Source organism: Shewanella atlantica, from assembly GCF_003966265.1.
GTDB lineage: Bacteria > Pseudomonadota > Gammaproteobacteria > Enterobacterales > Shewanellaceae > Shewanella > Shewanella atlantica.
On record NZ_RXNV01000016.1, the window covers coordinates 1 to 57,671 of the forward strand.

The following is a 57,671-nucleotide window of genomic DNA, read 5'->3' on the forward strand; positions in this document are numbered from 1 at the left end:
CCTGTGAGTGTCCACACAGATTTCTTGTTTTGAATTGTTAAAGAGCGTTAGCATCAATCTTTCAGATGCTGCCGTTAGACGCTAGGTCGTTGGCTTGAGGAGGCGTATTCTACACTTCCAGTTGTTGGCGTCAAGTGCTTATTTTAAGAAGTTTTCCAAGCGATGATTTGTTAACCATTAAGGTCAAAACCAATCAAAACCCGAAGCCCCTAAAGCGCTTGTCACCTGAGTCTAATTCCAAAGAAGTTAAACTCTCTAACCCTGCTGCAAGTCCCTTTCTATCTAGCCTTTCAACTAAGTAGTTGGCCTGCTGTGCCGTGTCAGTGGATGCGCATTATAGGGATGTGAGCCTGGAGCACAAGGGCTTTTTGAAAGAAAGTCACATTAAGTGCATCGAATGCAGCATTATCACGCGATACGGTTAGTTAAGATACGAATTATGTGCTTTAGATATCAAAAAGGGACGAAACGTCCCTTTTTATACTCTTTTATTACCAATTGCCGCTACTGACTAAAGAAACGTGACTCCTGTTTCGCCTCGATCACATTACCATCGTTTACATCATCATTAACGGCTGTAACCCTAAAATCTATCTTCGTCATAGATCTTGAAAGGTCTACAGGATCAACCGCTATACTAATAGGTAGAGTTAACACCTCACCACCTGCAATATGAACTTGTTGTAACCCATACCATTGAGACTCAGGTAACCCCTCTACTGTCAGTTTATAGTCATGAGCAGATTCAGTCTTATTGAGAATCTTCAATGTAAAGGTATTTTCAATCAAACCATCATTATTCTCTCTGAATAACTGGTTTCTATCCCGAATGACATCGACGCGTACAGGAGCTATGGTTGCGCTTGCATAGACAAAAATCACGATCATAACGGTCAGAACAACACCATAACCCACCAGCTTAGGTCTTAGTACTTTCTGTTTTATTCCGTCTAGTTTGTTTTCGGTAGTGTAAGCGATGAGTCCCTTATCGTACCCCATACGCTCCATAGTCGTATCACAGGCATCGATACAGGCACCACAGTTAATACATTCATACTGTAAGCCGTTTCGAATATCTATACCGGTAGGACAGACCTGCACACAGAGGTCGCAATCGATACAATCACCCAGCCCCATCTTTTTTGGGTCGGCCTTACGCGACCTTGGTCCTCGTGCTTCTCCTCTTTTACTGTCATAACCGACGATAAAGGTATTCTTATCAAACATCGCTGACTGAAAACGGGCATAAGGGCACATATGAAGACACATTATCTCCCTCATCCAGCCAGCATTACCATAAGTAGCCAGAGTAAAGAATACAATCCAAAAATAGATCCCTCCGCTCGCACTTAAAGTAAATACATCACGGTAAACTTCAGTTGTTGGAACAAAGTATGAGACGAACGTCATTGCCGTCAATAAGGAGATAAATAGCCAGGATGCGTGTTTTGCCGTTTTTCGCCACAGCTTGTTGAAACTCCATGGCATCTGATCCAGCTTCATTCGTTTATTACGAGCACCTTCAAGCTTCTCTTCAAACCAGATGAAAATAAACGTCCACACCGTTTGCGGGCAAGTGTAGCCACACCACACCCTACCAAGGTAAGTAGTAATAAAGAATAAGCCGAAGGCAGCTATCATCAAAAATGCGGCTAACAGGGTCAGATCCTGAGGCCAGATAGTTAAACCGAAAATATGAAACTTCTGTTCGCCTAAATTAAACCAAACTGCCTGACGGTCACCCCATGGGATCCAAGGTAAGAGAAGGAAAAAGAGCATGGCAATCCAACCTAATCGTCTTCGAAGCTGACTCCACAGTCCATCGACGGCTCGTACATATATTCGATTACGGGGGTTAAATCGATCAGCCTTATCTGCATCAGGTTGATGGATCTTGATTCGTTTAGCCTTCGAATAATCCTTTTTTTCAGACTCTGTGCTCATCTTTGTAACCTTACCGCTTTAATATTGCACGAAAATTAGCTTATTATACCTGTTATATTACATTTTATTCATCAAAGTTGGATTAAAATATATGAGAGGCTGGATCATATTAGGCTTAGGAGCCGGGTTGCTATATTACGTAGCAACAGAGACCAATAAACTCGATGAACCAATTGCCAAATCAGATGAGCTGTTACAAAAAATCGAGCGGAAATTAGACTCATTGACGGGCACTAAGATCATTAGAGTAGATAATCGCATTGCCCATCTGAAAAAAGAGATTGGGCAAAGGATGTCTGAGCGGGAGTTACTGGCTTTAGATAAAATACTTGCATCTGAGTATGCTCTGCAAGACTTCAAAGATGAGTACTGTAGTGGCAAAGCAAAACAGCATGACAGCTTTAATAAAGATAACCTCTTTTTTATTTGTGACAAGCTGAAGTAGTTTCAGAGTAAGTTAGTTTTCTAAGTATATAGCCAGGCATTTATAGAAACTGAAGATTGACCTGAGTTCGGTTTCGGCCTAGCCTTTGCTCAATCTAAATTTGGGTATAAAGGCTAATAATCATGAGTCAGCAGGTTTCAGACATTTTTGATCCTACACTATGGGATCAAGTTTCCGGATTTGATTTTGAAGATATCACCTACCACAGAGCCAAAGATCAAGGCACTGTGCGTATCGCAATAAACCGCCCAGAGTGTAGAAACTCTTTCCGTCCAAAAACTGTTGATGAGTTATACACGGCATTAAACCATGCAAGACAATGGTCAGATGTGGGTTGCGTACTGCTTACCGGTAATGGCCCGTCGGCAAAAGATGGTGGCTGGGCATTTTGTGCCGGTGGCGATCAACGTATTCGCGGCAAAGATGGCTATAAATATGAAGGTGCCGAACAGGGCACGCCTGACCTAGCCCGCATGGGTCGTCTTCACATACTCGAAGTACAACGTTTAATTCGTTTCATGCCGAAAGTCGTTATTGCGGTTGTTCCCGGTTGGGCAGTTGGTGGTGGACACAGCCTACACGTAGTCTGTGACCTCACTTTAGCCTCAAAAGAACATGCAATCTTTAAGCAAACCGATCCCGATGTAGGTAGTTTCGATTCCGGTTATGGTAGTGCTTATCTTGCAAAAATGGTTGGACAGAAACGCGCTCGAGAAATTTTCTTCCTTGGATTTAACTACTCTGCCGATGAGGCATTCGATATGGGGATGGTAAACCGTTCAATTCCTCATGCGGAACTTGAAACCGAAGCCCTAAACTGGGCCAGAGAGATCAACTCAAAATCCCCTACGGCAATGCGTATGCTTAAGTATGGATTTAACTTACCGGATGATGGTCTTGTTGGTCAGCAGCTGTTTGCCGGTGAAGCGACCCGCTTAGCTTACGGCACCGACGAAGCACAAGAGGGGCGGGATTCCTTCCTTGAGAAACGAGATCAGGATTTCTCTGATTTCCCATGGCACTATTGATCCCAATGAGTACCAAAGATATCCACGCCGTAGGCTTATTGAAATAGCTTACTGAATAAAGCCGTTAGTTTTTATTACCAGACATTAAAGCTGACGGCTTTATAACTAAAAACCGCTTTCAATTGAACATATCGATTAAACAAATCTAATAATCCCACTATCAAACACAGATGAGAATAGTTATCATTTAGCTTAATTCGATAACGGGGCTCACCATGACTAAAACAATCACCTTTGCAATACTACATTTTAGCGTCGCATTCACAGTTACTTATCTACTAACTGGTAGTGTCGTTATCGGTGGCGCCATTGCCCTCATCGAACCCGCCGTTAATACCGTGGTTTTTTATTTCCATGAAAAGGTATGGCAGAGAATTCAAAGTCACTCTTCACCAGATGCCTCACTTGAAGTAGCCGCTTAATGATGTCGAAAGTGACCGATAGGAAATAGCTGAGTAGAAGCCGCTTTAAAGAAACATCAACCAAGACTATCGTTATTAATCGGATAGCTCTCCTCTCAACTTGCTGCTTTTATAACGAGCTGATATAGCAATATTATCTCAATCTCTTTTGGGACAAGGGATATCCCCCAAAAAAATCAAATATTCTGTTGAGACGAGACTTTGGTCAGATAGCTAGCTACACCTCGAATGAGCTTTTTTGATAGAATAACCAAAGCTGCACATATTTTTCGATGGAATAGAGAAGTTATGACCCAGAACAGTAACGAAATCCGCAGTAAACTTGCACTGCTTCAACTTGCTAAAGAACTCAATAGCATCAGCAAAGCTTGCGATATTATGGGATATAGTCGCGACAGTTATTACCGCTTTAAAAAACAATATGAAGAAGCCGGTGAGCGGGGATTAATTAATTTATCGAGAAAGAAGCCGGCATTAAAGAATCGAGTATCACAGGAAGTGGAAGATCAGGTTATCGAAATTGCACTCGATTACCCTAATTATGGTCAGGCTAAAGCCGCAGAAATTCTAACGGCCAGAGGTTGTGTCATCTCAGCCAGCGGGGTGAGAACAATATGGCTAAGACATAACTTAGAAACCAAGAAAAACAGATTACTCGCACTAAATAGTCGATTGAGACAGCAAAATCATCTGAGCTTCAAGGCTCAACACGACATGGAACAGCTCTATAAACTTGAACAAAATGAATCAACATTAGACTGCAAGTTCCCGGGCGATGTCTGTGTTCAGGATACATTTAAAATTGCAGAGATTAACGGCCTTGGCCCGGTATACCAGCACACTTTTATTGATGCTTACAGCCAATACGCACACGCCGTTATTTCTACAAGCAATGACTCCACTGTAGCGGCAGACTTTTTACTGGGGACTGTTATTCCTTGGTACAGAGAGAGCAATATTCATATCAATAGCATTCTGACTGATAGGGGAGCTGAATTCTCCGGCAAGAATAGTGTTCCCTTTCAAGAGGCCATTACCGAACTCGACATAAACCATATTCAAATGAGAGCCTATAACGGCCCCGTCGTAAACGGCATGGCCTCACAGTTCCAACACCTGGCTTATAACGAGTTTTATGAAGCATTCTTGAAAAAGAACAAAGTCACTTCTATTGATGCATTCAATGAAAGTTTACGGGTCTGGTTAGAAAAATATAACCATCAATATGCTATTTCTGGTAGGTACACCTTAGGTAAAACTGCAATTGAAGTTTTACAGCTCAGCAAACATCTTATTAAATAGCTCGATCATTAAATAGCTCTGCGATTAGGTCATCGATGTCTGGCTGGCTTTAATTTCCCGCAGATAGCAATTGATGACGCGTACTGAGATATCGAGTCGCAGCAACTTGAGCGCTATCTTTAAGATCGAAAGGTTCCTCACCCTACATCATCATTGGCACAGGTATCCTGCTATGTGTCTCTCACTTTATTGTATTTAGCTAACAACGGCGAACTGTTAACTCATAAACGAAAGCGCTCCTTCGGGAGTGCTTTCTTTTACAACAGATATAAAAATACCCGCTAAATTGACTCTGGCGGGTATTTTATTTCGTTCTATATGGCTTGTCGCAGCTTACTCTACCGTTACAGACTTAGCCAGGTTACGTGGCTGATCCACATCGGTGCCCTTAATCAGGGCCACATGGTATGACAATAACTGCATTGGGATCGTATAGATGAGTGCCGCCATAAACTCATCACAATGAGGCACAGGGATGACCTTCATGGTGTCATCAGACTCAAACTCTGCATCGACATCGGCGAAGACATACATCAGGCCGCCACGAGCACGCACCTCTTCGACATTAGACTTAAGCTTCTCTAACAGTTCGTTGTTAGGCGCGACCACAATAACAGGCATATCTGCATCGATTAACGCAAGCGGACCATGCTTAAGTTCACCAGAAGCATAAGCTTCCGCGTGAATGTAGGAGATCTCTTTAAGCTTAAGTGCACCTTCCATGGCGATAGGGTACTGATCCCCACGCCCCAGGAACAGGGCATGATGCTTATCGGCAAAATCTTCGGCCAACTCTGCGATGGCGTCATCCAGACCCAGTGCCTGCTCAACTTTTGCAGGCATAGATTGCAGACTTTGAGTTATCTTTGCCTGCATATCGGCAGACATACCATTATGACGACCGACAACGGCGGTCAGCATTAACAGGCCGGCAAGTTGTACGGTGAATGCCTTAGTCGAGGCAACACCAATTTCGGCGCCCGCTTTCATCATATAGGCCATATCTGATTCGCGAACCAAAGATGAACCCGGTGCGTTACAGATGGTCATTGTGGCCTTGTAGCCCATCTCTTTAGCCAGACGAAGTGCGGCTAAGGTATCGGCGGTCTCACCAGACTGAGAGATCGTCACCAATAAGCTATTCGGGAACAGGTGCGACTTACGGTAACGAAATTCGGATGCGATCTCTACGTTACAAGAAACACCGGCCCAGTCTTCTAACCAATAGCGCGCAGCCATACCCGCATGATAACTGGTACCACAGGCAATAATCTGCACGTGTTTAATATCTTTCAGGAACTCGGCGGCATTTTCACCGAAGGCTGAATCCAATACTGTGCCACCGGCAATACGCCCTTCCAATGTGTGTGAGATCGCACGTGGCTGCTCGTAGATCTCTTTCAGCATATAGTGACGGTATTCACCTTTATCACCCGCATCATGGGTCACTTCCGACTCTTTGATCTCACGCTCGACCGCATTTCCGTCAACATCGAAGATATTGACTTCGCGGCGCATCACCTCGGCGACATCCCCCTCCTCTAAGAAAGCAAAGGAGCGAGTGACAGGTAGAAGAGCAAGCTGATCGGAAGCTACAAAGTTCTCACCTAAACCATAACCAATAACCAACGGGCTACCACTACGGGCTACAATCATACGCTCACTATCGCGACGATCGATAACCACAGTGCCGTAAGCACCTTCTAACTGCTTAACCGTCGCTTGAACGGCGCCTAGTAAGGTATCGTTAGACTTTAACTCGTGATGAACCAGGTGACAGATAACTTCAGTATCGGTATCTGATGCAAAGGTATAACCTAAACCCTTAAGCATCTCGCGTAGTTTGTTGTGATTTTCGATAATACCGTTATGTACGACGGCAATATCACCCTCAGACAAGTGTGGATGAGCATTACGCTCACTCGGCTCACCGTGTGTGGCCCAACGGGTATGCGCAATACCAGTACCACCGGCTAATGGCGCTGTATCTAAAGCAGCCGAAAGCTCCTGTACCTTACCAACACGACGAGTGCTGCTGAGCGTACCATCCTGAATGACTGCAACACCAGCCGAGTCATACCCTCGGTACTCGAGACGCTTAAGCCCCTCAACTAAGATTTCAGCTACATCTCTTTGCGCTACAGCGCCAACGATTCCACACATATTGATTACCTAACCTCTCTAAGACGAGAGTAAAAATGAGAGTTAAATTTAAATTGAATTTGGAAAGGGACAATCTCTGTTATCCCACATGAGGTGCCAGGATCACCCGCACCCCATGGTTTGAAATTGTTTCAACAGCCTCGGCAGGTAACATTTCATCGGTTACCAGCACGCTGACACTGCCCCAGGCCAGCTCTAGATTCGGAATACGCCGGCCTAGTTTTTCTGACTCGAGCATGACTACCACCTCACGGGAAACCTCAGCCATCACCTTACTCAACCCGGTAAGTTCATTGAAGGTTGTCGTGCCACGCTCAAGGTCGATACCGTCGGCACCGATAAAGAGTTGATCGAAGTTATATGAACGCAATACCTGCTCGGCAATTTGCCCCTGAAATGACTCCGAATGAGGATCCCAGGTTCCACCGGTCATCAATAATGTCGGTTCATTCTCAAGCTCATGGATTGCATTAGCCAGCAGCAATGAGTTAGTCATCACCACCAAGCCACTCTTATCATTAAGCTGTTGAATTAAACCGGATGTGGTACTGCCGCTATCTACGATGATGCGATTATGATCTTTAATCAGCTTAGCTGCCGCCTGGGCAATAGATAACTTATTAGGTGCGATCTTGGCAGTGAATTGCTGCGTCACCTCATCGGGTATCGCCACCGCACCACCATAACGACGCAACAGCAGCCCGGTTTTTTCTAATACGGCCAGATCTTTGCGGATTGTGACTTCAGAAGTTTCGAAACGTAAGGATAACTCGTCAACACTCACCTCACCTTGCTCGGTTAATAGGCTAATAATGCTATGGCGACGCTGTTGAGTATTACGTTTGTTCATAAAACCTTTCAGTTAAGTTTCGTTTCGAAAGATGGATTATAGTGAAACGAAACTTTATTGCTAGCTTTGATCGCTCAAATGTTGAATAAAGTATGAAAATCAGGCAAAAAAAAGCCCCTATCTAAGATAGAGGCTTCGCTATTCTCTTTAAACCTTAGCTTCAGGCTTAAAACTTAGCTTCTAACGCTAAACCGAAGTGCCGTCCTTCACCTACAGTAACATCGGTAGTTGTGCCACCGGCCAGGTAATCGACATCGAACAGGTTCTTAATGTTCAGGCGAACACTCACATCGCTGCCCATCACGTCCATACTGTATGCGGCGCCCATATCGAAGCGTACGTAGCTATCTTTCGAGATAGTGTTGTCGGTATTAGCGAAGCGCTCACCTACATAGATAGCACCGAAGTTCAGTGCTAAATCTTCGGTCATCTCGTAACGTGTCCAAACGTTAGCCGACCACTCTGGCGCATCTACCGGTGTCTTGCCATTCAAGCTATCACTTTCAGGTCTCAGGTACTCGGCTTCCAGATACATCATAGAGCCTGTCAGGAACCAGTTATCACTCACCTGTCCCTGAGCCCCCATTTCGAAGCCTTTATGACGCTGCTCACCGGATTGAGTCGTAATAGTGTTATTACCATTAGGGTCGGTAGCTTCAAGTTGCTCACTTACGGTAACATTAGAGACTGTTATATCGAATACGGCACCAGTTAGCAGCAGGCTGCCATCGAACAGCTCCCACTTAGTACCAATCTCATATTGCTCACCATATTCAGGGTCAAGGTTCATCTTGTTATTTACATCATCTTCATCATTAACTATGCCCTGAGGAGTGAAACTCTTAGAGTAGTTAACATAGATGCTGCCGTTTGCCGCTGGTGAGTAGATAACACCAAACTTAGGCGACACAGCGTAGCTGTTATTACCTTCGCCCTCTTTCTTCTGCTCGTCGTAACGAACACCAGCCAACACCTGCCAGCTATCGTTAATTGTAACTAGGTCCTGAATATAGAAGCCGTAGTGCTTATATTCACTCTCGTATAGAGTTTCATCACGGTTGTAATCGAGATCAGGCTTAGGCAATGGCTGACCAGGCATAACGAGTTGCTTCTTCTCACCAGAGTCCTTCAACTGACCATAGTAATAATCCAGCATATTAGCCCCGATCAGGAACTGATGCTCTAACCCACCGGTCGAGAAGTTACCGATAAAGTCGACATAACTTGTCTTATGCTGCCAATCATCATAACGATCGAAGGGGCTGACGTAGTAGCCATTAGTAATTGGATCATCTGAGCTGCTGATCATCGATGGTGAAGAATCTAAACGCTGACGACTAAACTGCTGATCGTTATAACCCGCTTTCACCTTCCAGTCATCACTGATGTGGTAAACAATATCAGCGCCCATATTAGAGATAGTATTGTCGGTAAACGCCCAAGGCATATCCCAGATAATGTCACTGCCGCCGATCAAGTCGCCGCTGCTGTCTAACCAGCCGCCAGTATCTATACCGGTTTTGTCTTGAGTATGGTCATACTTAAGCGATAGCAATAGATCGTCGGTAATATCAAACTCAAGGTTCAGGTAACCTAACCAGCGATCACGTTCCTGGTTAGAGCCATCTTGATATTCACGCCAGTATTGTGTGTCCTGCTTAACCAGCACGGTACGGTAGCGGATAGTTTGAGCTTCATTCAGGCTGCCACCGGCATCCAGCTGATAACGGGTCGAGCCATGTTCATCGGTATCGAAACCAAGTTCAAACATAGTGTCATAGGTCGGTTTCTTAGTGACCATGTTAATCAAACCACCCGGGCCTGACTGACCATAAAGCATACTAGATGGGCCCTTGAGCACTTCTACCTGTTGTAGTGTTTCAATCGGTTGCACATAGTGAGACCACTGCTGCTGACCATTGATCAGGTAACCGGAACCGGAATCCAGCTCGAAACCTCGGATGCTAAATACCTGACGGTTCCACTTCTCACTACCCCCGGTGACACTGGAGTCGTTGACCAGCACTTCAGAAAGGTTGGTAGCCAACTGCTCATCGGTGACAAAATCGGGAATGACGGTCACTGATTGTGGCGTATCCATAAGGCTGATATCGCCACGCATAGCACCCGAAGCGCTGCCGACCTTATAATCATTAAAGTTACTACCAGTGATACTAATGCGCTCAATATTAGCGATAGCCGGCTCGCCGGCTTGCCCTTCTGCAATAGCCGGAATTGTGGCAAGTGCAGACAGAACTGCGACACTGATAGATGAAAACTTAAATGATCTCTTGAACGACATGGTCAACCTCAAAAATGGATACCAAACAAATGTTGAACGCAATATAAATGAGAATCGTTTTTATTTAAGTTTCTTTACGGAAATTTACAAAGGTAAGTGATCGAGTACTAACTTAACGAAATTATTAACTGAAAATCGAGATCTGATGACAATACTTCTGGCAGGGTTTTCTGCGTATTTAAAACAAAAAAGCGACCCATTCGGGTCGCTTCGCTTAATCTGTCAGGGCTTAACTTTTAGGTTTCTTAACCGGTCTGGCCCAGCCACTCAGGTGACGCTGTTTAACCCGGGTGATAACCAGCTCACCTTCAGCTACATTACTTGTGATGGTAGAACCGGCACCGAGTGTCGCCCCCTTACCGATAGTCACAGGAGCCACAAGTTGAGTATCGCTGCCGACAAATACATTATCTTCAATCACAGTCAGGTGTTTATTAGCACCATCATAGTTACAAGTAATAGTACCCGCACCAATATTCACTCCGGAACCTATCTGCGCATCGCCAATATAGGCAAGATGGCCCGCCTTTGACCCCTCACCTAACACGGCTTTCTTCATCTCGACGAAGTTACCTATGTGAGCATCACGCTTTAGTTCCGCCCCCGGACGAAGACGTGCAAATGGGCCTGCGCTTGCCTCGATACCGACCTTGGCATTCTCAACGATAGAGTAAGGCTTAATCTCGGCATTATCACCGATCTCACAATCGATAAGGATAGCACCTGCGCCAATAGTCACGTTATTTCCTATTGTGACCTTACCCTGAATGATGACGTTTACATCTATCATCACATCCATGCCAACGGTGACGTCGCCGCGAATATCCAACCTTGCAGGATCCCTGAGATTCGCGCCTTCGAGCATAAGTTTTTCTGCAGCGCGTGCCTGATAAGCTCGCTCAAGCTGAGCCAACTGAACTCGGTTGTTAGCGCCCTCAACTTCAATAGCCGATTCAGGTTGAGCCGTAGTGATCTCAATACCATCTTTATGGGCCATGGCAACGATATCGGTAAGGTAATATTCACCTTGAGCATTATCTGACGATAACTGACCAAGCCACTCTTTAAGTTGCTTACCTGGTGCGGCCATTATGCCTGTGTTGATCTCATTGATAGCCAACTGTTCTGCACTGGCATCTTTCTGCTCGACGATACCAACAACTTTACCTGCCTCACGCTCTATGCGCCCATAACCCGTTGGGTTAGGTAGGTTAACCGTAAGAATAGCCAGACCATAATCTTCACGGGCAGCAAGAAGTGCATCGAGTGTAGATGCCTGGATAAGCGGAACGTCACCGTAAAGAATAAGCACTGTATCGTCATCAGCAATATTTGAATTAGCCTGAGCCACCGCGTGACCGGTACCCAACTGTTCGGCCTGCAGCACCCAATTTAGTTGCTGCTCACCCAACACACTCTGTAGTTTCTCCGCACCATAGCCATACACCAACTGAATAGCATCGCTACCGACACTATGGGCGGTGTCGATCACATGCTGCACCATACTCTTATGGGCGATAGGGTGTAAAACTTTAGGAAGATCTGAGCGCATGCGGGTTCCCTTGCCTGCGGCCAAAATCACTACGTTTAGTGCCATTGAGTTATCCTTGAGCTAAAAGCTGCTGAAATTCTATAGAGAGGTCTATTTTGTGCGCTGATTTTAACGGAAAAGTGGGGAAAAGCGAAGAAGGTTCGAGACTCGAGCACCTAGGGCCTAGTTTCTAGATTTCTCGCAACTTCTTTAAAAACAAAAAAGGCGAGCATCTTGCGATGTTCGCCTTTTTTCATCAAACAATGACCTTATCTGGCAATGTTCTTCTTGATGGTTTCGACAACGCGTAATTGAGCGATAGCCTGAGCTAACTCAATTGCTGCTGAAGCGTAGTTAAAGTCGGCGCCAGCATCCGCAAGAGCGGTTTCTGCACGACGTTTAGCTTCTACAGCTGCTTGCTCGTCAATCTCATCGGCACGCAATACGACGTCAGCCAATACTGAAACAGAAAAAGGTTGAACTTCCAGGATACCACCCGAAAGATAAAACACCTCTTCACTTCCATCTTGCTTGACGATGCGTGCCATGCCAGGTTTGATATGTGTCAGTAGTGGCGCGTGACCAGGCATAACACCCAGATCACCTTCTGAACCGGTAACTTGTAGGTGTGCTACAAGACCTGAATATATGCTACTTTCTGCACTTACTATATCAAGTTGTACTGTCATGGCTGCCATCCGTTCTCCTTTAAACTATTACTCTACACCAATGCTTTCACACAGATACAGAATACTTAGTTATTTTTTGTTAGCTTTCTCAACGGCTTCGTCGATAGAACCAACCATGTAGAACGCTTGCTCTGGAAGGTGATCGAACTCACCATCTAGAATCCCCTTAAAGCCACGAATTGTGTCTTTAAGAGAAACGTACTTACCTGGAGAACCGGTGAATACTTCTGCAACAAAGAAAGGCTGTGAAAGATATTTTTCAATCTTACGAGCACGGAATACAGTTGTCTTATCATCATCTGATAATTCATCCATACCCAAGATCGCAATGATATCTTTAAGCTCTTTATAGCGTTGTAGCTCAGTCTGTACACCAGTAGCAACATCATAATGCTCTTGGCCAACAACCTGTGGATCCAGCTGACGTGAAGTCGAATCCAATGGGTCAACCGCTGGGTAGATACCCAGAGAAGCAATGTTACGAGACAATACAACAGTCGCATCTAAGTGAGCGAAGGTTGTTGCTGGTGACGGATCCGTTAAGTCATCCGCAGGTACGTATACGGCTTGAACAGAGGTAATAGACCCTGTCTTAGTCGATGTAATACGCTCCTGAAGTACACCCATCTCTTCAGCCAATGTTGGCTGGTAACCTACTGCTGATGGCATACGGCCTAGCAGTGCAGATACTTCAGTACCCGCCAAGGTGTAACGATAGATGTTATCAACGAAGAAAAGAACATCTTTACCTTCGTCACGGAACTTCTCAGCCATAGTCAGACCAGTCAGTGCCACACGTAGACGGTTTCCTGGAGGCTCGTTCATCTGACCATATACCATGGCCACTTTATCGAGAACGCCAGAATCTTCCATCTCGTAGTAGAAGTCGTTACCCTCACGGGTACGCTCACCTACACCGGCAAAAACTGATAAACCAGAGTGTGCTTTTGCGATGTTGTTAATAAGTTCCATCATGTTGACGGTCTTACCAACACCAGCACCACCAAACAGACCAACTTTACCACCCTTAGCGAATGGACATACAAGGTCGATAACCTTGATACCAGTCTCTAAAAGTTCAGTGGAGCTTGACTGATCTTCATATGAAGGAGCTTCACGGTGGATCACATAGCGATCTTCTTCACCGATAGGACCCGCTTCATCTACTGGTTGACCCAATACGTTCATAATACGGCCAAGGGTTTTTTCCCCAACCGGAACAGTAATTGGTGAACCAGAGTTTACGACCTCAAGGCCACGACGCAGACCATCTGAAGAACCCATAGCGATGGTACGAACTACACCACCACCTAGTTGCTGCTGAACTTCCAGCACCAAGCCTTCACTTTTGATCTCTAGAGCGTCATATACCTGAGGTACGGCATCATGTGGAAACTCAACGTCCACAACCGCGCCAATTACTTGGACAACAGTACCTGTGCTCATGATTAATCCTCTAAAACTTGTATTCGTTACCTAATCTAAACGGCTGCAGCGCCAGCAACAATTTCCGACAGTTCCTGCGTAATCGCAGCCTGACGGGCCTTGTTGTAGACTAACTGCAAGTCACTAATAAGATCACCAGCGTTGTCAGTTGCAGACTTCATAGCAACCATACGGGCAGCTTGCTCAGATGCAAGATTCTCAACAACACCTTGGTAGACCTGCGACTCCACATAACGTACCAGTAAAGTTTCCAAAAGTTCTTTTGGATCTGGCTCGTATAGGTAGTCCCAGTGATGAGAAACCTCATCAACCTCAGACTTAGGCAACGGTAGCAGCTGTTCGATCACGGGAGTCTGACTCATAGTATTCACAAATCTGTTGAATACTACATACAGACGATCCAATGTACCTTCGTTGTATGCTTGTAGCATGACACGTACTGTTCCGATCAAGTCAGCGAGCTTTGGAGCGTCACCTAAACCTGAAGCAGATGCAGATACTTGTCCGCCGAAGCTATTGAAGAACTGTACACTGCGAGCACCAATAGGACAGAATTCAACTTCTACCCCTTGCTCTCGCTGGTTCTTCACGTCTGCGACAACCTTTTTGAAAAGGTTGACGTTCAGACCACCACAAAGACCACGGTCGGTTGATACAACAATGTAACCAACCCGCTTGGCCTCTCTCACCTCTAAATAGGGGTGTTTATACTCGAGAGAACCTTGCGCCACGTGACCGATCACCTTACGCATATTTTCTGCATATGGACGACTAGCTGCCATGCGATCTTGTGCTTTACGCATTTTACTCGCGGCAACCATTTCCATAGCAGACGTGATCTTCTGAGTGTTTTTAACACTCGCGATCTTGGTTTTAATCTCTTTAGCGTTGGCCATCTTAACTCTCCAATCTGGACCTGAGGCGCCTTACGACACCTCTGTTTTTACCAGGTTTGGGTTTCAACGAACTTGTCGAGGCTGGCCTTCAACTCACCTTCGATGTCGGCATTATAGCTGCCAGTATCGTTGATGGTCTTCATAAGCTCAGCATGCTCGCTGTTCATGAAAGAGAGCAGAGACGCTTCGAAATCACCGATTTTAGCTAGCTCAATACTCTTCAAGTAACCTTTTTCAGCTGCAAAAAGAGACACAGACTGATCGGCAATACTCATAGGAGCATATTGCTTTTGCTTCATTAGTTCGGTAACACGCTCACCATGCTCAAGCTGAGCACGAGTTGCATCATCTAAATCAGATGCAAACTGTGAGAACGCTGCAAGCTCTCGATACTGTGCTAGTGCGGTACGAATACCACCAGACAGTTTCTTGATGATCTTAGTCTGAGCCGCACCACCAACACGAGAAACCGAAATACCTGGGTTAACAGCAGGACGTAGTCCAGAGTTAAATAGGTCAGTTTCAAGGAAGATCTGACCATCGGTAATCGAAATTACGTTAGTCGGTACGAAAGCAGATACGTCACCAGCTTGAGTTTCAATAATCGGTAGAGCAGTCAAAGAACCTGTACGGCCTTTAACTTCACCTTTAGTGAACTTCTCAACATACTCAGCGTTAACACGTGAAGCACGTTCTAACAGACGAGAGTGAAGATAGAATACATCACCTGGGTATGCTTCACGTCCTGGTGGACGTTTTAGCAACAATGAGATCTGACGGTAAGCAACTGCTTGCTTAGATAGATCATCATAGACAATAAGTGAATCTTCACCGCGGTCGCGGAAGTACTCCCCCATTGAACAGCCAGAGTATGGAGCCAAGTATTGTAGTGCTGCAGCTTCAGAAGCTGTAGCAACAACAACAATGGTGTTCGCCAAAGCGCCGTGCTCATCAAGCTTACGTACCACGTTAGCGATGGTAGAAGCCTTCTGGCCTACCGCTACGTATACACATTTAATGCCTGAATCTTTTTGGTTGATAATGGCATCGATCGCCAAAGCGGTTTTACCGATTTGACGGTCACCAATAATCAATTCGCGCTGTCCACGACCGATAGGGATCATAGAGTCAACAGCTTTATAACCAGTTTGCACTGGCTGGTCTACTGACTTACGTTCAATAACGCCTGGAGCGATTACTTCAACAGGAGAGAAGCCATCGTGTTCGATAGGTCCTTTACCGTCAATTGGTTCACCCAATGTGTTGACAACACGTCCTAATAGACCGTTACCAACAGGGACTTCCAAAATACGGCCTGTTGTTTTAACTTTGTCGCCTTCAGCCAATGTGGCATAAGGGCCCATTACTACGGCACCGACAGAATCACGTTCTAAGTTCAACGCGATTGCAAAACGGTTACCAGGCAGCTCGATCATTTCACCTTGCATCACATCGGCCAGGCCGTGGATGCGGATGATGCCGTCACTAACTGCAACGATAGTACCTTCGTTGCGAGTTTCACTAACGACTTCGAACTGCTCGATCCGCTGTTTAATCAGATCGCTGATTTCAGTGGAATTCAGTTGCATGCTCAAACTCCCAATTATGATTGCAGCGTATCAGACAGACGCGAAACTTTTCCGCGGACCGAGCCATCTATGACTAGGTCTCCTGCCGTGATCATTAAACCAGCTATCAGGCTGGCGTCTATGCTGCAATTCAGCTTAACTTTGCGTGCGAGACGTTTCTCTAAAGAAACACTAATTTCCTGTTGCTGCTCTGAAGTAAGCTCAACAGCTGAAACTACATTAGCTTCAATCTCTTTTGCCCACTCGTTGCGTAGTTCAACAAATTGTTGACACACAGCAGGTAGTACTTCTAAACGACCGTTTTCAGCCATTACCTTTAACAGATTTTGACCTTGCTCATTGACCTGCTCACCACAAACTCCAACAAAGAGTTCGGCAAGCTTATTGCTGGCTAATCCGCCGGCAAGCAGTGGCTTAATGGTTTCGTTTTCACTTACCATAGCCGCGAAGTTCAGCATCTCTGCCCAACTATCGACTGCATTGTTTTCAATAGCAAAATCAAAAGCTGCCTTTGCGTAAGGACGAGCGATGGTGGTTATTTCAGCCATAACTCAAACTCCTTATTTAAAGTTCAGCAACTAGTTTATTAACTATGTCACTGTGGGCGGCTTCATCGATAGAACGCTCAAGAATCTTCTCAGCACCAGTAATGGCAAGAGTAGCAACTTGCTTACGCAAGTCTTCTTTAACGCGATTACGTTCAGCTTCAATTTCTGCTTGACCCTGAGCGATAATTTTAGCGCGCTCAGCATCTGCTTCGGCTTTTGCTTCATCGACGATCTGAGCTTTGCGTTTGTTCGCTTGCTCAATGATCTCGTTAGCAGTAGCTTTGGCGTCTTTTAGTTGGTCAGTTGCTTTAGACTGAGCCAACTCCAGGTCTTTTACGGCACGGTCAGCATCAGCTAAACCGTCGGCAATCCTTTTTTGACGCTCTTCGATGGCATTCATCAAAGGGGGCCAAACAAACTTCATGCAGAACCACACGAAGATAATAAAGGCAACCGTCTGACCGAGTAGGGTAGCGTTGATATTCACAACAGCCTCCTATTTAAATTAAAGACAGAAGCGTTTATTACAGCATTGCACCTAGTGGATTGGTGAAAAGCATAAATAATGCAATACCAACACCGATCATAGTTACAGCATCCAGAAGACCAGCAACGATGAACATTTTAACTTGTAGCATAGGAGCCATTTCTGGTTGACGCGCAGCGCCTTCCAAGAACTTACCACCTAGCAGGCCAAAACCGATAGCGGTACCTAGTGCACCCATACCAATTAGCAGAGCAACAGCAATAGCTGTCATGCCTAGAACAGTTTCCATCTCTATCTCCAAATATTCTAAATCTAGTTAGTTTTTGATTTAGCTAAAAAAATTTCTTCAGCAATTCTTAATGATCTTCATGCGCCATGCTTAAATAAACAATTGTCAGCATCATGAAAATAAACGCCTGTAGGGTAATAACCAAAATATGGAAAATTAACCAACCTAGTTGTAATGAAACACCTAGGGCAGATAACGCCATGTTAGCACCATACATCAACGCAATAAGAATGAAGATCAACTCACCTGCATATAAGTTACCGAACAGACGCAATGCCAATGAAATTGGCTTCGCAATCAGAGTTACGGTCTCTAACAAGAAGTTGACGGGTATCATTGCCCAATGGTTAAAAGGCTGCATAGTCAGCTCTTTAACAAAGCCTGAAATGCCTTTGACTTTAATGCTGTAGTAAATAATCAGCAAGAACACACCAATAGCTAAACTAAAGGTAATGTTTAAGTCTGTCGTTGGTACAACTTTCATGTAAGGGATACCAGCAGCAGCTGCCAGTGATGGGATCCAGTCAACTGGAACCATATCCATGAAGTTCATCATGAATACCCAAACAAAAATAGTTAATGCCAACGGAGCAATAACAGGATTGCGGCCATGGAAGGTTTCTTTCACGCTAGAGTCGACAAACTCAATGATCATCTCGACAAAACACTGAAGTTTGCCGGGAACACCTGTAGTTGCCTTCTTTCCAACGCTACGGAATAGCCATAAGAACAGAACACCAAGCCCAACCGAAAAGAGCAACGAATCAATATGCCATGTCCAGAAGCCTTCACCAACACTTAAGTTGGTAAGGTGGTGCTGGATATAGCCCTGCGGTGTTAACGCTTCACCAGTTGCAGCCATGATTCATCCCACTTTACTTTGCTTGAAAAATAAAGGAGCCGTCCAATGCACGATTAACGCTAGGGTGTAGCAAACAAAGAGAGGCATAAAGCCAACCTTAAAATTGATAAACACCAGCGAGAACATAGCTATGGTTAACAGCAACTTTACCGCTTCCCCCCAGTAAAAAGTCTTCATGACCTTTCCTGCTGAACTAGCTCCCGTATGGGAAAAAGCGAGGGTTGCGAATACAAAATTAGGAAGTACAGCGATAGCGCCACCTGCCAAGGCAGACAGACCAGACTGAACTCCCCACATGGCGAAAAAGAAAACTGAAGCACCCCCAGCCATCGCCGCCTGCATCAAAACCAACTTATAGGCAGACCACCGGCCACGACGTGCTAAAACCTTACTCAATTTATCTTCTCCGCATTTACGCTTTATTGTTTCGATGACCGGATGACAAATATCCGAATAATCAATAGCGACAAAAAAGCTTGCGAAAGTATACCTTTTCAGGCCTTCAAAGCAAGTTTAAGCTGAGGAAAATCGAGTCTTTTAGCGTGATCTAACGCCAAATATGTAAAACCGTAAATTTAACACATGTCACAAAATTACATAATATGGCGTTAACGTCAGTTTTTTAGCGGATTTTGTCGATAATACCGTCTAATTCAGCAAGATCTTGATAATTTATTACCAATTTTCCTTTACCTTTTTTATTGTGGGTAATGGAAACTTTTGCACCTAGACGTTCGACTAATTGACTTTCGAGACGGGTGACATCGTGATCTTTTACAGGTTTATTGGCAATTTCAGGTGGGTTTAAGGTTTTATTAACTAAGCGTTCAGTTTCACGAACAGTTAATTCCTTTGCGGCAACAGATCTTGCGATAATCGTCTGTTCGTCACCTTCGATAGCAAGCAGGGCACGAGCATGCCCCATATCGATATCACCGTACTCCAGCATACGTTTTACAGGTTCATTAAGACCATTCAGACGCAGCAGGTTAGAGACTGTAGCGCGTGACTTACCCACGGCTCCGGCGATCTGTTGGTGGGTTAAACTAAACTCTTCCATTAAACGTTGGAGGGCTATCGCTTCTTCCATCGCATTAAGGTCTTCACGTTGAATGTTTTCAATCAGGGCTATGGCTACAGCAGATTCATCGGGCACCTGTTTTACAATACAAGGAACCTTATCAAGCTTAGCTAACTGAGCGGCACGCCAGCGACGTTCACCGGCAATGATCTCAAACTTGTCTGGAGAAATGCTACGAACAACAATTGGCTGGATAATTCCCTGGGCTTTAATTGACTCAGAAAGTTCTTCGAGCGCCTCTGGAGACATATCTTTACGAGGTTGGTATTTTCCCGGCTGCATAAGGTCAACATCAAGCATCAACAAATCATCATGTTCAACTGATTTATCAGCAACTTCATTTGTTGGTGCAGGCTTACTATTTGCCGCGTGGCTAGTGCTGAGTAATGCATCTAAACCTTTGCCCAAACCGCGTTTTTTTACTGTCATTTCCACTGCCTTTGTTTAAGCTTGCTCAACCTGTTCGTGCTGTTCGGCACGACGAATAATCTCTCCAGCCAGAGCAAGATAAGCCTTAGCTCCTGCGCTGGATTTATCGTAATACATCGCCGGAGCCCCAAAACTTGGTGCTTCGGCTAACCTGACATTTCTCGGGATAACGGTGCGGTAAACCTTTTCGCCAAAATGCTGTTTAAGCTGATCCGACACATCGTTTGACAATCGATTACGCGGATCATACATGGTACGTAAGATCCCTTCGATATGCAGTCCAGGATTAACCATAGCGCCTAATTTGCTAATGGTATCCATCAGAGCTGTCAGGCCTTCCAGGGCATAATATTCACACTGCATAGGAACCAGAACAGAGTCTGCAGCAGACATGGCATTAACTGTCAGCATGTTTAATGAAGGCGGACAATCGATAAAGATAAAGTCATAATCGTCTTTTATCGGTGCTAATGCATTTCTTAATCTAATCTCTCGAGCAAAGAACTCCATAAGCTTGATCTCTGCCGCGGTAACGTCACCGTTACCGGCAATAAGATCATACTTTCCGTTGGTATCTTTATACACAACGTCATCAAAAGATTTCTCATCGACCAATAATTCGTATGCTGTATTCTCGACACTGTATTTGTCGATACCACTTCCCATGGTCGCATTCCCCTGGGGATCGAGATCGATCAACAGCACTTTGCGCTTAGTGGCGGCCAAAGATGCTGCAAGATTCACACAAGTTGTTGTTTTTCCGACGCCACCTTTCTGGTTAGCCACGGCAATCACTTTACCCACAATACCATCCTGTATGTCGCGTTCGTATAATCGACACTATTGAAACCCATACCAAATTGCTTGAACCATTAAAAAAATGCAACTTTATCGCTATTTTTTGATAACTCTCAATAGGTGTCGCTGCTCGTCCAGGCGAGGGACCTTGAGCTCAATCACATCGGTAACTTCAAATTCTTCAGGAAGTTTTTCCATTTCATCTTCTGCAAGCTGACCTTTCAGGGCGTAATAACAGCCGTTGTCAGTCGGAAGGTGATGACACCAATGCAGCATATCTTCAATCGACGCAAAGGCACGACTCAAGACACCGTCAAACTTTGTCTCAGGCTCATAAGCCTCAACCCGGCTTTCTACCGAACTGATATTCTTAATACCTAACTCATGCTGAACCTGCTTTTGGAAGCGGATCCGCTTACCTAAACTGTCTAACAACACGAAGGTTTTATCCGGATTCATAATGGCCAGAGGAATACCCGGCAGACCAGGCCCGGTGCCAACATCGATAAAACGTTCACCCACAAGGTGTGGTGAAACGGCTAAGCTATCCATGATATGTCTGATCAGCATCTGCTGCGGATCTCGAATCGACGTCAGGTTATAGGCCTTATTCCACTTGTTGAGCATCTCAACAAAACCAATAAGCTGTTTTTTCTGCAGCTCGGTTGCAGACAGGTTCATTTCAGCCAGATACTCATCTAATTGGGCAGATAACACAGGATTAATCCTTAATAACGTACGTAAATCGAAACTGTTGACATTATGAAGCCCAGAAAACACTAAGGGAAGCGCTAAAAGCCAATATAAATGGGCTTTGGCTTCCCTTACAGGCAAATAAATTAGCTTTTAGAAGGGTTTTTACGTAATAGACCGCGACGCTTCAGATGTACCAGCAAAATAGAGATCGCTGCCGGTGTCATTCCAGAAATTCTCGAGGCCTGACCAATAGTTTCAGGCTTATGGTCGTTGAGCTTGGCAATAACCTCATTCGAAAGGCCCGGAACTTCCTGATAATCAAGTTCTAACGGCAAACCTGTCGTCTCATGTTTTATCGCTTTGTCGATCTCATCTTGTTGACGCTGGATATAACCCGAATATTTAACTTGTATCTGTACCTGCTCTGCAGCACGTTGATCTTCGATTCCCGGACCGAACCCTTCCAGACTCATCAACTTTGGATAATCCATTTCCGGACGGCGAAGTAGATCTTCGAAAGATGCTTCGCGAGAGATAGGGGTATTCAACTCAGGGTTTAATACATCCAGCAGTGGCGAGTTAGGATGAACCCACTGGCTTCTTAAACGTTGAAGTTCCAGTTCGATAGACTCTCGTTTCTCGTTAAACTTAGCCCAGCGCTCTTCACCGACTAACCCGATCTCATGACCCTTCTCGGTTAAACGAAGATCGGCATTGTCTTCACGCAGTAACAAACGATATTCAGCGCGGCTGGTGAACATACGGTAAGGTTCTTTGGTTCCCAGAGTCGAAAGATCATCGACTAGCACACCAAGATAGGCTTCATCACGACGAGGACACCAACTCTCTTTGCCCTGAACCTGCAGCGAAGCGTTCATTCCCGCCAATAGTCCCTGGGCACCGGCTTCTTCGTAACCGGTAGTGCCGTTTATCTGTCCGGCAAAGAACAGTCCCTGAATACTCTTTGTTTCTAATGAGTTTTTCAGATCTCTTGGATCGAAATAATCGTACTCGATGGCATAGCCCGGACGAATGATCTCGGCGTTTTCACAACCTTGAATTGAACGAACCAGATCAAGCTGCACATCAAATGGAAGGCTGGTCGAGATACCGTTAGGGTAGATCTCATTGGTATTTAAACCTTCCGGCTCAATGAAGATCTGATGTGAACTCTTGTCTGCAAAACGATTGATCTTATCTTCGATAGATGGGCAGTAACGTGGCCCCACACCTTCGATAACCCCTGAATACATTGGGCTTCTATCTAGTCCACCACGAATAATCTCATGGGTTCGTTCGTTAGTATGTGTGACGAAACAGGAGATCTGATCAGGGTGCTGACTTACATCACCGATAAACGACATTACAGGAAGGGGAGTGTCACCTTTCTGTTCCTGCATCTTACTAAAATCTAAGGTATTTGCATCTAATCTAGGCGGTGTACCTGTTTTCAAACGTCCGATACGGATCGGTAATTCACGCAATCGATCAGCCAAAGCGATCGATGGTGGATCGCCTGCTCGACCGCCGCTGTAATTTTGTAATCCGATATGGATCTTACCACTGAGGAAAGTACCTGCAGTTAACACGACAGCCGGCGCTTCGAAGGCCAGTCCCATCTGAGTTACCACGCCTGTGACCTTGCCATTTTCAACAATAAGATCGTCTACAGCTTGTTGGAATAGTCTTAAATTCGGTTGGTTTTGGAGTATTTCCTGGATCTTAGCTCGATAAATGGCTCTGTCAGCTTGAGCACGTGTTGCTCGTACTGCCGGGCCTTTGCTGGAATTAAGCGTTCTGAATTGAATGCCCGCATAATCGGTTGCAATAGCCATTGCACCACCAAGAGCGTCAATCTCTTTGACTAAATGTCCCTTACCTATGCCACCAATGGCGGGGTTGCAAGACATCTGTCCTAAGGTATCGATGTTATGTGTCAGCAATAGGGTCTTAGATCCCATTCTTGCTGCGGCTAATGCGGCTTCAGTTCCGGCATGACCACCACCTACAACAATTACATCAAACCGTTCATGAAAATGCATGAGTAAACCTTAAATTAAAACTAAGTTGGTAAAGAACAAACTGTGAATTCGAGCAGAGCATTTTAGCATTTGATTCTTCTTAGGTGAATGATCAATTTCAGTGTTTCGATCGCAAGAGGATCCGCTTAATAGATCTTAAGATCTTTATATAGATCCTTTATTATTCTTACTATTAGGATCGCGTTTTTCTGTGGGTAACCCTTTTTCCCTTTTATAATCAACACTTAAAAGCGATCAGATCCTGTGATCTATTAACGATCAAACTTAAATAAGCTTGGGGATAGATCGCCTACTTATCCACAAGGTGGATCATTGAGCGGATCGGGTGTTGATTAATACAGGGTTTGATCAGATCAAAATAATACCTTATCCACATATTTATCATTTGAGATCGTAATGTGTGGATAAAGTAGATCTAATCTGTGTATTGTTCCTATGGTTATTCTTTATTGGCGATCTTAAAGTTGATCTTGCCATTGTGTTAGCCAAGCCAGTGCTGGGTCTTCTGGTATATGATCGTATTGAACATCGATCTGGATCTTATCCACATAGACTTGTGCACCGCACTCTTCGAGCGCTTTCGACAGCTTTTCCGGTCCCTGACAAAAAGTGTCGTAACTTGAATCGCCGACGGCACAAATGGCAAACTTGGTCTGGCTAAGATCGGGTTTTTGAACTGCGATCTCATCGAAAAAGGGCATGATATTGTCTGGTAGATCGCCAGCTCCGTGTGTTGATGATACGATCAACCATAAAGATTTAGGGTCCAAATCGGTGAGTTTTGGGGTCAAATGTATCTGATTTTCATGCCCCAAACTGGTCAATTGAGCCGCCAATTCGTCTGCTACATATTCGGCACCACCTAAGGTTGTGCCCACTAAAAGTTCTATTTTTGCCATATATGTTCCTGATCTCATCCTGCTACTGAGCTATTTAGTCGTTAATTTAACGCTTAGATCGGCACTCATCTATCTAATTTATCGTTACGATCTGCGTTATGTTTGCGCTAATCATAAGGTATAAGGCAATTTTTGCTAAGAAGATTGCTGTTTAAGGTATATAAATGGCGACCGAGACACTGTCTGCTGACTGAGGTGAGAAGGGAAAAGTTGGGGCCATATATACCCAAGCTACTTCAAAATGCTCGTTTCAGAGCTCCCGTAGAATAACTGAACAAGGCAGTGATGAAGAGAATGGTTATTCCCTTTTCAATATCACTAACGCAGTGCAGGGATTCTACGGAAGCTCCCGAAGGGCAAGCCGAGAAGCAACATGTTTCTGCGTTATGAAATATTGAATTAGAATGACTAGTACTGCAATTTCATGCCTTAAACTCTGTCACTTCCCGACATGCTGAATCCTGCATTTCGAGGTTGTTTGGGTATAAGTGCGTAAACCGCCTGAGAGAGCAATGCTGATCAGGTTCTGGATGGAATCAAAGCGCATAATTGAAAAGGTATACTTATATAGCTGGTTTTATTATTACTTGTCTGGTGTCCGTGATTATAACGCTGGTTTCTTTGTTAGTATGTTGAATTAACAGTCTTTTGTTGCATGTAAAAGGTAGTTTACGTCAGTGCTATTGGTCACTTTCCATCTTTTGGTCAAAGGATTAAAGCTCATTCCTTCCGCTTTGACAGTACGTAGACCGCGGGGAGTGATCATGGCATCTATCTCTTCGGGTTTAACGAAAAAACGCCAATCGTGGGTACCTATAGGCAAGTAACGCATCAGGTATTCGGCGCCGATTATGCCTATCAGGTAGGATTTTAGTGTGCGGTTTAGTGTCGCCATGATCAGCAATCCACCAGGTTTGAGTAGTTGGCAACAGGTATTAATCAATGCTTCCTGATCGCCTACATGTTCGATGACCTCAGTGTTAAGTATTACATCATATTGATTAATATTACCTTTTACATCTTGATCTAACAGCGAATCAGCCAAGCAGTGACGGTAGTCTACTGTCACCGAGTTGCAGTTGGCATGTTGCTGTGCAAGGGCTATATTGTGGCTACTGGCATCTATACCGCTCACTCTGGCGCCTTGCCAGGCTAATGGTTCGCACAGCAGACCTGCACCACAGCCGATATCTAATATTGATAGTTCGGTAAAAGGGACATCTTGATTCAGATCCCTCTCGAAATGGAAGGCGATGGCATCCTCTATCGCGATCAACCTTGTCTGGTTAAAGGCTAATACATGCTTAAATTTCCCATTAGGATCGCGCCATTCATTGGCTAATGCGTTGAACTTAGCTATCTCTCTTTCAGTATCCAGCGCTGACTTTCTTTCATTGTTCAGTCCAGGACTCAGACGGCTTTTATCTAACATAGAGGCTGTTGTGATGTGAGTGGTTGTTCCATTATATATGCAATAGCATGAGTTTGTGGTTTAGCTCGGTTATGGGAAGGGGAGTTGTGTATGTTCTTTGGTGAGAATATCTTGTCTTTTATCGCTGAGTGTTGAGGTTATAGTATTGATTTTTTTATTTAAATATAAAAAAGCTGCCGAGTCACAAGTGACATCGACAGCTCTGATCGCAGTTAGACCTTAAGATCTTTCATCAGACCTTCAAGTACATCGGCTTGCCTGTTTAAGGATTCTATCTCGCTGGCCGTCTGGGTCACCATAGTGGCAACGCTTTCAGAACCGGTTCGCACCAGATCTACATCTGAAGCGATATTGTCTGCCACGGCGCCTTGCTCTTCTGCTGCTGCGGCAATTTCAATGCTGCGATCGGCGATATATTGGTTCTGACCAGATATTTCGCTGATGTTCTTACTCACCGACTCCATGAGGGTTTCACTGGTTTCGGCTTCCGCGACAGTCTGTTCAATCACAGTTATCAGGCCCTGACTGTTACTCTGCAGCGCCTCGATCATCTTCTGAATTTCTACCGTGGCTGTTTGCGTTCGACCAGCCAGCGTACGTACTTCATCTGCGACAACGGCAAAGCCTCGGCCCTGTTCTCCGGCTCGGGCTGCTTCGATAGCTGCGTTAAGTGCAAGTAGGTTTGTCTGCTGAGAGATGGCGTTAATGGTAGAAACCACATCATCGATCTGCGAGGCACTAGAGTCCAAATCTGCAACGGCACCGGATGCCGCGTTGATTTCTGAGGTCAGCTTCTTAATTGCTCCCTGAGTCGACTCTACCTGAGACAATCCCAATGTTGCGGTCTGCGTAGCTTCACTGGTTTGAGTGGAAGAATCATGGGCATGACTCGCCACTTCACGAATAGAGGAGGCCATCTGTTCGGTTGCGCTGGCCAGTGAATCAATACGCTCCTGCTGTTGACTGGTAAGCTCGGCATTTTCATTACTTCGCTGGCGTAACTCAGAACTGATCTGTTGAATAAGGGCGATGGCTTCCTGAGTGGTTTTAACCAGTACATGTTCACGCTCAGAGACTCTATCAATCGTTTGAGCAATGAGGTTGAATTCATTACGTGACGGCGCATAGGCTATGCGGGACGCGAGGTCACCATCAGCAAGGCGTCGAACGGCATCGTAGATATTAAAGAGAGCTCCACCCATAAATGTCTTAATGTAGTAGGAGCTCATAATGATGAAGCCGATGCAAAACAAAATAATGCTGATATGTCCTGCGCCCAGGCCTGAGAATAATCCGGGGAGCTCTCTGCCACTGATAGTAAGGTTAGTGTTAGGGACGTTTGTGGAATACAGCCCTCGGCTTCCAATTTGAAGGTTGCTGTTGGCTATTAGGCTGGTGATTTCACTCTGACTTAAATCCGTTTTGGATATAAGGTTGGATATGAGTGCGATTTCCTGCTTTAGCTGCTGTTCTTGTTGAGCTTGTCCGGCATTGATCACAGTAAGACTCACTATGAGTATTGCCAGCAGTGAAGAGAAAAACAGGATTAAAAAATTTTCCTGCAATTTTATATTTACCAGAAACTTGTCTATCCAACGGAAAGCGACTTCTTTCATGATGATCATCCTAAATTTGGCGTGATAGTTGGCTGGCCATCCTGGCTCAAATTATATTGCTGTAACAGTAAAGGGTACCTTGTTACAGCTTGAAAACATCTTACTTCAATAGATGCTGTTTTTGAAGAAAACCGAAACAAGAGTATTAAGACCAAAGTTAACTAATATTCGGATTTTCTTCATTTTTTGCGTAGCAGAACACAAGGTCACAGACTAAAGCTTGAGCGCAAATTAACCATCTTTATGATGAGATACAGTAGCGCGGCTTGCATTTCTTAAGTGATAACTCAGCCAGAACTAAACAAAACATTAACAAATAACTTATTTAAATACAGCTTATTAAGATGTTTTGAATGTATTTACAGGCCATATTTTTTTATCTATTTAGATCAAACTTAGACCTGGTGATGAGCTTGATTAAGCGCCCCCTGGCGTGTGTTCTTTATCGACCTAATTTCCCAAATATTGAGGGCATGTTCGGGAATAAAAAAAATCGTTTCACGTGGAACTTAAGCGTTTCAGACAGGAAAATATGAAAGGGTTGGGGGCTGCGGGAGTTTTATCTAAGGGGGGATGACTATTTAAAGAGATGATGACAGCAGGAAGTTCTCTTCCCTGATCACCATCTCTAAAAGCTGGAACGCTGTTTCTTCAGTATTTAGCTCATGGTTTGAACTTGAGAGGCCAGTAACCAGATAGCCAAAGCAAAGAATATAACCCCCATAAACTTATTCTGATTAGCCCTGAATTTCTCATTCTTCAATAGGGGTTTACCAAGGCTTCCAACCATGCCCACCAGCAGTAGGTTAAACAGTAATCCCATCACATTGAGCAGTAAACCCAATGCCAGCATCTGTTCACCTGAGCTTGCCGTTAACTGTGAAGAGACAAACTGAGGTAAGAAAAGTACGAAGAAGAGCAGGGCCTTTGGATTGAGCAGATTGCTGAATACGGCGCGTCGGTAGAGGGTCTTAGCCAGATTATTATCTTGCGCTACCTCAGGTGCATCGACCGGTCCGGCTCGCATGCAATCCCAACCCATTTTTAACAGATAGGCTCCGCCTAACAAGCGCAGCAGTTGCAGTGCCATTGGGTTCATGGCTATCAATGCCGAGACTCCCATCGCCGCCAACAGGGTTAAGACTAACCCGGATGTCGCATTTCCTAAACTGGCGAAAACGCCGACCTTACGTCCATAACTTAAACTGGAACTGGCAATAAGTAACATATCCGGCCCGGGGATCAGTAAGAGGGCTACGACAGTGGTTAAGTAGAGGGGAAGTATAGCGAGATCGATCATCATTAATGCACAGGTTTAGATAGAAGGGCGGGGATTCTACAGTGATAAACAGAATTTAAAAGTGATGCCGGTTTTAAATCCTGCAGTAGGTGTCAGGCTCTGTTTACAACTATATCTACTTTTAGCCTACCAGCTGCCCTGTTTTGTCCAGTTTAGAAGGGAGGTGCAGACGTAAATAGTGATCGTTTTATTGACACTTTCCCATTTTGGCCTTTTTTTCATCGACGCTCTTAGATTATTTTTTAAGCATGTAATAACTTTTTGTTTTATCAAAACCTGACTCAGGCTGCTTCCGCGCTATAGCCACTAAGCCTCTATGAGTCCTGTATTTTCGCTAATCCTCTTGGATTGAGTGTGCCATCAATATGCTGAACGGCAGGACCCGTGGTGATTAATACCATCTGTCGCTGTAACTCACTTGTGGTTGTAATTAATTGTCACTGTTGGATATTTAAACTCAGTTCGAATGGATTAGACTGCCGATGAGAGCCAATACATCGAGTAGGGGAACCAAGCTAAAATTAACTGTTCATCGTAAACATTATGAGCAATTACGTCGGGATAAGGTTAATAAAAATCTTTAACAAATAGTATGAAAAACGTTCAAAAAAATGACGTCGGGTTGCTTTTTTGACTGTCTATTAAGACAGTCAAAATGGTAAAAAAACCAATAAAATCGACACCATATTGACAGTATTATTCATTACTAATGTGAGATATATTTTGTCTATCAGATTAAAAGTAGTGAGAGTTTGTTATGTTTCGTTTTATGGTTTACGGCATTATCGCCTATGCTTCGTGGTTAACTTATCAGGATATTACTGCCTATATAGAAGAGCAGGAAGCGCAAGAGATAGTTCAGCTTGAAGCTGCAGTTGAACAATCGAGCTAAGGTTGTCTGTTCACAATGGTGAAGGAACTTTTAAGGTTTCATTTGGCATTGTTGGTGTTTGATTGGTTTATGGGGAACCATGCCCTTCTTTGTATTTATAGCCTGCGGCTCACTAATGTGCAGATACTTCTGCGACTCGCCAGTTCTTGATTTCAAAGGAGTCCTCCCTGGAGGCTCGACGATTTCAAACAACCTCCATGTTTAAAAGCCAGTTCGGCATCTGACTTATATGGATATTGGAAATGTCTAAAAATGTAGGGAATATTTTAGGCCTTATCTCTCGTTCGAAGAGTATCACTTTGTTATACCTCACCCTGCCATCAACGGTCGCAGCCGCATCTACACCTGTAGGTAAAGCAATATCTCTACGATGTTGTCTGTTTCATCACAACTTCACTAGGGCTTTATACCAATTGCATTAAGTACCTGACCATTCAGCGAGAATTCAAAGCTCTGTAGGCAAATAGGATGATTGAAGCTAATAGTTATTCTCGGCAACAAGCTCCTGCGTTGCTCTACCTCCTAAATCCATTTAGTCGTATATCGAAAGAATCCTGTGCAGCATAAAGGGCTTTGCCCTTTGCTTTAAACATCAGTCGCACTACGTGAGTCCCTCAGGCTTCCCACTTCTGCTTTGCATTGACTTAAAAGGGAGTAACCATTTCCTCATCAATGCGCCTTGAATTGAAAATCCTGAGGGGCTCTGAATTGGTTAATTATTTAATGCAACTGGTATTACATCCCTCCTTTGTTACTCTAGGTGCAAAATCACCTCCTACCTTTGAAAGCTATATGAAATTAGATGAGATAATTACCACTCTGAGTCGTGGCGACTTAACAGAACTTCCGGTTGAAACCTTGCTGGCAGCCAGATTGCAGTGGTCTGAATTACTGCCTCTTATCGAAGAGTTGATGCAGAAGTTTATTGTTAAAGAGGCATTGACCGATTCTGAGTCCAATCTTCTCTTCTTCGGCATCTGTCTTATTGTCGACCGGAAGCAGTGTAGTTGTTTTGACTCCCTGATAAACCTAACCAACAAGGATGACTGTAATAGTCCGTTAGAAATCCTACTTGGTGACTTTATCGCTTCAGACCTTTCCACTGCTTACTATATTTTGGCCCAAGGGAAGTCTGAGCAACTTTGTTTCTTGGTTAACTCAGATCAAGCGGGCGAAATGGTTAAGATGGCTGCCTTGAGTGCACTGTTTTCTCAATTACATACTGGCCAGATTGATAGAGAGACACTTAATCAAAGTATTCCTGGTTTTATCGACAGTCTCATCGAAAATAATCACTCTATAGCGCTGTTTGAACTGACTAATTTGTTAATTTCTAATCAGTTTAATCAATACCACAACCAGTTTGTTGGTTACGTAGAGAGTAAAGTGATAGATGAAGGCCCCGCTGAGAACCAGTGCATAATCGATTGGGATAATCAGTCTATCGGTTACTCAGAGTGGGAAAGTGGGCTGATAAGCGGCGATTATGATGTGATCGATTATCTTAGCCAGTGGGCTGGTTTCAACGCGGAAGCTGAGATGAATGATGAGGACCTAATGGCCGTCTTCGATGATTTGATGAATACGCCAAGGGAACTAGACGATAGGTACTTTGAGGCTCTCGATAATCAACAGCCTTTTATTGCAGATATTCAACCAGGCCGTAATGACCCATGCCCCTGCGGGAGTGGCAAGAAATTCAAGAAGTGCTGTTTGAATTAGACTGTGAGTAAACAAACTTGGCTCCTTGTAGGTTAACAAGGTTGAAGGAACTTTTTGGTTTGTCTGACGGCATGGATGTTTGATTGGCTATGGGGAACCATGGCCTTTTTGCTTGAACGATGAAGCTGTTGCATCGTTGTTTGAATTACGGCATAAATTTTTGATGCTGGTTAGATTAATAGTAACCATAGCTTCATTGGTGTTTATCACCTCTGGCGCGGGATGTGCAGATACTTCTGTGAGTCGCCGCAAGCACATCTGACCTCCAGGGATGGAGCAAATGCCTAATTTTGTATGGAACAAAATAGGCCCTGTGGGCTCTGCCAAAACATCCATGTTTTGGAAGCTCACTGCCGTATCTACACTTGGTGTTCAAAGCGGGGGGCTTCGGCTGTTTTAATTAACTATTTGCTAGTTTTGCTGCATCTTTCCATAGATAACTGGGCATAGGTTCATGCAACTCCCAAGTTATATTCATAGGTTGGGAGCCGCTAGTTTCTGCCAAGTTCACCCAACCTAAGTTTACAAACCCCATAGTATTTCCATTCTCGTCTCTATTGGACTCTCGTACCCAGAGCATGAGTTTTTTGCCAATGTCTTTATGCTGAATATAGGCCAGTCCTTTGCCTTTATCTGGTCTGGCTGAATTCTGAGTTTGCCAATGGAAGTGAGTAGGGCTCATAGCATAATCATGGTAAAGCGTCGTAGGAGAAAAATGCTGATCTGACTTTTGTAACGTGACAAAGAGTAGTTCAACATTGAGCTCTTTTAGGTTGAAGTAACCTTCACGGCTTATAGCTTGCTTTTCGAAGCTAGCCCCGCCTAAACCAGTGATTATTTGTTCTCGTGTATAGCGAGCATTAAGTTGAATTGGGCAAGGAAAGTCAGTTTTAAGTTTTTGAATTTTCGTATCATTATTATCAAGTAAGTAATTGATAACTTGTATTAACTCATTTTGATATTCAGGATGAGAAAGTGCTGCTAAGCTTTTAGATAAAGATTTATAACCTAGTTTATCTCCTGCACAATTCCAAAAATCATAGTGACACATCAAAGCCATTTTTTGCTCTATTGGATCGTCATTATCTATCCACTTAAAGTTATTTATTGCTAGTGAACGAATAAAAATTAGGTAAGTTCTAGCATCACAGCTCATTAAGCTGTTGCTAATGGCTTTGTGATAATTTTCGGCTATTGGGGTTTCGTTTACTTTTTCTATTAATTTTAGATCGCTTAGTAAACGAGTCCACCCTCCACCATCTTTAGGTTTTTTCTTATAAATATCATTAAGCTGAATGTTAGGATTAAACTTTAAAAAATTACTTAACGTCAGTTTTTGATTTGTATGATGTTGATAATTTTGAATATAGGATTTTAACCTTTGCTGATTTAGCGCTGCTTTCCTAATGTTCTCTAAGATTATCTCTTTGGTTTTTTTCTGCAGTTCAATGTGGCAGCCAAGTGGAAGGTGCGGAAAGCCGTGCTCTATTTCTTTGCTTATGGCGGTATGAGTCTTTCCTATTAGGGCTCTGAACTTCTGTGAAAAATCATATTCTGCTCTAGCATTACCGACAAAATCCAAAACTGTGACACATTCTTTGCCATCGTTATGGCGCAAGCCTCGACCTAGCTGCTGCAAAAATATTGTTAAGCTTTCTGTTGGCCGTAAGAAGAGCAGGGTGTCTATTTCTGGAATATCGACGCCTTCATTGAATATATCGACAACACAGAGAATATTAATATTTCCTAGTTGCAGCTCTTGCCTTACTGCATGCCTTTCAGAAGCATTTTTGCTGGTAAGTACTGCGCTCGGTATTCCTTTGAGACAAAACTTTTCAGCCATATATCGAGCATGATCTTGGTTGACACAAAAAGCCAATGCGCGCATTTCTAAAGGCTTAGATACAAGCTCTTCAATATTTTGAAGTATTTTCTGTAGCCTTTGATCATTTTGGGTATAGAGTTGAGTCAGTTCACTTGGGTTGTAACGGCCGTTTTCCCACTTAACCTGCCGTAGATCGGTATTATCATCTATACCAAAATATTGAAAAGGGCATAAATGTCTTAGATTTATTGCTTCAGGTAATCTAAGCTCTGCAGCGATCACACCACCAAAATCATCCAATATACTTTTACCGTCATGACGTTCGGGTGTAGCAGTGAGTCCGAGTAAAATAGTGGGGGAAAAATGGTTGATGAACTTTCGATAACTATCAGCTGATACATGATGAACTTCATCAATAACAATGAAATCATAATAATCTGAATTTAGGTTTATATTGTCTATTTGATTATTAAAGCTCTGAATTGACGCAAAAAGTTGATTGTATGAATCAGGTTTATGTTGTCCTACCCATAACTCGCCAAAATTAGGCTGTTTTAGTACAGCTCTATAGCTTTCGATTGCTTGCTTTAATATCTCTTCTCTATGGGCAATAAATAGAATTTTAGCTGTAGGGTTGTTTTGATAGAAACGTTTGAAATCGAAAGCTGATATCAGCGTTTTCCCTGTACCTGTCGCGGCTACTATCAGGTTCCTATTTCGATTATGAATATTCCGCTCTGCATCTAGTCGTTCCAAAATTTCAATTTGATGTTGGTGAGGGGCTAAATCGAAAAATACGGTACTTGAAAGAGCTTTGTCACCTCGGCCAGCACTAAGTGAATGCTTTAGTTTACTACTCGCTTTCTCTGAACCATCAAAAATCTCAAATTCAGGTTGCTGCCAGTATGTTTCAAATGTACTGAATGTTTTCTCAATTATGTGTGGGATTTCTTGACTGGTTATCTTTAAGTTCCACTCTAATCCGTTAGTGAGTGCTGAACGTGAGAGGTTTGATGATCCTATATAGCCTGTATGAAACCCTGAGTTTCGCATGAATAGATAGGATTTAGCATGAAGACGTTCTTGGTTATGGTTATAGCATAATTTAACTTCGGTGTTAGGTAATTTGGCTAACCATTGAACGGCTTTAAGATCTGTTGCCCCCATATACGATGTCGTAATAATTTGAAGCTTGTGTTTGTTATTACGCGTAAAAGTTCGAAGTTCATCCATGAAAATCCTGAGGCCGGTCCATTTAATAAATGAAACAATCCAACAGATTCTATTGGAAGATAATATTTCACGCTTGATTTCACTTTCCAATGAAATGCCTTGGTTACTACCGCAGAATAACTCGCTTTGTGTGAGGCCGGTAAGTGGGGTTATTTTATCAATATGTGCGGAAAATTTGGCTGCAACAGGATCTTGTTTATCAAAAATGGCTGTAAGTATTTTTGCTGGTTGGGCTACGGTGTAATCTGATAAGTCTAAATTATCTACTTTTTCCTGAAGCCAATAGATAAGCTCATTAGCAAGATCTATTTGGGCTAATGGTGAGTCTTTTGTATATTTTGATTCAGATATTGCTAGATGAAAAACATGAACTAATGCACGAGTTAACCAAAGCGTTTGCTCAGTTGTATCTATCTTTCTGTCTGAAAAATAGAAATTATCTTTATCCAGCTTATTACTGATAACTTTAGTTATCAGTTGCTCATAAATACCTGTTTGCATTAAAAAACTCAATTATGCCTAGATTGATAGGAACTATGCCAGGTAGGTTGTTTTTTGCAAGTTACATGTATCAAACTTGTCATTATTTAATAAACTATAATTAAGTATCGAAAAGCGCTTGGGTGTTTCTCTATGCTTCAATATAAACAAGAGTTTGGTGAAGGTTTTGAGCTGGGGTTTGAACTTGGTAACTTCCCGCATCTGGAGGATAAGAGTTGGAAGGATGAGGCCTGTCCTAGTTTTATGTTCAAGTTAAATTCGGGCTTAGGTCATGCTGGCTTTGGTTTAGAGCATACAGGTTCTGAGAAAAAGCAAAACAGTTTGGTGGAATATCTGGTGCTCTGGGTCGATTATCCAAATAAAGAGGAGCGAGAGAACACGACTACGAGTCGCTACTCTATCGTGACCGCCACGAATCTGGGCTCATTGCATGAACCGGAGATCTACCATGATGAGCATAGTTTTACCCTGTTCGAAACCGAAGAGGGTGAAGCGCTGACTCAATATCTGTCTGGTTTACATATTGAACCTTTCTATCCTCGCTAAACCCTGTAGACCACCAGGCTGTCAAACACGCCTTTACTGGTAGAGCGTCAATGAGAGGCTAATTTTGTTAACCTGCATGCGCTATTCACTTATACTGGCGCCATATTAATCCCTGACCCCACTATCCCTAAGAAAGCAGACCGATGACATCAAGCTCGCCAACAAAATCTATGGTTAATGCCAAAGTCAGCTCCGTATCTAACGGAGATGTAGTGACTAAGATATTCATAATTGGCTTGCCTCGTACCGGGACTACGAGTGTGAGTGTAGCCTTGCTTGAACGGGGATATAAGGTGGCGCATCAGGCCTTTACTAAGCAGGCATTTGAGTTAGCAGATGTTATATCCGATGCCCCCTGTTTCAGTGATTACAGTCAGCTGGATAAGCTGTTTCCCGGGTCTAAGTTTGTCTATCTGGATCGCTCCATGGAGACTTGGGTACCATCGATGCAGATGTTGCTGAGTCGCATGTTGGTGCATCTGGATGATAAGACGGGGCGGTTTAACACTATCCTGAAGCGCAGCTTTAACCATAGCTTTGGAGTGAACCGGGTAGAAAACCCCATGGATAGTGAGCATCTTATTCAGAGTTACCAGGCCCACAAGCAGCAAGTTTTTGATTACTTTGAGGGGAGAGAGGAGCTGCTCAGTATCGATATTGGTGAATCCGGCAGCTTGTCTAGATTGTTGAACTTTTTAGAGTTAGATGCAGGCTCCAGCGATTCTGATACTTCAGCACGGAGCAGTTCTCATAAGAACTCTCCACATCAGAGTCTATCAAACCAGAGTTTTCCACATCTTAACTTTCCACATTTAAACTTTCCGCACCTGAATAGGGGCCGAAACGTTGCCAGCTGGGATGAGTATAAACATCCCAATAAGATCAGCGCCAATGCTGCGGGCCCCGAGAACCGCAAATACTTCGATTATAAATTAGCGAAACCTAGCCCAAAAGTGACGACATAACAGATGACATTAGCTACCGATTCATTACCAGCTGGCTCTTTACCCATAGATAGTCTCTACGATGATTTCAAGTCGGCGATTAAAGATAACCATCTGGTGGTCGAGTCAGATACCGGATCGGGTAAGTCTACCCGTTTACCGCTTTGGTGTGCAGAGAAGGAGCCCGATAACGGGAGAGCTAAGCGGGTATTGGTGGTGGAACCACGCAGAGTCGCTTGTTTGGCGCTCTCTTCATTTGTAGGTTCTCTGTTTAAAGACGCTGAGGGCTCTAACCATTCGAAAGTAGGCCATGCCATACGTTTCGATTCTACTGTGACGGCAGAGACTCAAATAGCTTTCGTTACACCAGGTATTGCACTGCGTTGGTTGCAAGAAGATGGCTTAGCCAGTTTCGATACTGTGATTATCGATGAGTTCCACGAACGCCGCTGGGATACCGATCTCTTGTTGGCTATGCTGAAACAAAAGGCTTTGAGTTCATCCGGTTTAAGGTTGGTACTGACCTCCGCCACCATAGATGGGGAGCGACTAACTTCGTACCTTTCTACAAACACCGCTCAAGGCTGTACTACAAATACCGCTGAGGGCTCCTCTACAAATACCGCTCAGGGCTGTTTTCAAAACACCGCTCAAGGCTGTGAAAGCGACTTAAGCGCTAAACGTTTATATGCACAAGGGCGAAGGTTCCACGTGGAACTTAGATATCAGGCTAAAGAGAGTCATCATCTGCCGGATATTCGTGGAGTCGAGCAGGCTGTCAAAACCGCGGTGAGTCAGTTATTAACAGAAACAGGCGGCGATATTCTGGTGTTTCTGCCGGGTAAACGTGAGATACAAGCATGCTTACAGGCTTGCCAACCGCTTCAACGCGATGACAAGTGTAATGGGAGTGAGTTGGAGCTTTTAGCTTTGCATGGGGGAATATCCCCTATGGAGCAGAAGAAGGTATTGATTGAGTCATCCCGCCAGCGAGTTATCTTTGCCACCAATGTTGCCGAAACATCTCTGACTATTCCCGGGGTCACCGCCGTGGTCGATTCAGGACTCGAGCGACGTACCCACCAGCGTAACGGACGTACCGTGTTGTCCTTGGTTCGAATTTCGAAAGCCAGCAGCGAGCAGAGAAAAGGCCGTGCGGGTCGAACTCAGGATGGGATCTGTATCCGTTTGTGGGGCAAGGGTGCCCCTCTGGAGGCTATAACGCCGCCGGAACTGCAACGTGAAGAGTTGGTGGAGCCTATGCTTGCGGCCGCCGGCTGTGGTTATCGCTTATCTGAGCTTAAGTTTGTCGATACCATCCCGGATAAGGCGTTAGCCATTGCCGAACAAAAACTATTGTCTATGGGCGCCATAGATGAGCAGGGGTTGATCACTAAGCATGGAAATAAGCTATCGCCGCTACCTATCGATACTCAATTTGCACATTTAATCAGTGCCATGCCCGATGATGAATGCCGTGGCTTAATGGTGGATCTGGCGGCGGCATTGAGCGTGCCCCATCGGCTATTTAAATTGCCTGCATCGGAGCAGGATTTAAAAGACCTTAGTGAGTGGGAGCCTCTGGGTTGTGATGCTTTTACTTTGATCAAGTTAGTTCGTGAACCTCTGCCCGGGTTCATGAGTGAAAATGCGCTTGTTGATCTCAATGCACGTAAGGAAGCGCGCTTCCTGTCGAATCAAATTCGCTCTGCTCTGCAATTAGCTGGGCTCAATCATGCAGAACCTGTTGGGATTAAGCAGTCTGAGCTTCGTCAGCGCTGGTTGTTGTCAGTGATCAAGGCATTACCCGAGTTGGCATTTGTACGCCGTGAGAAACGAATTACGGCCTTAGGCAATGGTTACAGTGAAGTTCAAATTGGCCGCGATAGCCGTTTCTGTACTGAACTTAAAGATTTCAACGGCAAAGAGAGTGCGCTGGCTGCAGTGGTATTTGATCAACATTCGATTGCGGGTAAAGGAAGTAAACAGACACTAAACCTGGCTAGTTGCATGGCACCGGTTTCGCTGAAGGAGTTACTGAATACCGACTTAGGTGAGGAGCGTTTGGCCGAAAACAGAGAGAAGGGAGCATCTCATAAGGTTGTGGTCGAAACGGTTTATGCCGGTCGGGTGATAGGTTCTCGTTTAAAGACTGTCGAAGGCGAACAGGCTCTGGAGGCGATAGTGCGTAGTATCGGTCTAGGTCGTCAGTTTAAAGGGGTTGCGGCCAGATTGAATAACGATATAGCAGCATGGAATATCTGGTTAGCCTTAGGTAAAAACAAAGAGCAAGCGCCCACACCGGAGTTGAAGGCATTAGGTACAGAGCCTTTGGTATTCGAAAGCTATCTTTCGAATAAGTTATCCGAGCTTGGAGTCGAAAGCTTTGACGATCTTGAGCTTATTGAGGCCGAAGATCTTCTCTTTGAGGGGATCCCCGAGTGGGAGCGTGACGCATTTGATGCTATGTATCCTAGCCAGCTCTATTTGGCGGAATTGAAAGTTTCGGTGGAGTATCTACCTAAGCGAAAGTTGGTCACTTTGGTATATGCCAGTGGTTTGAGGAAGACGGGGCCCAAGCGGTGGGAGTTACCACGTTGGGTAGGTTGGAAGATCCAGTACCGTAAGGCCAGCCGTGTAGTGGACGTGAAATAAATGGTTAGGGGTTACCGCACCGGCTAGGCTGGATGGTTTTTGTACTGTTACAGCTGACTAATTCAGTATAAAAAACGGTGCCATTGAGAGTGCTGCGATCTTTTACAGTACGAATAACTATTTTTATCAATTTTTTTGCGTATAACTTTTCTGCAGGCTGAAATTATATTTATTATTGGCATTGTTTTTTCAAATGCATTACCCACAATAAATACTTTTAAAACAAACTATTACAAAAAGATCTAAACAGTGAGCCAGATCTTTATCTGGCTATCATTTGCTTGTTGATATACCTGTTGATTATTTTGATCCGGATCATTGTATTTTGTGCGTTAGCGGTGCCACAGGGATCTTTTTATGATCTTAAAAATTTGATCTGCCTTTACCGCCTAAAAGACTCATCTCAAGCCCTATCTCAAAAGCTATCTCAAGAGCTATGTTTCATTAATACTTGCCAGCGTAAAAATATGATCGTTCAGAGAGAATCGTTACGCTTTCGTCATCCTGAATATATTTCAGGATCCAGCTTTAGCTAAGTGGACAGATTCAGCACTGTAAAAGCGGGATCTCGAACATTACAGTGCTGGAACGACTGGAGGAGGTTAAAGATCCTAAAAGCCAGGATCTTTAATAGCGCAGCGTCGTCTCAGTTTGAACAGGGCGAAGCCCGTCGAATAGCGAAGCGTCGCCTTTGCCCTCGCTTCTAGAACCTAGAATCTTCTAAAGACTATTTCCCAATACAGAAACTACTGAAGATCTTTCCAAGAAGATCATCTGAGGTGAACTTTCCGGTTATTTCCGGGGGCATTGCATGAGGGCATCTGAAAAGCAGATGGCCTCATTAACTATTTCCCAATACAGAAACTACTGAAGATCTTTCCAAGAAGATCATCTGAGGTGAACTTTCCGGTTATTTCGGAGAGCGCCATCTGCGTCATACGCAGCTCTTCGGCCAGCAGTTCACCGGCTTGATACACTTCCAACTGTTCTTTACCTATCATCAGGTGGCTGGTGGCTAACTCTAAGGCCTCTAAATGGCGACGTCGTGCGATAAAGCCACCTTCAAGGTTACTCTGGTAGCCCATCAGGGATTTCAGGTGCTGCTGTAACTCCTCGACGCCTAAACCTGTTTTGGCCGATATTCTAAATACATTGTGGCCATGGTCTTGGGTGACAGTGAGTGCTTCACCCGTGATATCGGCCTTGTTACGAACAACGGTGACGCCTAATTTCTTAGGTAGACGGTCGATAAAGTCGGGCCAGATTTCATGGGGGTCGACTGCATCTGTGGTGGTGCCATCGACCATAAATAAAACCTGATCGGCGGTTTCTATTTCGGCCCATGCGCGCTCAATGCCTATCTGTTCGACTGTGTCTGCCGTGTCTCTGAGTCCCGCGGTATCGATAATGTGCAATGGCATACCATCGAGATGGATATGTTCACGTAGTACGTCTCGGGTGGTGCCTGCTATCTCGGTGACAATCGCCGACTCTTTACCTGCCAGTGCGTTCAACAGGCTGGATTTACCGGCGTTAGGGCGCCCGGCAATCACCACTTTCATCCCTTCACGGATAATGGCACCTTGCTTAGCACTGGCCTGAACTGAGTCCAGCTTAGTGATGATGCGATAAAGTGAGCCTGCAATTTTTCCATCGGAGAGGAAGTCCACCTCTTCGTCGGGGAAATCGATAGCCGCCTCGACGTATAGACGCAAGTTAGTGACCTGATCGACAAGTTCATGTACCTGAGTCGAGAATTCACCTTGCAGCGAGTTCAGGGCGCTTTTAGCGGCTTGTTCGCTGGTGGCATCGATCAGATCGGCAATGGCTTCGGCCTGAGTCAGGTCAAGCTTGTCGTTCATGAAAGCCTGTTCACTGAATTCACCGGGTTTGGCGATACGTATCCCTTCAACTTCCATCACGCGTTTTATCAACATATCGAGGACTATCTGGCCACCATGACCCTGAAGCTCGAGTACGTCTTCTCCGGTAAAGGAGTTGGGTCCCTGGAAGTAGAGGGCAATTCCCTGATCGATGACTTCGCCTTCACCATCTTTAAAGTCACAGTAATCGGCATAACGGGTCTTTGGAATGTGTCCAAGGACGGCCATCGCTACTTCGCTGGCCTGTTCGCCTGAGATACGAATGATACCTACACCACCACGCCCTGGAGCGGTTGCTTGTGCCACGATAGTATCTGTTGTCATTACTGTGTTTCCTAGTTTGATATGGAAATTAAAAATGGAGAGTTAAATTATAAAATCGGTCTCTCATATAAAGCAAAAAGCGGTTAATACTGAGTATCAACCGCTTTCTTTTATTGGATACTAAGGATTATTTTAACCCTTTTTTCTCCAGACCGGCATAGATGATCTTCTGCTGCGTGATAGCAACTAAGTTACCGACTAACCAGTAAAGTACCAGACCTGCAGGGAACCATAGGAAGAACACGGTAAATACTACCGGCATCCACTGCATCATCTTCTGTTGCATTGGATCCATCGTCGGTGCCATTGGCTGCATCTTCTGCATAACGAACATCGAGATACCCATCAGGATTGGCATTACATAGTAAGGATCTTGTACCGAAAGGTCGGTGATCCAAAGCATGAATGGTGCATGACGTAGCTCAACACTCTCCAGCAGTACCCAGTATAGGGCGATGAAGATAGGCATCTGTAGCAAGATAGGAAGACAACCACCCATTGGGTTTACCTTCTCTTTCTTGTACAGCTCCATCATAGCCTGACCCATCTTCTGACGGTCATCACCGAAGCGCTCTTTCATCTCAGCAAGCTTAGGTTGCAGATTACGCATCTTAGCCATTGAGGTGTACTGAGCTTTCGTTAGCGGGTACAACATACCACGCACGGTTAGCGTGATAAGAATAATTGCGATACCCCAGTTAGTTACTAATGATTGGAAGAACATAAGTAACTTGTAGATAGGTACGGCTAACCACCAAAGGAAACCATAATCGACAACCAGGTTAAGTGATTCAGAGATGGCCGACAGGGCTTCTTGATTCTTAGGACCAACATAAAACTCAGAGTTGATCGTTTGAGTTGCACCCGGCGCGACATCATAGATTGCACCACGGAAACCGATATTGGCTTGTCCACCTGCACTTATGCTGGAGAAGATGATGTTTTGATCGTTGGCTGGTGGCACCCAGGCAGAAACAAAGTAGTGTTGAAGCATTGCAGCCCAACCACCTAATGTTTTCTCATCCAGATTCTTATCAGCCATATCATCGAAGCTGTACTTCTCGTAGCGGGTATTGGCAGTAGAGAAAGCGGCACCACGGTAAGTTGGCATCATCATGCTGCTTTCGCTCTGCTTGATGCTGTGCTTAATCTGACCGTACATCTGCACTTGCAGCTGTTGGTCAGTCGTGTTGTCGATGACATAGTCGACATCCACTTTAAATTGACCACGATGGAAGACAAACATCTTAGTGTAAGCCACACCATTATCGGCAACGAAAGTAAGCGGAACTTCTAAGGTATCCTGGCCAGAGGCTAAGGTGTATTGACGTGAAGCACTGTCGAAGTGTGCACGGCCCTTAGAGCTGCTGTCGATACCGTTACGACCGATAAGACCACTTTGAGCAATGTAGTTTATATCTTTCGTTTGCTCTAAAAGAACAAAAGGCTCGTCTTTATCCAGCTCAAGTTTGTGTTCAACGAGTGCAGAATAAACGATATCACCACCGATAGGGTTAATCTTAATGATTAACTGATCGGTGTTCACTGTGATGAGTTCTTTAGAAGCAACAACTGCAGCAGGAAGTGCTGAGTCGGCATCCGGAACGTCAGAGCTGTGAGAATCTGCAGTAGACGAAGACGGAATAACTGATGAAGATTCAGTCACTACCGGTTGTGGGGCTTGATCAACCTGCCACTGTTGCCATAGCAAAAAGCTGACAAAAAGCAGACCGATAAGCAGTATATTACGTTGAGATTCCATAGCCTATTTATTACACCTGTGTTTTTTTTGGGGGACGGGGTCGATTCCGCCCGGATGTAAAGGGTGACATTTTAATATGCGTCTTGCTGCAAGCCAACTGCCTTTTGCAAATCCGTGCAAACGAATTGCTTCAATTGCGTATGTGGAACAAGTTGGATGAAAGCGGCACTTATTAGCCCCTAAAAAGGGGCTGATGAAGACTTGGTAGCCACGAATTAACGTGGTCGCTAGCCATTGTAACGGCGATTGAGTTTTCGCCATAGCTTTTCTACCAATTTATGGAGATCTGTATTTTCCATCTCTACCACGCCATTTCTGACGAGTACGACTATATCGATAGGAGGCAGTTCGTGCTGATGCAAACGAAAGTTATCTCTGATGATACGTTTAATTCTGTTTCGCTGATGGGCTTTCTTTACAAAACGCTTAGCAACAGTCAATCCTAAACGAGGATGTTGTTCAGAGTTAGGAATAGCAAGTAAGGTTATTTCAGCCGAAGAAGCTTTGATGGGTTTTGTGAATACAGATTTGAATTGCGCGGGAGTTAACAAACGTAACTCCCGCGTAAAGGTGTAGCTAGTCACTTGCATTTCTACGATTAAGCAGAAAGACGAGCGCGACCCTTGGCACGACGACGAGCTAGGACCTTGCGGCCTCCAACTGTAGCCATACGAGCGCGGAATCCGTGAGAACGCTTACGCTTTAGGGTGCTTGGTTGAAAAGTACGTTTACTCATTGTGGCAATCCGTCTTTGTGTTAGTTAACAAACCTTACCATCAGAAAATTGAGGCAAGGGCAAAAAAGAGGCCGAATTGTAATCACTTTAGCTTTGCCCGTCAACAAGCAAACGCACCAAGTGTTAAAATTCTGGCCAATTAATTCTATCTCAGGTTATCCAAAGGCACCATAATATGTGGATAACTCTGTGTATGACCACTACATCTTGTGGATCCAGTGATCTTAAACCTGATCTGAACCGTTTAATTATAGATCGATCCGGATCGCTTAATAAAGCTGGATTTGCTGCTTTTTGAAAATAATCGGATCGCAGTCGATCCTTTTGGATCGATATAAGCTATGAAAGATGATCTATCTGGGGATAAAACTATTATAAGGATAGCGATCATCGTGATCTCACTATAGAATAGCTCTCTTTGTGTGATCTTTTGGGGATAAGTACGTGGCGGTTTCACTTTGGCAGCAATGTATCGGACGACTACAAGATGAGCTCTCTGCTCAGCAATTTAGTATGTGGATTAGACCGTTACAAGCTCAAATGGATGGAGATACATTAGTTCTCTATGCTCCGAACCGTTTCGTTCTCGATTGGGTAAGAGATAAGTACATCAACATCATTAATCAGTTTTTTACTGAACAGATGGGAAGTGATGCACCTAAATTACGCTTCGATATCGGGAGTCGTCCATCATCGCCACCGCCTGTGCAGGCTACTGCCGCTGTAGAAAGGCCAAAGTTCGAACGAAATACCAAGCCGGCTAAGACTTCATTTAATGTTAATTCACCTGAGCCTGCGGTTGCCGCAAATCACAGAAGCAATATCAATCTGACCTATCAGTTTGAAAACTTCGTAGAGGGTAAGTCTAACCAACTGGGTAAGGCGGCTGCGATGCAGGTGTCTGAAAATCCGGGTGGTGCCTATAATCCACTGTTTTTATATGGTGGCACCGGTCTGGGTAAGACTCACCTGTTGCATGCGGTCGGAAACGGCATCATCAAGAACAACCCTAATGCCAAAGTCGTGTACATGCACTCTGAACGATTTGTGCAGGATATGGTTAAGGCATTGCAAAACAATGCCATCGAAGAGTTCAAACGTTATTATCGTAGTGTCGATGCTTTGTTTATCGATGATATTCAATTCTTTGCTAACAAAGACAGATCCCAGGAAGAGTTCTTCCATACCTTTAATGCACTATTAGAAGGTAATCATCAGATCATTCTGACGTCGGATCGTTATCCTAAAGAGATCGACGGTGTAGAAGACAGACTCAAATCTCGTTTCGGATGGGGATTAACTGTTGCGATTGAACCACCGGAGTTAGAGACCCGTGTTGCGATCTTGATGCGTAAGGCTCAGGAGAGTGGCATTAATCTACCCGATGAGGTGGCCTTCTTTATTGCTAAGCGTTTACGTTCTAACGTTCGAGAGCTTGAAGGTGCATTAAATCGTGTTATCGCGAACGCTAATTTCACCGGCCGTCCGATCACTATCGACTTTGTGCGCGAAGCCTTAAGAGATCTCTTGGCACTACAGGAAAAATTGGTCACTATAGATAATATTCAGAAAACGGTCGCTGAATATTACAAGATCAAGATGGCTGACATGCTTTCTAAGCGTCGTTCGCGTAGTGTTGCCAGACCACGTCAGGTGGCTATGGCACTTTCTAAAGAGTTAACTAACCATAGTTTGCCCGAAATCGGGGATGCCTTTGGTGGTCGAGACCATACAACTGTTCTGCATGCATGTCGTAAAATTGCGCAGTTGAGAGAAGAAAGTCATGACACGAAAGAAGATTATGCTAACTTGATCCGTACGCTATCTTCATAAATCTGGGAAATTGAAACTGATGAAATTTTCAATTGATAGGGATGCCCTATTAAAGCCGTTGCAACTTGTGACTGGAGCGGTGGAGAGACGACATAACTTGCCAATACTGGCAAACCTCTTAGTTGAAGTGAGTGGTCACTCACTTAAGATGACCGGTACCGATTTAGAAGTCGAATTGGTGGGCCAAGTTCAGTTAGAGGGTGACGTTCTGGAAGGACGTACCACGATACCGGCGAAAAAGTTTCTCGATATTGTAAAATCATTACCCGATCAGGTAGAGCTTAAAATCGAGCAACAGGAAAACCGCCTGTTACTCCGCTCTGGTCGTAGTCGCTTTACTCTGGCAACACTTCCTGCCGAAGAATATCCGAATGTTGAGGCCTTCCAGGCCGATATCGAATTTACGATAAAGCAGGGTACACTCAAATCACTCATCGATGCGACTCAGTTCTCGATGGCTAATCAGGATGTACGCTATTACCTTAATGGTTTGTTGTTAGAGACTGAAGGGAATGTGCTGCGTGCTATTGCTACCGACGGTCATCGTTTAGCCTTGAGTCATCGTATGGTCGAAGATTCGTTGCCTGAGAAGCAGGTGATCGTGCCGCGTAAAGGTGTGGTCGAGTTGCAACGCTTGTTCGAAGGCGAAGACTTAGATATCACTATCGCTATCGGCGATAATGCTATTCGTGCCACGACAGCTAGTGCTGTATTCACCAGTAAGCTGGTCGATGGTCGCTTCCCTGATTATCGTCGTGTGTTGCCTAAAGGTGGCGATAAAATCGTTATTGCGAGCCGTAACCACCTGAAACAGGCGCTGTTGCGTGCTTCGATCCTTTCAAATGAAAAATTCCGTGGCGTACGGGTTCAACTTGAAAACAATTTGATAAAGATCACCGCCAATAATCCGGAGCAGGAAGAGGCGGAAGAGATCTTAGATATTGAATACGAAAATACCCCGCTGGAGATAGGATTTAACGTCAGCTATCTGCTCGACGTCCTCAATAACCTACCTTCAGATGATGTTCGTATCACGCTTATCGATGGTAATTCGAGTGCCTTGATTGAGAACCATATAGAAGAAAACTCTATGTATGTGGTTATGCCGATGAGGCTCTAGTTTTCACTTAGATACTACAAACCCAAGATTTACAAATAAGAGGCTGTTTTTACAGTCTTTTTTGTTTTTGTTTGTTGGCCTGAGTATTCTTCATCTTACGAGCGCAATCCACTTGAATTTTTAGTCGTCGTCAGTGCTCAATCCCCGCTTTGATGTGGCCTGTGGATATGCTAATCTTCTTGGCTATTTTAATTTTTTCGCCCGGCTGGTTACCCTCTATCTCTCAGGTTTGGGGTAGGTATTTTTTAGCTGGCTTGCCGGATAAGTGATAACTGAGCCATTAATGAGTCTGACGCGTCTTCATATTGAAACATTTCGGAATATCACTTCGGCTCAACTGCTTCCCGGTGAAGGAATTAATCTGATTTATGGCCATAATGGCAGCGGCAAAACCAGTATCTTAGAGGCGATCTATTTTCTTGGTATGGGGCGCTCATTTCGCAGCCACCTTTCACAGCGGGTGATACAACATTCAGATGATAAGTTGACGCTGTTTGCCAACTTAAATGTACTCGATAAAGAGAGCAAAATTGGGTTGAGGCGGTTTCGCAGTGGTGAAACTGAGGTCAAAATTGATGGTGATAAAGTTAAACGCCTATCAACTTTGGCCGAATCTTTGCCTATTCAGGTGATCACTCCAGAGAGTTTTGCGCTGTTATTTGAGGGGCCAAAATCGAGACGTCAATTTATCGATTGGGGAGCATTTCATTGCGATAAAAATTTTCATTCGGCTTGGGTCAATGTTAAACGAATTTTAAAGCAAAGAAATCAGCTGCTTAAGAATGAAACCAGTTACTCTCAAATTCAATTTTGGGATAAAGAATTGGTTCGATATTCTGAAGTCGTTACCGATATCAGAACTCGATATGTAAACTCGTTAAATGAGCAACTTAAGGGTATAATTGGGGAGTTTTTACCTCAGGTCGATGTTAAAATTTCCTTTACCCGAGGTTGGGATAGTAAAACTGATTACGCGCAGTTACTCGAGATGCAATATCCCAGAGATCTCGCTAGCGGAAATACCGGTAGTGGGCCTCATAAAGCCGATCTGAGGTTACGTGTCGGTACCTTACCGGTACAAGACGCGTTATCCCGGGGCCAACTGAAATTGTTAGTCTGTGCACTGCGTATCGCACAGGGAAAGTTGCTAAAACAACAAATAGATAAGAATAGTATTTATCTGGTGGATGATCTTCCAGCAGAGTTGGATGCAAAGCACAGACAGTTGCTGCTGCAGCAGTTAATCGACACAGGTGCACAGGTATTTGTCACCGCCATCGAGCCTGCAGCGATACTAGATTCGTTAAACACGCCGCCCAGTAAACTGTTCCATGTGGAACAAGGGCGTGTAACGGTAATTGAATAACCGACGAGAGAATAATATGTCAGAGAATAGTTATGATTCTTCGAGTATTAAGGTTCTAAAAGGCCTTGATGCGGTACGTAAGAGACCAGGAATGTACATCGGTGATACCGATGATGGCACAGGTCTACATCACATGGTATTCGAAGTGGTCGATAACTCTATCGATGAAGCACTTGCCGGCTATTGTAGCGACGTTACTATCACTATCCATGCAGACGGTTCTGTATCGGTTAAAGATGATGGCCGTGGTATCCCGGTTTCCATTCACCCTGAAGAGGGTGTATCTGCAGCCGAAGTTATTATGACTGTACTGCACGCCGGCGGTAAGTTCGATGATAACTCCTATAAAGTGTCTGGTGGCCTTCACGGTGTAGGTGTTTCTGTTGTAAACGCACTATCTCACAAGCTACAAATGACAATCCGTCGTGACGGCAAGCTTTATGAGCAATTTTACACACATGGTGTGCCAAATGAGCCGATTAAAGCCATTGGTGATGCCACTAATACAGGTACAGAGATCCGCTTCTGGCCAAGTTCAGAGACCTTCTCTGATACCTTGTTCCACTTCGATATCCTGGCAAAGCGTGTTCGTGAACTGTCATTCCTGAACTCAGGTGTGGGTGTTCGTCTTGTTGATGAGCGCGATAATCGTGATGAGTTTTTCAAGTATGACGGCGGTATCAGCGCATTTGTCGATTATTTGAATGTGAATAAGACGCCGGTGAATAAAGAGGTTTTCCACTTTATCCAAGAGCGCGAAGATGGCATAACCGTTGAAGTCGCTATGCAGTGGAATGATGGTTTCCAGGAAAATATTTTCTGTTTTACCAATAACATTCCTCAGCGTGATGGTGGTACTCACTTAGCCGGCTTCCGTGGTGCTTTGACGCGTAACCTTAACACCTATATGGAGCGTGAAGGTTATAACAAGAAGGGCAAGACAGGCGCAACCGGTGATGATGCCCGTGAAGGTCTGACCGCTGTTATCTCTGTTAAAGTTCCTGATCCTAAGTTCAGCTCTCAGACCAAAGATAAGCTGGTATCGAGCGAAGTTAAGTCTGCGGTTGAGCAGACCATGGGTGAGCAGTTAGGTGATTACCTGATGGAGCATCCAAATGAAGCTAAGCTTATCGTTGGCAAGATTATCGATGCGGCTCGTGCTCGTGAAGCGGCGCGTAAAGCCCGTGAGATGACTCGTCGTAAAGGCGCACTCGATTTGGGTGGCCTGCCGGGGAAACTGGCCGATTGCCAAGAGAAAGACCCTGCTCATTCTGAAATATACATAGTGGAAGGGGACTCTGCTGGCGGTAGCGCCAAGCAGGGGCGTAACCGTAAGAACCAAGCGATTCTGCCACTTAAAGGTAAAATTCTAAACGTTGAGAAAGCTCGTTTCGATAAGATGCTATCGTCACAGGAGGTCGCGACCCTCATCACTGCGTTAGGTTGTGGTATTGGCCGTGATGAATACGATCCTGATAAGACTCGTTACCATAACATCGTTATCATGACCGATGCCGACGTCGATGGCTCGCACATCCGTACCTTGCTATTGACCTTCTTCTTCCGTCAAATGCCAGAGCTTATCGAACGTGGTTATGTTTATATTGCCCAGCCACCGCTTTATAAGGTTAAAAAAGGTAAGCAAGAGCAGTACCTAAAAGATGACCCGGCGCTGACTGAATTTTTGACTAACTTAGCGTTAGACGGTGGTGAAATCCATGCGTCAGCTAATGCGCCGGCCATGTCGGGTGCACCACTAGAGAAGTTGGTTTACCAGTATCGTGAAGTTGAAGCTATCTTTGACCGCTTAGATCAGCGTTATCCATTGATGTTAACTGAGCGCATGTTGTATCACCCTGCTTTGAGTAACGATGTATTAGCCGATGAAGCTAAGGTTCAGCAGTGGTGTGATGCTTATGTTGCCGATCTTGCAGAGAAAGAATCCGGTGGGTTTATCTTTAGCGGAGAAGCCTTCTTAGATCCAGAGCGTCAAGTGTATCTTCCTAAGATCACTATCCGTAAGCACGGTATCGATACTCACTACCTGTTCTCATATGACTTCCTGCAGTCTAGCGATTATGAGCGTATGACAAAGCTTGCTTCTGCCCTTGATGGCTTAATTGAGGAGGGGGGTTATGTTAAGCGTGGTGAGCGTCTGAAAGAGGTTTCCAGCTTCGTTGAAGCACTCGATTGGTTAATGGGTGACTCTAAACGTGGCCTTTATATCCAACGATACAAAGGACTGGGTGAGATGAACCCTGAGCAATTATGGGAAACCACCATGGATCCTGAATCTCGTCGTATGCTGGTGGTTACGATTGAAGATGCGATTGCTGCCGATCAGCTGTTTACCTGTTTGATGGGTGATCAGGTTGAGCCACGTCGTGACTTTATCGAATCGAATGCGCTTAACGTAGCTAACCTGGATGTCTAGAAGAGCAGTTACGAGTTTCTAGTCTCGGGTTACGAGGTTAAAGCTAAAAACAGAAGCCCTGGAGAAATCCGGGGCTTTTTTATTGCCGATATACAGCTTTACTTGAAAGGAGTTTGCACTTAGCTTCGTCGGGAACTATTTGTCTACGAAAGGGATATCGAAGATGAAACCGCATTATCTACTTACTCTGGTTATTACAACTTTGCTGGTTGTGGTTATCTATTTTCTTAACTTTAATAGTGGTGCATATCAAGCTAACGTACTGCAGACTTTTCAAGTTACCTCATTCAGTGAGGACAAAAATCATTCGTTAGCTCAAGAGGGTATCGTGGTTGAGCCAAGAATCGAACTCCAAACAGTGAATGAATCAAGTGAGATAGATGAACAGGAGGGACCCTATATTCGCACGTTTAATATCGACAGCTCCCATAAGGACTATCTGAGGTTACTTGATAAATATGAGCTGGAGAAAGGGGCTTTTACGGATCAAGGAATCATCTATTTTTATGTTGAAACTGATGGTAAGCCCTATTTTGTGGCTACACCCCCCTCACTAAACGAATTGATGTTTGACGATCCGGACCAATTTATTGAGTTACGTGTTGCAGAGTTTAACGAGATTGATGAACCGTATAGCAATAACTGGGGCGGTGAGTTTAATGAGCTGAACGTAAATTATCACTACTGCAAAGAAACCACCTGTTTGATAAGGGCTAATCATGATTCGGTAGTTTTTGCTCGTGATTACCTGCAGCAGTTTCAGCACAATCACCCTGAATTGGATGTTTCCTATGCGAGCATGAGTAGTGGGGATATCGTGCTTACTTATACCAAGAATTAGTTGATTCTGTGACAGTTTCTATTCTGCCTCTTTGCGTAACAGACTGCTAATCTGTCTGGCAAACTCCAGGGCCTGTTCATTATCACCATGCAGACAGATGCTGGTGGCATTTATGATGATCGGTTTGCCGTCTAAGGTTTTCACCGGCATATTTCTGATAATTTGTCGTACCTGTTGCAATGCCTGTTGAGGGTCATGTATCACGGAGCCATCTTTGCTGCGGGGCGCGAGTGAACCGTCATTGAGATACGTGCGATCGGCAAACGCCTCTTCGATAACTGTGAGTCCTTGTTGCCGGGCCAGTTTAACCAGAGGGCTCCCGGCTAAGATCATTAACTTAAGCTCCGGGTCTATCAGCTTAATGACATCAATTAAAATAAGCCCTAAAACCTTATTCTTAGCCACTTCATTATAAAAGGCTCCGTGAGGTTTCACGTGAAACAGTTTTGCTCCCAGTTCATCACAGATGGCTCTTAATGCCATTATTTGTTGATAGATTGAGTCTGATAGCTGTGCCTCTGAAATATCTACTCTTGTACGACCAAAATTTTTCCGATCGGGAAAGCTGGGGTGAGCGCCAACATTGACGCTGTTTTTAAGGGCATGAGTCACCGCCTTCCTCATGCTATGAGGATCTCCAGCATGACCTCCACAAGCGATATTTGCCGAGGTGATAAGGCTCAATAGCTGAGGGTCAAACTTGCCACCTTCACCAAGGTCTGCGTTGAGATCTATGGGGTAACCTTTCGGATTCGATAACATGATGGGCCTCCGTGATATTATTGAGCTACGAGCTACGAGCTACGAGCTACGAGCTACGAGCTACGAGCGTAAAAGTTTTAAGTTTATCTTTAGCTCGTAACTCGAGACCTTCTTAATCTTAGCCATTAGCTTCTATTGCTCTCTGTAAACGGTAAAAATACTGTTCCCATTCATAATTTGCATCATCCGCCTGATTCGGGCTTACGTGAATAAATCTAATCTCTTCTCCGGGTCTTGTCTGGGCCAGCTTCCAGAGGTCGGCTTCTATCACGGTCGCAATTTTAGGATAGCCGCCCGTGGTTTGTGAGTCGGCCAGTAATACTATAGGTTGTCCGGAAGGGGGGACTTGAATCGTGCCCGGCATGACGGCATGGGATTCCATGTCTTGTTGCTGCAACAAGGATAATGATGTGCCGGAGAGTCTGGCTCCCATCCTGTTACTTTCGTTGGTGAGTTGCCAGGAGGTATTCCAGAACGATTTTTTTGACTCGGTCGAAAACAGAGACATCTCCGGCCCGGGAAGAGCGCGGATCTCATTTGAATATCCCCGCGGCACAGCACCGATTGGTTTCGATATTGTTCCCGCCTGACCTAACGCTAACCTATCGCCATCCTTAAGCACTGCGCCTAAGACACCTGAAAACCTGGAACCTAAGGGGGAATCAGTGTCAGGCATACCATTTTCCACCCCGCCGATAATTCCGCCTTCGAGAGCGAGGTAGGCACGCATACCTGACTTAGGACCTCTCAGGGTGAGGGTTTCGCCCGCCTTTATTTTATTGCGCCAGTTACACCAGATGTCACGTTGGCCAATTGATATTTGATAACGAGCTCCGGTTACGACAAACCAGATATCGCAGTTAAACTTAAGTTCAACTGAACCTGAGGTCAGCTCAATACCCGCAGACGAATCACTATTGCCAAGCAGTCTATTTGCAAGAATTAAGGCGTGCCTGTCCAGTGCTCCTCCTGTGGTTACCCCCAGATGCCGATAACCTGTGCAGCCGAGATCCTGTACCGAGGAGTGCATACCAGGTTTGAGGACTTGGATACTATTTATTTTAGTCATTTTCTTTTAATTACTTTGATTCTGTTAATTATTCTGCATCAAATTCAAGACTTGCTACCGGAATAAATTGAACGGTATCACCGGGCGTCACAAGCGTTGGAGAACCGGGTGATTGAGGGGTGAACAAGGGCATATTGGTGCGACCAATAAGTTGCCAGCCACCAGGGGCCGATGCCGGATAGATACCTGTCTGATTACCGCCTATTCCAACAGAGCCTGCCGGAATGGAGATTCTGGGCACGGATAATCTGGGAGTAAACAGGTTTGAGTCCAGTCCGTCGAGATAGGGGAATCCTGGCTGGAAGCCAAGAAACAGCACGGTATAGCTCCCGCTTGAATGTCGCCGTATAACCTCTTCACAACTGAGTTGGTGATACCTGGCAACCTGCTCCAGATCCGGACCAAACTCCCCGCCATAGACTATGGGGATCTCTACATTTCGGCCACTGAGGTTCATCTGTTTCGCCTGTAGCCAAAAATCACCTAATTGCGCTAACCAATAATTTATTCGATTGGTACTCTTCATAAAGAGGGTGAGGTTATTCATGCCGGGGACGATATCGATAAAGTCATCTGTCTGCCGGCATCTTTCGGCCAACCACCAAATTTTGCGTTGGATAGTCAGTCTCGATACCTCCGGAAAGAAATTGGTGCAGTCTATAACCACTGCACTCTCCCCTAATCTAAATACCTTAGGGCTCTGCTCTGTTGTCATTGTTAGCTTCTTATTGTGGCCACTTAAGTTAGTTTCGGCATTCATTGTCGTAAAAACAAGCAGTAAGTATAACTTTGACTCGGAATTTGTTTTTACTGTTTATAATTGCGGATAGAATTCCCGCTATCTGTTTTGTCTTAGTGTAGTAATAGAATTTTGTCCTATAATCTTTCTGTACCTCTATTGCATTCCACTTATACCCGGTCATAAAAATTGGTCATAAAATTATTCCAGAAAATCTTTAATATCAGAGATAATGCTGTCGTTTCTCAGCCTAAAAGTTTCAGTCAGAATCCTGAATTACAGCAGGTATCAAGCAACAAGCTTAAAGCGAGTATTGAGCCGTTAACTGCTGTTGCAGACGCTGTAGATGTTTCCGCGCTCTTCTATAGTCTGCTTTTTCCTGCAAGAGAAAAAGATCAGGGCGGGGTCGCTAACAACTTAGAGAAAAATGTTATCGGCGATGTTGAGCGAGCCTTGTCTTCGCCTATGGAGATTGCAGAAAATGTGCTTAAGTTGCCGACTCGTATGGCTGAGCTTGATAAGAAGTTGGGCGATGAAAGTGTCGATATTAAGGTATTGCTCGAACTCATTCAGCAAGATCCTGTACTAAGTGTAGAGGTTCTTAAGCTATGTAACTCACCCGCCTTTAAGCGTTCAGAAAGAGAGGTGACAAGTCTTCAACAAGCGTTCGTGCAATTAGGTCGGGATCAATTAAGACGCTTCGTTACCACTTCTTTGGTACGGGAGATGATAGAGATAAAGCCCATCTATTATCGACGCTTTGGTTTGCAGATATGGCGTCACTCTATGCAAGTGGCATTTCTTTCTGCCGAGTTAGAGGGTGAGTTGTCAAATGAAGATCCCGATACCGCCTTTATGTTAGGTCTGTTACATGATGTGGGTAAGATAGCTATTTTCAAGATGTTGTTGGATGGGTTTAACTTAGCCGATCCGGGTGAGCTACCCAGTTCCTCGCTGTTCAGGCAGGTGATGACCTCAAAATCATTAAGTTTAAGTGCACTTTTGGTTAAGTGTTGGCAGTTGCCGGCAAGTTTTGAGACATCTTTGAATGCATTGGCTAATACGAGTACTAAGCCAACAGAAAGGCATGCTGCAGTGGTCTGGCAGGCGAACTTAATCAGTGAATGCTCAATGCTACATCAAGCCGGAAAATTAGATGAAGCGTGTTTAAACCGGTTACTTACCGATGCTGGTTTGACTCGCGAAGAGTTTGATATCTTTCATGAAAAGCTGAAAGAGTTTTAAAAAAAAGCCTCAGATTTCTCTGAGGCTTTTTTCATTTTACTCGAACCTCGAACCTCGAACCTCGAACCTCGAACCTTATTGCTTACTGTAGCAATGAAATATCGGCAGCATGAAGGAACTGCTCGCGTAGGCTGGATAGTAAAGCCAAGCGGTTGTTTTTCAGTGCTTCGTCATCGGCCATAACCATCACATCTTCGAAGAAGGTATCGACACTTTCACGCAGACCCGCAAGCAGGGCTAACGCTTCCTGATAGTTAGCAGCAGCAAACAGCGGTGCCAGTTGTGGCTGCAGTTCGTTTAGCTTTTCAGCCAAGGCTTTCTCTGCATTCTCTACTAATAGACCAGCATCGATAGTTGCCGGAAGTTCACCCTCAACTTTAGCCAGAATATTAGATACACGCTTGTTAGCTGCGGCCAGTGCCGATGCTTGTTCAAGACTTCTGAAGTGAGATACAGCCTTGATACGACTATCGAAATCAGCTGGTGATGTAGGGCGACGAGCCAAAACAGCCAAGATAACGTCTACACTAACACCTTGATCTTGATACCAGGCACGGAAACGGCCCATGAAGAACTCAAGTACCTGCTCGGCAGCCTTATCATTGGTCAGGTTACTGCCATGTAGCTCTTGTGCCTTAGCGATAAGGTCAACAAGGTTTAATGGCAGGTTATTTTCGACGCAGATACGCAGGATACCGATAGCTGCACGGCGAAGTGCGAATGGATCGGCTGCGCCCTTAGGTGCCTGGCCAATACCGAAGATACCTACTAAGGTATCCAGCTTTTCAGCTAAAGCAACACAGACAGAGACCGGTGCGGTTGGAACCGTGTCACCAGAGAACTTAGGCTTGTATTGCTCTTGCAGGGCAAGGGCTACCGCTTCTGTTTCACCATTGAGGCGTGCGTAATGCATACCCATGGTGCCCTGAAGATCGGTAAATTCCATAACCATGTTTGTCATCAGGTCAGATTTAGACAGTAAGCCTGCGCGAGACGCTTCATCGGCGTTAGCATCTATGCTGTTAGCAATGAAACCGGCCATATCTGAGATACGTGCGACACGATCTTTAATAGTGCCAAGTTGCTTCTGGAATACAACGGTTTCTAAACTGCTAAGACGTGACTCAAGTGAGTCTTTCTTATCGGTTTCGAAGAAGAATTCAGCATCGGCAAGACGTGGGCGAACCACTCTTTCGTTACCGGCAATAATCTGCTGTGGATCTTTAGACTCAATATTAGTCACGAAGATGAAATTAGGCAGTAGTTGTCCGGCTTTATCGAATACAGGGAAGTATTTCTGATCGCCTTTCATGGTGTAAACCAAAGCTTCTGCTGGCACGTCGAGGAATTTCTCTTCGAAACTTGCCGTTAATACCACAGGCCATTCAACCAGTGAGGTAACTTCTTCAAGTAGATCATCTTCTAGATCGGCTACACCACCAATTTTAGCGGCAGCGGCTTCAGCATCAGCTTTAATCTGTGCTTTACGCACTTCATAGTCAGCTTCAACTTTACCTTGCTCTTTTAGTGCCGATAGGTAGTTGTCTGCATGATCTAACTCGAAGCTTGCCTGGCCCATAAAGCGGTGGCCACGGATCACGCGAGCCGACTTTATACCCAACAACTCACCTTCAATCACTTCGCTACCAAGCATCATAGTCACTGTGTGTACAGGACGAATGAACTGAGTGCTGTTACTGCCCCAACGCATAGGTTTAGGGATAGGTAGCTTGTCTAACGAACGCTGCGCCATAGCGGCAATCAGGCTCTTGGTTTCAACACCAACAACTTTTGCCTGATGTAGTAACCATTCGCCTTTATCGGTTTTAAGGCGGTCAGCTTGCTCAACAGTAATACCATTACCACGAGCCCAGCCCATTGCTGCTTTAGTCGGGTTACCGTCAGCATCAAAGGCTTGTGCTACAGCGGGACCACGCTTTTCAACTACCTTGTCTGCCTGAGCTAGAGCAAGTTGGTTGACGCAGATTGCTAAGCGGCGTGGCGCAGCATGCCATACCGCAGATTCAAAGCTGAGCTCTGCTGTCTTTAGTTCGTCAGTAAAGTTACTTAGAAAAGACTCCGCAAGCTTACGTAGTGACTTTGGAGGCAGTTCTTCGGTACCGACTTCAATCAGTAAATTTTCAAAATTCATT

General features: G+C 44.6%; 47 protein-coding genes. 15 read left to right on the forward strand and 32 right to left on the reverse strand.

Going from position 1 to position 57,671, the window contains the following annotated elements; all coding sequences use genetic code 11:
• Positions 1-504 precede the first annotated feature (504 nt).
• The gene (gene ccoG, locus EKG39_RS20175; RefSeq protein WP_126507808.1) at positions 505-1,944 is read right to left on the reverse strand and encodes a cytochrome c oxidase accessory protein CcoG; all 1,440 of its coding nucleotides are present in this window, start codon (positions 1,942-1,944) and stop codon (positions 505-507) included.
• 91 nt (positions 1,945-2,035) lie between these two features.
• On the opposite strand from ccoG, the gene EKG39_RS20180 reads away from it, so the two are divergent.
• The 4 genes from EKG39_RS20180 (at position 2,036) to EKG39_RS20195 (ending at position 5,141) form a co-directional block, all read left to right on the forward strand.
• On the forward strand, positions 2,036-2,389 hold the full coding sequence (locus EKG39_RS20180) for a hypothetical protein (protein WP_126507809.1): 354 nt from the start codon (positions 2,036-2,038) through the stop codon (positions 2,387-2,389).
• A gap of 122 nt (positions 2,390-2,511) precedes the next feature.
• Entirely contained in the window at positions 2,512-3,417 is a 906-nt protein-coding gene (locus EKG39_RS20185; protein ID WP_012144807.1) for a 1,4-dihydroxy-2-naphthoyl-CoA synthase, read from the forward strand.
• Positions 3,418-3,632: 215 nt separating this feature from the next.
• A complete protein-coding gene (locus EKG39_RS20190; protein ID WP_126507810.1) occupies positions 3,633-3,839 on the forward strand; it encodes a DUF2061 domain-containing protein in 207 nt (68 codons plus the stop codon).
• Between the two features lie 288 nt (positions 3,840-4,127).
• A complete protein-coding gene (locus tag EKG39_RS20195) occupies positions 4,128-5,141 on the forward strand; it encodes a helix-turn-helix domain-containing protein (protein ID WP_246028577.1) in 1,014 nt (337 codons plus the stop codon).
• Positions 5,142-5,474: 333 nt separating this feature from the next.
• On the opposite strand, the gene glmS is transcribed toward EKG39_RS20195, so the two are convergent.
• The 21 genes from glmS to EKG39_RS20300 form a co-directional block, all read right to left on the reverse strand.
• Positions 5,475-7,304, reverse strand: coding sequence for a glutamine--fructose-6-phosphate transaminase (isomerizing) (gene glmS / locus EKG39_RS20200; RefSeq protein ID WP_126507812.1), 1,830 nt, complete (start codon positions 7,302-7,304; stop codon positions 5,475-5,477).
• 79 nt (positions 7,305-7,383) lie between these two features.
• Entirely contained in the window at positions 7,384-8,154 is a 771-nt protein-coding gene (locus EKG39_RS20205; RefSeq protein WP_126507813.1) for a DeoR/GlpR family DNA-binding transcription regulator, read from the reverse strand.
• 166 nt (positions 8,155-8,320) lie between these two features.
• Positions 8,321-10,456 (reverse strand): TonB-dependent receptor, encoded by a 2,136-nt coding sequence (locus EKG39_RS20210; protein WP_126507814.1) that lies wholly within the window; start codon positions 10,454-10,456, stop codon positions 8,321-8,323.
• Positions 10,457-10,685: 229 nt separating this feature from the next.
• On the reverse strand, positions 10,686-12,053 hold the full coding sequence (gene glmU / locus EKG39_RS20215) for a bifunctional UDP-N-acetylglucosamine diphosphorylase/glucosamine-1-phosphate N-acetyltransferase GlmU (RefSeq protein WP_126507815.1): 1,368 nt from the start codon (positions 12,051-12,053) through the stop codon (positions 10,686-10,688).
• A 203-nt stretch (positions 12,054-12,256) separates the two neighbouring features.
• Complete coding sequence (locus EKG39_RS20220) at positions 12,257-12,685, reverse strand: F0F1 ATP synthase subunit epsilon (RefSeq protein WP_126507816.1); 429 nt, start codon at positions 12,683-12,685, stop codon at positions 12,257-12,259.
• Between the two features lie 60 nt (positions 12,686-12,745).
• The gene (gene atpD / locus EKG39_RS20225; RefSeq protein ID WP_126507817.1) at positions 12,746-14,122 is read right to left on the reverse strand and encodes a F0F1 ATP synthase subunit beta; all 1,377 of its coding nucleotides are present in this window, start codon (positions 14,120-14,122) and stop codon (positions 12,746-12,748) included.
• 35 nt (positions 14,123-14,157) lie between these two features.
• Positions 14,158-15,018, reverse strand: coding sequence for a F0F1 ATP synthase subunit gamma (gene atpG, locus EKG39_RS20230; RefSeq protein WP_126507818.1), 861 nt, complete (start codon positions 15,016-15,018; stop codon positions 14,158-14,160).
• 47 nt (positions 15,019-15,065) lie between these two features.
• Complete coding sequence (gene atpA / locus EKG39_RS20235) at positions 15,066-16,607, reverse strand: F0F1 ATP synthase subunit alpha (protein ID WP_126507819.1); 1,542 nt, start codon at positions 16,605-16,607, stop codon at positions 15,066-15,068.
• Between the two features lie 14 nt (positions 16,608-16,621).
• Positions 16,622-17,155, reverse strand: a complete 534-nt coding sequence (atpH, locus tag EKG39_RS20240; RefSeq protein WP_126507820.1) for a F0F1 ATP synthase subunit delta — start codon at positions 17,153-17,155, stop codon at positions 16,622-16,624.
• A gap of 16 nt (positions 17,156-17,171) precedes the next feature.
• Positions 17,172-17,642 carry a F0F1 ATP synthase subunit B gene (atpF, locus tag EKG39_RS20245; protein ID WP_126507821.1) on the reverse strand — a complete coding sequence of 157 codons (471 nt, stop codon included), beginning with the start codon at positions 17,640-17,642 and terminating at the stop codon, positions 17,172-17,174.
• Between the two features lie 37 nt (positions 17,643-17,679).
• Positions 17,680-17,931, reverse strand: a complete 252-nt coding sequence (atpE, locus tag EKG39_RS20250; protein ID WP_011639455.1) for a F0F1 ATP synthase subunit C — start codon at positions 17,929-17,931, stop codon at positions 17,680-17,682.
• Between the two features lie 67 nt (positions 17,932-17,998).
• Complete coding sequence (gene atpB / locus EKG39_RS20255) at positions 17,999-18,793, reverse strand: F0F1 ATP synthase subunit A (RefSeq protein WP_126507822.1); 795 nt, start codon at positions 18,791-18,793, stop codon at positions 17,999-18,001.
• A 3-nt stretch (positions 18,794-18,796) separates the two neighbouring features.
• Complete coding sequence (locus tag EKG39_RS20260) at positions 18,797-19,189, reverse strand: ATP synthase subunit I (protein ID WP_126507823.1); 393 nt, start codon at positions 19,187-19,189, stop codon at positions 18,797-18,799.
• A 226-nt stretch (positions 19,190-19,415) separates the two neighbouring features.
• The gene (locus EKG39_RS20265; protein ID WP_126507824.1) at positions 19,416-20,303 is read right to left on the reverse strand and encodes a ParB/RepB/Spo0J family partition protein; all 888 of its coding nucleotides are present in this window, start codon (positions 20,301-20,303) and stop codon (positions 19,416-19,418) included.
• A gap of 15 nt (positions 20,304-20,318) precedes the next feature.
• The gene (locus EKG39_RS20270; protein ID WP_126507825.1) at positions 20,319-21,107 is read right to left on the reverse strand and encodes a ParA family protein; all 789 of its coding nucleotides are present in this window, start codon (positions 21,105-21,107) and stop codon (positions 20,319-20,321) included.
• 90 nt (positions 21,108-21,197) lie between these two features.
• Complete coding sequence (rsmG, locus tag EKG39_RS20275) at positions 21,198-21,818, reverse strand: 16S rRNA (guanine(527)-N(7))-methyltransferase RsmG (RefSeq protein ID WP_126507826.1); 621 nt, start codon at positions 21,816-21,818, stop codon at positions 21,198-21,200.
• 122 nt (positions 21,819-21,940) lie between these two features.
• Entirely contained in the window at positions 21,941-23,839 is a 1,899-nt protein-coding gene (gene mnmG / locus EKG39_RS20280; RefSeq protein ID WP_126507827.1) for a tRNA uridine-5-carboxymethylaminomethyl(34) synthesis enzyme MnmG, read from the reverse strand.
• A 458-nt stretch (positions 23,840-24,297) separates the two neighbouring features.
• Positions 24,298-24,738 carry an FMN-binding protein MioC gene (gene mioC, locus EKG39_RS20285; RefSeq protein ID WP_126507828.1) on the reverse strand — a complete coding sequence of 147 codons (441 nt, stop codon included), beginning with the start codon at positions 24,736-24,738 and terminating at the stop codon, positions 24,298-24,300.
• A 637-nt stretch (positions 24,739-25,375) separates the two neighbouring features.
• Positions 25,376-26,170, reverse strand: coding sequence for a bifunctional 2-polyprenyl-6-hydroxyphenol methylase/3-demethylubiquinol 3-O-methyltransferase UbiG (ubiG, locus tag EKG39_RS20290; RefSeq protein ID WP_126507829.1), 795 nt, complete (start codon positions 26,168-26,170; stop codon positions 25,376-25,378).
• 212 nt (positions 26,171-26,382) lie between these two features.
• Positions 26,383-27,786: a methyl-accepting chemotaxis protein gene (locus EKG39_RS20295; RefSeq protein WP_126507830.1), complete on the reverse strand. Its 1,404-nt coding sequence runs from the start codon at positions 27,784-27,786 to the stop codon at positions 26,383-26,385.
• A 658-nt stretch (positions 27,787-28,444) separates the two neighbouring features.
• Entirely contained in the window at positions 28,445-29,089 is a 645-nt protein-coding gene (locus tag EKG39_RS20300; RefSeq protein WP_126507831.1) for a LysE family translocator, read from the reverse strand.
• 754 nt (positions 29,090-29,843) lie between these two features.
• Here EKG39_RS20300 and EKG39_RS23790 point away from each other — a divergent pair.
• Together EKG39_RS23790 and EKG39_RS20305 are read left to right on the forward strand one after the other, a co-directional pair.
• Entirely contained in the window at positions 29,844-29,978 is a 135-nt protein-coding gene (locus EKG39_RS23790; protein ID WP_281276279.1) for a hypothetical protein, read from the forward strand.
• A 792-nt stretch (positions 29,979-30,770) separates the two neighbouring features.
• Complete coding sequence (locus EKG39_RS20305) at positions 30,771-31,700, forward strand: DUF1186 domain-containing protein (RefSeq protein ID WP_126507881.1); 930 nt, start codon at positions 30,771-30,773, stop codon at positions 31,698-31,700.
• Between the two features lie 400 nt (positions 31,701-32,100).
• Here the strand turns inward: EKG39_RS20305 and EKG39_RS20310 are convergent, their stop codons facing one another.
• Complete coding sequence (locus EKG39_RS20310; protein WP_126507832.1) at positions 32,101-35,259, reverse strand: DUF3427 domain-containing protein; 3,159 nt, start codon at positions 35,257-35,259, stop codon at positions 32,101-32,103.
• Between the two features lie 132 nt (positions 35,260-35,391).
• Here EKG39_RS20310 and EKG39_RS20315 point away from each other — a divergent pair, with 132 nt between their 5' ends.
• The 3 genes from EKG39_RS20315 (at position 35,392) to EKG39_RS20325 (ending at position 39,404) form a co-directional block, all read left to right on the forward strand.
• Positions 35,392-35,805, forward strand: a complete 414-nt coding sequence (locus EKG39_RS20315) for a hypothetical protein (protein WP_126507833.1) — start codon at positions 35,392-35,394, stop codon at positions 35,803-35,805.
• 260 nt (positions 35,806-36,065) lie between these two features.
• On the forward strand, positions 36,066-36,770 hold the full coding sequence (locus EKG39_RS20320; protein ID WP_425470193.1) for a sulfotransferase: 705 nt from the start codon (positions 36,066-36,068) through the stop codon (positions 36,768-36,770).
• A gap of 3 nt (positions 36,771-36,773) precedes the next feature.
• Positions 36,774-39,404: a helicase-related protein gene (locus tag EKG39_RS20325; RefSeq protein ID WP_126507834.1), complete on the forward strand. Its 2,631-nt coding sequence runs from the start codon at positions 36,774-36,776 to the stop codon at positions 39,402-39,404.
• An 845-nt stretch (positions 39,405-40,249) separates the two neighbouring features.
• On the opposite strand, the gene mnmE is transcribed toward EKG39_RS20325, so the two are convergent.
• The 5 genes from mnmE to rpmH all read right to left on the reverse strand — a co-directional run bounded on the left by mnmE (position 40,250) and on the right by rpmH (position 44,109).
• Positions 40,250-41,611 (reverse strand): tRNA uridine-5-carboxymethylaminomethyl(34) synthesis GTPase MnmE, encoded by a 1,362-nt coding sequence (gene mnmE / locus EKG39_RS20330; RefSeq protein WP_126507835.1) that lies wholly within the window; start codon positions 41,609-41,611, stop codon positions 40,250-40,252.
• Between the two features lie 127 nt (positions 41,612-41,738).
• Complete coding sequence (gene yidC, locus EKG39_RS20335) at positions 41,739-43,373, reverse strand: membrane protein insertase YidC (RefSeq protein ID WP_126507836.1); 1,635 nt, start codon at positions 43,371-43,373, stop codon at positions 41,739-41,741.
• Between the two features lie 3 nt (positions 43,374-43,376).
• Positions 43,377-43,634 (reverse strand): membrane protein insertion efficiency factor YidD, encoded by a 258-nt coding sequence (gene yidD / locus EKG39_RS20340; protein WP_126507837.1) that lies wholly within the window; start codon positions 43,632-43,634, stop codon positions 43,377-43,379.
• Positions 43,601-43,957, reverse strand: a complete 357-nt coding sequence (gene rnpA, locus EKG39_RS20345) for a ribonuclease P protein component (RefSeq protein ID WP_086022458.1) — start codon at positions 43,955-43,957, stop codon at positions 43,601-43,603. Before rnpA ends, yidD begins: the two co-directional genes overlap by 34 nt.
• Positions 43,958-43,971: 14 nt before the next feature.
• Positions 43,972-44,109 (reverse strand): 50S ribosomal protein L34, encoded by a 138-nt coding sequence (rpmH, locus tag EKG39_RS20350; RefSeq protein WP_126507838.1) that lies wholly within the window; start codon positions 44,107-44,109, stop codon positions 43,972-43,974.
• 444 nt (positions 44,110-44,553) lie between these two features.
• Between rpmH and dnaA the strand changes: the two genes are divergently transcribed.
• The 5 genes from dnaA to EKG39_RS20375 all read left to right on the forward strand — a co-directional run bounded on the left by dnaA (position 44,554) and on the right by EKG39_RS20375 (position 51,703).
• Positions 44,554-45,942, forward strand: a complete 1,389-nt coding sequence (dnaA, locus tag EKG39_RS20355) for a chromosomal replication initiator protein DnaA (protein WP_126507839.1) — start codon at positions 44,554-44,556, stop codon at positions 45,940-45,942.
• A 19-nt stretch (positions 45,943-45,961) separates the two neighbouring features.
• Complete coding sequence (dnaN, locus tag EKG39_RS20360) at positions 45,962-47,062, forward strand: DNA polymerase III subunit beta (RefSeq protein WP_126507840.1); 1,101 nt, start codon at positions 45,962-45,964, stop codon at positions 47,060-47,062.
• A gap of 283 nt (positions 47,063-47,345) precedes the next feature.
• Positions 47,346-48,428, forward strand: coding sequence for a DNA replication/repair protein RecF (gene recF / locus EKG39_RS20365; RefSeq protein WP_126507841.1), 1,083 nt, complete (start codon positions 47,346-47,348; stop codon positions 48,426-48,428).
• Between the two features lie 16 nt (positions 48,429-48,444).
• Positions 48,445-50,862 carry a DNA topoisomerase (ATP-hydrolyzing) subunit B gene (gyrB, locus tag EKG39_RS20370; protein WP_126507842.1) on the forward strand — a complete coding sequence of 806 codons (2,418 nt, stop codon included), beginning with the start codon at positions 48,445-48,447 and terminating at the stop codon, positions 50,860-50,862.
• 163 nt (positions 50,863-51,025) lie between these two features.
• Complete coding sequence (locus tag EKG39_RS20375) at positions 51,026-51,703, forward strand: hypothetical protein (RefSeq protein WP_126507843.1); 678 nt, start codon at positions 51,026-51,028, stop codon at positions 51,701-51,703.
• An 18-nt stretch (positions 51,704-51,721) separates the two neighbouring features.
• On the opposite strand, the gene pxpA is transcribed toward EKG39_RS20375, so the two are convergent.
• From pxpA to pxpB, 3 genes are all read right to left on the reverse strand, one after another.
• Complete coding sequence (gene pxpA, locus EKG39_RS20380) at positions 51,722-52,465, reverse strand: 5-oxoprolinase subunit PxpA (protein ID WP_126507844.1); 744 nt, start codon at positions 52,463-52,465, stop codon at positions 51,722-51,724.
• Between the two features lie 118 nt (positions 52,466-52,583).
• Positions 52,584-53,534, reverse strand: a complete 951-nt coding sequence (locus EKG39_RS20385) for a 5-oxoprolinase subunit C family protein (protein ID WP_126507845.1) — start codon at positions 53,532-53,534, stop codon at positions 52,584-52,586.
• A gap of 28 nt (positions 53,535-53,562) precedes the next feature.
• Positions 53,563-54,249, reverse strand: a complete 687-nt coding sequence (gene pxpB / locus EKG39_RS20390) for a 5-oxoprolinase subunit PxpB (RefSeq protein WP_126507846.1) — start codon at positions 54,247-54,249, stop codon at positions 53,563-53,565.
• A gap of 213 nt (positions 54,250-54,462) precedes the next feature.
• Here pxpB and EKG39_RS20395 point away from each other — a divergent pair, with 213 nt between their 5' ends.
• Complete coding sequence (locus EKG39_RS20395) at positions 54,463-55,518, forward strand: HDOD domain-containing protein (protein ID WP_126507847.1); 1,056 nt, start codon at positions 54,463-54,465, stop codon at positions 55,516-55,518.
• Between the two features lie 82 nt (positions 55,519-55,600).
• Here the strand turns inward: EKG39_RS20395 and glyS are convergent, their stop codons facing one another.
• Positions 55,601-57,670 (reverse strand): glycine--tRNA ligase subunit beta, encoded by a 2,070-nt coding sequence (glyS, locus tag EKG39_RS20400; protein ID WP_126507848.1) that lies wholly within the window; start codon positions 57,668-57,670, stop codon positions 55,601-55,603.
• Between the last annotated feature and the right edge of the window lies 1 nt (position 57,671).

What these genes read in the sequence shown, in the direction of transcription:
- ccoG (WP_126507808.1), bottom strand. Translation starts at nt 1,944, where the DNA reads ATGAGCACAGAGTCTGAAAAAAAGGATTATTCGAAGGCTAAACGAATC.
- EKG39_RS20180 (WP_126507809.1), top strand. Translation starts at nt 2,036, where the DNA reads ATGAGAGGCTGGATCATATTAGGCTTAGGAGCCGGGTTGCTATATTAC.
- EKG39_RS20185 (WP_012144807.1), top strand. Translation starts at nt 2,512, where the DNA reads ATGAGTCAGCAGGTTTCAGACATTTTTGATCCTACACTATGGGATCAA.
- EKG39_RS20190 (WP_126507810.1), top strand. Translation starts at nt 3,633, where the DNA reads ATGACTAAAACAATCACCTTTGCAATACTACATTTTAGCGTCGCATTC.
- EKG39_RS20195 (WP_246028577.1), top strand. Translation starts at nt 4,128, where the DNA reads ATGACCCAGAACAGTAACGAAATCCGCAGTAAACTTGCACTGCTTCAA.
- glmS (WP_126507812.1), bottom strand. Translation starts at nt 7,304, where the DNA reads ATGTGTGGAATCGTTGGCGCTGTAGCGCAAAGAGATGTAGCTGAAATC.
- EKG39_RS20205 (WP_126507813.1), bottom strand. Translation starts at nt 8,154, where the DNA reads ATGAACAAACGTAATACTCAACAGCGTCGCCATAGCATTATTAGCCTA.
- EKG39_RS20210 (WP_126507814.1), bottom strand. Translation starts at nt 10,456, where the DNA reads ATGTCGTTCAAGAGATCATTTAAGTTTTCATCTATCAGTGTCGCAGTT.
- glmU (WP_126507815.1), bottom strand. Translation starts at nt 12,053, where the DNA reads ATGGCACTAAACGTAGTGATTTTGGCCGCAGGCAAGGGAACCCGCATG.
- EKG39_RS20220 (WP_126507816.1), bottom strand. Translation starts at nt 12,685, where the DNA reads ATGGCAGCCATGACAGTACAACTTGATATAGTAAGTGCAGAAAGTAGC.
- atpD (WP_126507817.1), bottom strand. Translation starts at nt 14,122, where the DNA reads ATGAGCACAGGTACTGTTGTCCAAGTAATTGGCGCGGTTGTGGACGTT.
- atpG (WP_126507818.1), bottom strand. Translation starts at nt 15,018, where the DNA reads ATGGCCAACGCTAAAGAGATTAAAACCAAGATCGCGAGTGTTAAAAAC.
- atpA (WP_126507819.1), bottom strand. Translation starts at nt 16,607, where the DNA reads ATGCAACTGAATTCCACTGAAATCAGCGATCTGATTAAACAGCGGATC.
- atpH (WP_126507820.1), bottom strand. Translation starts at nt 17,155, where the DNA reads ATGGCTGAAATAACCACCATCGCTCGTCCTTACGCAAAGGCAGCTTTT.
- atpE (WP_011639455.1), bottom strand. Translation starts at nt 17,931, where the DNA reads ATGGAAACTGTTCTAGGCATGACAGCTATTGCTGTTGCTCTGCTAATT.
- atpB (WP_126507822.1), bottom strand. Translation starts at nt 18,793, where the DNA reads ATGGCTGCAACTGGTGAAGCGTTAACACCGCAGGGCTATATCCAGCAC.
- EKG39_RS20265 (WP_126507824.1), bottom strand. Translation starts at nt 20,303, where the DNA reads ATGACAGTAAAAAAACGCGGTTTGGGCAAAGGTTTAGATGCATTACTC.
- mnmG (WP_126507827.1), bottom strand. Translation starts at nt 23,839, where the DNA reads ATGCATTTTCATGAACGGTTTGATGTAATTGTTGTAGGTGGTGGTCAT.
- mioC (WP_126507828.1), bottom strand. Translation starts at nt 24,738, where the DNA reads ATGGCAAAAATAGAACTTTTAGTGGGCACAACCTTAGGTGGTGCCGAA.
- ubiG (WP_126507829.1), bottom strand. Translation starts at nt 26,170, where the DNA reads ATGTTAGATAAAAGCCGTCTGAGTCCTGGACTGAACAATGAAAGAAAG.
- EKG39_RS20295 (WP_126507830.1), bottom strand. Translation starts at nt 27,786, where the DNA reads ATGAAAGAAGTCGCTTTCCGTTGGATAGACAAGTTTCTGGTAAATATA.
- EKG39_RS20300 (WP_126507831.1), bottom strand. Translation starts at nt 29,089, where the DNA reads ATGATGATCGATCTCGCTATACTTCCCCTCTACTTAACCACTGTCGTA.
- EKG39_RS23790 (WP_281276279.1), top strand. Translation starts at nt 29,844, where the DNA reads ATGTTTCGTTTTATGGTTTACGGCATTATCGCCTATGCTTCGTGGTTA.
- EKG39_RS20305 (WP_126507881.1), top strand. Translation starts at nt 30,771, where the DNA reads ATGAAATTAGATGAGATAATTACCACTCTGAGTCGTGGCGACTTAACA.
- EKG39_RS20310 (WP_126507832.1), bottom strand. Translation starts at nt 35,259, where the DNA reads ATGCAAACAGGTATTTATGAGCAACTGATAACTAAAGTTATCAGTAAT.
- EKG39_RS20315 (WP_126507833.1), top strand. Translation starts at nt 35,392, where the DNA reads ATGCTTCAATATAAACAAGAGTTTGGTGAAGGTTTTGAGCTGGGGTTT.
- EKG39_RS20325 (WP_126507834.1), top strand. Translation starts at nt 36,774, where the DNA reads ATGACATTAGCTACCGATTCATTACCAGCTGGCTCTTTACCCATAGAT.
- mnmE (WP_126507835.1), bottom strand. Translation starts at nt 41,611, where the DNA reads ATGACAACAGATACTATCGTGGCACAAGCAACCGCTCCAGGGCGTGGT.
- yidC (WP_126507836.1), bottom strand. Translation starts at nt 43,373, where the DNA reads ATGGAATCTCAACGTAATATACTGCTTATCGGTCTGCTTTTTGTCAGC.
- yidD (WP_126507837.1), bottom strand. Translation starts at nt 43,634, where the DNA reads ATGGCGAAAACTCAATCGCCGTTACAATGGCTAGCGACCACGTTAATT.
- rpmH (WP_126507838.1), bottom strand. Translation starts at nt 44,109, where the DNA reads ATGAGTAAACGTACTTTTCAACCAAGCACCCTAAAGCGTAAGCGTTCT.
- dnaN (WP_126507840.1), top strand. Translation starts at nt 45,962, where the DNA reads ATGAAATTTTCAATTGATAGGGATGCCCTATTAAAGCCGTTGCAACTT.
- recF (WP_126507841.1), top strand. Translation starts at nt 47,346, where the DNA reads ATGAGTCTGACGCGTCTTCATATTGAAACATTTCGGAATATCACTTCG.
- gyrB (WP_126507842.1), top strand. Translation starts at nt 48,445, where the DNA reads ATGTCAGAGAATAGTTATGATTCTTCGAGTATTAAGGTTCTAAAAGGC.
- EKG39_RS20375 (WP_126507843.1), top strand. Translation starts at nt 51,026, where the DNA reads ATGAAACCGCATTATCTACTTACTCTGGTTATTACAACTTTGCTGGTT.
- pxpA (WP_126507844.1), bottom strand. Translation starts at nt 52,465, where the DNA reads ATGTTATCGAATCCGAAAGGTTACCCCATAGATCTCAACGCAGACCTT.
- EKG39_RS20385 (WP_126507845.1), bottom strand. Translation starts at nt 53,534, where the DNA reads ATGACTAAAATAAATAGTATCCAAGTCCTCAAACCTGGTATGCACTCC.
- pxpB (WP_126507846.1), bottom strand. Translation starts at nt 54,249, where the DNA reads ATGACAACAGAGCAGAGCCCTAAGGTATTTAGATTAGGGGAGAGTGCA.
- glyS (WP_126507848.1), bottom strand. Translation starts at nt 57,670, where the DNA reads ATGAATTTTGAAAATTTACTGATTGAAGTCGGTACCGAAGAACTGCCT.